The 57671-nt window shown below is 64.7% G+C and carries 46 protein-coding genes; 20 read left to right on the forward strand and 26 right to left on the reverse strand.

The genetic code is table 11. The features are described from left to right. Window positions 1-114: 114 nt before the first annotated feature. The gene (locus DK842_RS14780) at window positions 115-657 is read right to left on the reverse strand and encodes a DUF924 family protein (protein WP_114062125.1); all 543 of its coding nucleotides are present in this window, start codon (window positions 655-657) and stop codon (window positions 115-117) included. A 40-nt stretch (window positions 658-697) separates the two neighbouring features. Next, a complete protein-coding gene (locus DK842_RS14785; RefSeq protein ID WP_114062126.1) occupies window positions 698-1474 on the reverse strand; it encodes an SDR family oxidoreductase in 777 nt (258 codons plus the stop codon). 108 nt (window positions 1475-1582) lie between these two features. Here DK842_RS14785 and DK842_RS14790 point away from each other — a divergent pair, with 108 nt between their 5' ends. From DK842_RS14790 to DK842_RS14800, 3 genes are all read left to right on the forward strand, one after another. Beyond that, a complete protein-coding gene (locus DK842_RS14790) occupies window positions 1583-2482 on the forward strand; it encodes a LysR family transcriptional regulator (RefSeq protein ID WP_114062127.1) in 900 nt (299 codons plus the stop codon). 71 nt (window positions 2483-2553) lie between these two features. Then, the gene (locus DK842_RS14795; protein WP_114062128.1) at window positions 2554-3849 is read left to right on the forward strand and encodes a hypothetical protein; all 1296 of its coding nucleotides are present in this window, start codon (window positions 2554-2556) and stop codon (window positions 3847-3849) included. Between the two features lie 131 nt (window positions 3850-3980). Further along, window positions 3981-4349 carry a DUF1304 domain-containing protein gene (locus tag DK842_RS14800; RefSeq protein WP_114062129.1) on the forward strand — a complete coding sequence of 123 codons (369 nt, stop codon included), beginning with the start codon at window positions 3981-3983 and terminating at the stop codon, window positions 4347-4349. Window positions 4350-4664: 315 nt separating this feature from the next. Here the strand turns inward: DK842_RS14800 and DK842_RS14805 are convergent, their stop codons facing one another. Beyond that, complete coding sequence (locus DK842_RS14805; protein WP_114062130.1) at window positions 4665-5576, reverse strand: LysR family transcriptional regulator; 912 nt, start codon at window positions 5574-5576, stop codon at window positions 4665-4667. A gap of 100 nt (window positions 5577-5676) precedes the next feature. Here DK842_RS14805 and DK842_RS14810 point away from each other — a divergent pair, with 100 nt between their 5' ends. From DK842_RS14810 to DK842_RS14820, 3 genes are all read left to right on the forward strand, one after another. Further along, entirely contained in the window at window positions 5677-7014 is a 1338-nt protein-coding gene (locus DK842_RS14810; RefSeq protein WP_114063749.1) for an aspartate aminotransferase family protein, read from the forward strand. A 32-nt stretch (window positions 7015-7046) separates the two neighbouring features. Next, window positions 7047-8540 (forward strand): CoA-acylating methylmalonate-semialdehyde dehydrogenase, encoded by a 1494-nt coding sequence (locus tag DK842_RS14815; RefSeq protein ID WP_114062131.1) that lies wholly within the window; start codon window positions 7047-7049, stop codon window positions 8538-8540. Window positions 8541-8622: 82 nt separating this feature from the next. After that, window positions 8623-9192, forward strand: coding sequence for a GNAT family N-acetyltransferase (locus DK842_RS14820; RefSeq protein ID WP_114062132.1), 570 nt, complete (start codon window positions 8623-8625; stop codon window positions 9190-9192). Window positions 9193-9322: 130 nt separating this feature from the next. On the opposite strand, the gene DK842_RS14825 is transcribed toward DK842_RS14820, so the two are convergent. Further along, window positions 9323-11080 carry a hypothetical protein gene (locus DK842_RS14825; protein ID WP_114062133.1) on the reverse strand — a complete coding sequence of 586 codons (1758 nt, stop codon included), beginning with the start codon at window positions 11078-11080 and terminating at the stop codon, window positions 9323-9325. 620 nt (window positions 11081-11700) lie between these two features. Continuing rightward, window positions 11701-12822, reverse strand: coding sequence for an MBL fold metallo-hydrolase (locus tag DK842_RS14830; protein WP_114062134.1), 1122 nt, complete (start codon window positions 12820-12822; stop codon window positions 11701-11703). A gap of 184 nt (window positions 12823-13006) precedes the next feature. Here DK842_RS14830 and DK842_RS14835 point away from each other — a divergent pair, with 184 nt between their 5' ends. Then, entirely contained in the window at window positions 13007-13564 is a 558-nt protein-coding gene (locus DK842_RS14835; protein ID WP_168194892.1) for a murein L,D-transpeptidase catalytic domain-containing protein, read from the forward strand. Between the two features lie 54 nt (window positions 13565-13618). On the opposite strand, the gene DK842_RS14840 is transcribed toward DK842_RS14835, so the two are convergent. Both DK842_RS14840 and DK842_RS14850 read right to left on the reverse strand, forming a co-directional pair. Continuing rightward, window positions 13619-14053 (reverse strand): hypothetical protein, encoded by a 435-nt coding sequence (locus DK842_RS14840; protein WP_114062136.1) that lies wholly within the window; start codon window positions 14051-14053, stop codon window positions 13619-13621. A gap of 401 nt (window positions 14054-14454) precedes the next feature. After that, the gene (locus tag DK842_RS14850; RefSeq protein WP_145964046.1) at window positions 14455-15330 is read right to left on the reverse strand and encodes a hypothetical protein; all 876 of its coding nucleotides are present in this window, start codon (window positions 15328-15330) and stop codon (window positions 14455-14457) included. Between the two features lie 275 nt (window positions 15331-15605). Between DK842_RS14850 and DK842_RS14855 the strand changes: the two genes are divergently transcribed. Beyond that, on the forward strand, window positions 15606-16199 hold the full coding sequence (locus tag DK842_RS14855) for a porin family protein (protein ID WP_168191923.1): 594 nt from the start codon (window positions 15606-15608) through the stop codon (window positions 16197-16199). 154 nt (window positions 16200-16353) lie between these two features. Here the strand turns inward: DK842_RS14855 and DK842_RS14860 are convergent, their stop codons facing one another. Both DK842_RS14860 and DK842_RS14865 read right to left on the reverse strand, forming a co-directional pair. Then, on the reverse strand, window positions 16354-19209 hold the full coding sequence (locus tag DK842_RS14860; protein ID WP_114062140.1) for an adenosylcobalamin-dependent ribonucleoside-diphosphate reductase: 2856 nt from the start codon (window positions 19207-19209) through the stop codon (window positions 16354-16356). Between the two features lie 166 nt (window positions 19210-19375). After that, entirely contained in the window at window positions 19376-22669 is a 3294-nt protein-coding gene (locus DK842_RS14865) for a DUF748 domain-containing protein (RefSeq protein ID WP_114062141.1), read from the reverse strand. A 358-nt stretch (window positions 22670-23027) separates the two neighbouring features. On the opposite strand from DK842_RS14865, the gene DK842_RS14870 reads away from it, so the two are divergent. Continuing rightward, the gene (locus DK842_RS14870; RefSeq protein WP_114062142.1) at window positions 23028-24368 is read left to right on the forward strand and encodes a glutamine synthetase family protein; all 1341 of its coding nucleotides are present in this window, start codon (window positions 23028-23030) and stop codon (window positions 24366-24368) included. A 65-nt stretch (window positions 24369-24433) separates the two neighbouring features. On the opposite strand, the gene DK842_RS14875 is transcribed toward DK842_RS14870, so the two are convergent. Continuing rightward, the gene (locus DK842_RS14875) at window positions 24434-25822 is read right to left on the reverse strand and encodes an aminotransferase-like domain-containing protein (protein WP_114062143.1); all 1389 of its coding nucleotides are present in this window, start codon (window positions 25820-25822) and stop codon (window positions 24434-24436) included. A 20-nt stretch (window positions 25823-25842) separates the two neighbouring features. Further along, window positions 25843-27189 carry a cytochrome c oxidase accessory protein CcoG gene (gene ccoG / locus DK842_RS14880; RefSeq protein WP_114062144.1) on the reverse strand — a complete coding sequence of 449 codons (1347 nt, stop codon included), beginning with the start codon at window positions 27187-27189 and terminating at the stop codon, window positions 25843-25845. Between the two features lie 215 nt (window positions 27190-27404). Here ccoG and DK842_RS14885 point away from each other — a divergent pair, with 215 nt between their 5' ends. Both DK842_RS14885 and DK842_RS24110 read left to right on the forward strand, forming a co-directional pair. Beyond that, a complete protein-coding gene (locus tag DK842_RS14885; protein WP_198414549.1) occupies window positions 27405-28022 on the forward strand; it encodes a LysE family translocator in 618 nt (205 codons plus the stop codon). After that, a complete protein-coding gene (locus DK842_RS24110; protein ID WP_114062146.1) occupies window positions 27988-28356 on the forward strand; it encodes a YiaA/YiaB family inner membrane protein in 369 nt (122 codons plus the stop codon). Before DK842_RS14885 ends, DK842_RS24110 begins: the two co-directional genes overlap by 35 nt. Here DK842_RS24110 and DK842_RS14895 read toward each other — a convergent pair. The 5 genes from DK842_RS14895 to DK842_RS14915 all read right to left on the reverse strand — a co-directional run bounded on the left by DK842_RS14895 (window position 28326) and on the right by DK842_RS14915 (window position 33504). Beyond that, a complete protein-coding gene (locus DK842_RS14895) occupies window positions 28326-28955 on the reverse strand; it encodes a MarC family protein (RefSeq protein WP_114062147.1) in 630 nt (209 codons plus the stop codon). The genes DK842_RS24110 and DK842_RS14895 overlap by 31 nt on opposite strands. Before the next feature lie 135 nt (window positions 28956-29090). Beyond that, window positions 29091-30224, reverse strand: a complete 1134-nt coding sequence (gene dapE / locus DK842_RS14900) for a succinyl-diaminopimelate desuccinylase (RefSeq protein WP_114062148.1) — start codon at window positions 30222-30224, stop codon at window positions 29091-29093. Beyond that, the gene (locus tag DK842_RS14905; RefSeq protein ID WP_114062149.1) at window positions 30221-30571 is read right to left on the reverse strand and encodes an arsenate reductase; all 351 of its coding nucleotides are present in this window, start codon (window positions 30569-30571) and stop codon (window positions 30221-30223) included. The genes dapE and DK842_RS14905 overlap by 4 nt, the downstream gene beginning before the upstream one ends. Window positions 30572-30580: 9 nt before the next feature. Then, the gene (locus tag DK842_RS14910; protein WP_114062150.1) at window positions 30581-31711 is read right to left on the reverse strand and encodes a PilT/PilU family type 4a pilus ATPase; all 1131 of its coding nucleotides are present in this window, start codon (window positions 31709-31711) and stop codon (window positions 30581-30583) included. Between the two features lie 113 nt (window positions 31712-31824). Further along, on the reverse strand, window positions 31825-33504 hold the full coding sequence (locus DK842_RS14915) for a long-chain-fatty-acid--CoA ligase (protein WP_114062151.1): 1680 nt from the start codon (window positions 33502-33504) through the stop codon (window positions 31825-31827). Window positions 33505-33806: 302 nt separating this feature from the next. On the opposite strand from DK842_RS14915, the gene rimP reads away from it, so the two are divergent. From rimP to DK842_RS14960, 9 genes are all read left to right on the forward strand, one after another. Next, a complete protein-coding gene (gene rimP, locus DK842_RS14920) occupies window positions 33807-34232 on the forward strand; it encodes a ribosome maturation factor RimP (protein ID WP_114062152.1) in 426 nt (141 codons plus the stop codon). Window positions 34233-34283: 51 nt separating this feature from the next. Next, window positions 34284-35762: a transcription termination factor NusA gene (gene nusA / locus DK842_RS14925; RefSeq protein ID WP_114062153.1), complete on the forward strand. Its 1479-nt coding sequence runs from the start codon at window positions 34284-34286 to the stop codon at window positions 35760-35762. A 39-nt stretch (window positions 35763-35801) separates the two neighbouring features. Next, window positions 35802-38705, forward strand: coding sequence for a translation initiation factor IF-2 (gene infB, locus DK842_RS14930; RefSeq protein ID WP_114062154.1), 2904 nt, complete (start codon window positions 35802-35804; stop codon window positions 38703-38705). Between the two features lie 166 nt (window positions 38706-38871). Next, window positions 38872-39291 (forward strand): 30S ribosome-binding factor RbfA, encoded by a 420-nt coding sequence (rbfA, locus tag DK842_RS14935; RefSeq protein WP_114062155.1) that lies wholly within the window; start codon window positions 38872-38874, stop codon window positions 39289-39291. After that, window positions 39288-40208: a tRNA pseudouridine(55) synthase TruB gene (gene truB / locus DK842_RS14940; RefSeq protein WP_114062156.1), complete on the forward strand. Its 921-nt coding sequence runs from the start codon at window positions 39288-39290 to the stop codon at window positions 40206-40208. Before rbfA ends, truB begins: the two co-directional genes overlap by 4 nt. 93 nt (window positions 40209-40301) lie before the next feature. Next, window positions 40302-40571: a 30S ribosomal protein S15 gene (rpsO, locus tag DK842_RS14945; protein WP_114062157.1), complete on the forward strand. Its 270-nt coding sequence runs from the start codon at window positions 40302-40304 to the stop codon at window positions 40569-40571. Between the two features lie 195 nt (window positions 40572-40766). Continuing rightward, on the forward strand, window positions 40767-42911 hold the full coding sequence (gene pnp / locus DK842_RS14950) for a polyribonucleotide nucleotidyltransferase (protein WP_114062158.1): 2145 nt from the start codon (window positions 40767-40769) through the stop codon (window positions 42909-42911). Window positions 42912-43106: 195 nt separating this feature from the next. Continuing rightward, complete coding sequence (locus DK842_RS14955; RefSeq protein WP_198414551.1) at window positions 43107-43823, forward strand: hypothetical protein; 717 nt, start codon at window positions 43107-43109, stop codon at window positions 43821-43823. Window positions 43824-43996: 173 nt separating this feature from the next. Then, on the forward strand, window positions 43997-44353 hold the full coding sequence (locus DK842_RS14960; protein ID WP_145964047.1) for a hypothetical protein: 357 nt from the start codon (window positions 43997-43999) through the stop codon (window positions 44351-44353). A 96-nt stretch (window positions 44354-44449) separates the two neighbouring features. Here DK842_RS14960 and DK842_RS14965 read toward each other — a convergent pair whose 3' ends face one another. The 10 genes from DK842_RS14965 to DK842_RS15010 form a co-directional block, all read right to left on the reverse strand. Then, window positions 44450-45553 (reverse strand): 3-deoxy-7-phosphoheptulonate synthase, encoded by a 1104-nt coding sequence (locus tag DK842_RS14965; protein ID WP_198414552.1) that lies wholly within the window; start codon window positions 45551-45553, stop codon window positions 44450-44452. Window positions 45554-45699: 146 nt separating this feature from the next. Continuing rightward, window positions 45700-46464, reverse strand: a complete 765-nt coding sequence (gene dhbA, locus DK842_RS14970; RefSeq protein ID WP_114062161.1) for a 2,3-dihydro-2,3-dihydroxybenzoate dehydrogenase — start codon at window positions 46462-46464, stop codon at window positions 45700-45702. 2 nt (window positions 46465-46466) lie between these two features. Continuing rightward, on the reverse strand, window positions 46467-47345 hold the full coding sequence (locus tag DK842_RS14975) for an isochorismatase family protein (protein WP_114062162.1): 879 nt from the start codon (window positions 47343-47345) through the stop codon (window positions 46467-46469). 5 nt (window positions 47346-47350) lie between these two features. Continuing rightward, window positions 47351-48958: a (2,3-dihydroxybenzoyl)adenylate synthase gene (locus tag DK842_RS14980; protein WP_114062163.1), complete on the reverse strand. Its 1608-nt coding sequence runs from the start codon at window positions 48956-48958 to the stop codon at window positions 47351-47353. Continuing rightward, window positions 48955-50130, reverse strand: a complete 1176-nt coding sequence (locus DK842_RS14985) for an isochorismate synthase (protein WP_114062164.1) — start codon at window positions 50128-50130, stop codon at window positions 48955-48957. The genes DK842_RS14980 and DK842_RS14985 overlap by 4 nt, the downstream gene beginning before the upstream one ends. 211 nt (window positions 50131-50341) lie before the next feature. Beyond that, on the reverse strand, window positions 50342-54241 hold the full coding sequence (locus DK842_RS14990; protein WP_114062165.1) for a non-ribosomal peptide synthetase: 3900 nt from the start codon (window positions 54239-54241) through the stop codon (window positions 50342-50344). Window positions 54242-54387: 146 nt separating this feature from the next. Then, window positions 54388-55161, reverse strand: a complete 774-nt coding sequence (locus DK842_RS14995; protein ID WP_114062166.1) for an ABC transporter ATP-binding protein — start codon at window positions 55159-55161, stop codon at window positions 54388-54390. Further along, entirely contained in the window at window positions 55158-56225 is a 1068-nt protein-coding gene (locus DK842_RS15000; protein WP_114062167.1) for a FecCD family ABC transporter permease, read from the reverse strand. The genes DK842_RS14995 and DK842_RS15000 overlap by 4 nt, the downstream gene beginning before the upstream one ends. After that, entirely contained in the window at window positions 56222-57331 is a 1110-nt protein-coding gene (locus DK842_RS15005; protein ID WP_114062168.1) for an ABC transporter substrate-binding protein, read from the reverse strand. The genes DK842_RS15000 and DK842_RS15005 overlap by 4 nt, the downstream gene beginning before the upstream one ends. Before the next feature lie 10 nt (window positions 57332-57341). Continuing rightward, entirely contained in the window at window positions 57342-57623 is a 282-nt protein-coding gene (locus DK842_RS15010) for a DUF2218 domain-containing protein (RefSeq protein ID WP_011135042.1), read from the reverse strand. Between the last annotated feature and the right edge of the window lie 48 nt (window positions 57624-57671).

Genomic DNA, 57671 nt, shown 5'->3' on the forward strand with positions numbered 1-57671 from the left:
ATTCCTTGCAAAGACGAAAACGGGCCGGCAGGAAGGCGCGGCGATGACGCAAACGATATCGTCCGAGGCGGGGGGAGGCTTTCAAGTTTTGTCCATCGCGCCGGCGGCGCTGTCTCAGCCGGAGAAGCCGCCGTTTGCCAGAAAGGCGGTTTCCGCCGGCGTGGACGGCCGGCCGAGGATGGCGTTGCGGTGCGGAAAGCGGCCGAAGCGGCGGATGATGTCGCGGTGGCCTTCGGCATGGCTCAGCCAGGGCTGGCCCAGGCGGGCGTTGAGGGCGACGGACAGTGTTTGGTCGGCCATGTTTTCCGAGTGGGCGAAGGGCAGGCAGAGAAACAGCCGCAGATCGCCTGCCGCATCCCAGTGGCCGGCGGCGAGCGCGGCGCGGACGATGGCCAGCGCCTGGGTGTCGGTGGCGTACATGCGCGGCGCGCCGCGAAACGCGTTGCGCGGGTATTGGTCCAGCAGGATCGCGAGCGCCAGGCTGCCTTGAGGCGCGCTCCGCCAGGCGGATAGCTGGCCGTGGGCCGCAAGCTTGTGGAGCGCGGCAAAGCGTTCGGCAAAGCGGCGGTCGAAAGCCGGGTCTTGGCTGAACCAGTCGGCGCGCGCATCGCGCCAGAAGCGCAGCACGGCGTCGGGCGATTCCATCGGGATGGGCATGGGGGCGAGACGCCGCCCCGGAGGGGGCGGCCATCGGCGCTTACTTGGTGGTGTAGCCGCCGTTGATCAGGATGGTCTGGCCGGTGATCCACCAGCCGTCGCTGGCCAGATGGCGGATCAGCGGCACCACGTCCTCGATATCTGTGAGGCCGGTCTTGCTCTGTGGGGACAACGCGGCGGCGCTCTTGTGGTAGGCCACCGCGTCTTCGCCCTCCTGGCCATAGAAGAAGGGCGTGTCCATCGGGCCGGGGCCGACGGCGGAGACCGAGACGCCGCGCGCGCCGAACTCCTTGGCCGCGGCGCGGGTGAAGTGCTCGACGGCGGCTTTGGTGCCGGCATAGGACGCGTAGAACGGGGTGAAGGCGCCCAGCAGCGAGGTGACCAGGGTGATGATCTTGCCGTTGTCGTTGACGTGCTTGCCGGCTTCTTTCAGGAAGAAGAACGCCGACTTGGTGTTGACCGCGCTCATTTCGTCGAATTCCGCCTCGGTCGTGTCTGCGATGGGCTTCTTCAGCACCTTGCCCACGGTGTTGATCGCGATGTCAGGGCGGCCCGCCGCGGCCACCGCGTCGGCGAACAGTTTCTCCACCGCGCCGGCGCGGGTGAGGTCGGCCTGCAGGGCCACGGCCTGGGCGCCGGCGGCGCGGATTTCGGCCACAGTGGCCTCGGCGGCCGCGCGGGTGGCGGCGCTGTTGTAATGGATGACCACGGCCTTGGCGCCTTGGCGGGCGAAATCCCGGGCGATCAGGCCGCCCAGATTCTTGGCGCCGCCGGCGATCAGGACGACTTTGTCTCGGATGGTGTGCTGGTTCGACATGTGACTGCTCCAGTGCGTTGTGGAGTTGCCAGTCTATCGTGTAGATTTTTCCAATAAATACGCCAAACGCGAGTAGTCTTTTCAATATTTCATAACAATGGAGCGGACATGGACCGCATAGACCTGCTGCGCCTGTTCATGCGCATCGCCGCATGCGGCAGCTTCACCCAGGCGGCGGACCAGATGGGGCTGCCGCGGGCGACGGTTTCGGTGGCGATGCAGCAACTGGAGGCGAGGCTGGGCGCGCGCCTGCTGCACCGGACCACGCGCCGGGTCAGCCTGACTCGGGACGGCGAGGCGCTGCTGGAGCGCGCGGCGGCTCTGGTGGCCGACATGGAGGACATCGAGCAGGGTTTTCTGCCCGATGGCGGCGACATTGTTGGCCGGCTGCGGGTGGACGCGCCCAGCCGCATCGCGCGGCGCTTGATCTCGCCGGCCTTGCCGGGCCTGCTGGCGCAGCACCCCAAGCTGGAGATGGACCTGGGCTCCAGCGACCGCGCCATCGATCTGGTGCAGGAAGGGGTGGATTGCGCGCTGCGGGTGGGCGCGCTGGCCGACAGCAGCCTGGTGGCGCGCTCGCTGGGCGCGTTCGAGATGGTCAATTGCGCCAGCCCCGATTATCTGGGGCGTTATGGCGCGCCGGCCGGGCCGCAGGATCTGGACGGGCATGTGGCGGTGGATTACGTGTCCCCAACCAGCGGCCGGCGGGCGGCCTGGGAGTGGCGCGAGGGCGGGGAGACGCGTAGCCGCAAGCTGCGCAGCCGGGTAGGGGCGGACAACGCGGAAACCTACATCGCCTGCGCGCTGGCGGGGCTGGGGCTGATCCAGGTGCCGCGCTACGATGTGGACGAGCATCTGCGCAGCGGAGCGCTGGTGGCCTTGATGCCGTCGGCCAGGCCGGAGCCGATGCCGGTGCATCTGGTCTACCCCAGCCGGCGGCATCTGTCGCGGCGGGTGCAGGCTTTTCTGGCCTGGCTGGAAGCTTTGTTGGCGTCGCATGCGCGCTAGTTGTTTGTACTAAATGAGATTTTTTCATCAAGGTCTAACCTGAAAGCCGACTCTGCAGCGGAGGGGGGACCATGAAAGACCCGAAATATTACGGCATGTGGCTATGCGTGCTGGCGCTGGACGCCGCCTGTTTGAGCATTGTTTATCCCTTGGCTGCAGGCGAGTTTTCCCAGCTTTACCTCAGCGGCTATGTCGCGCTGGTGCTGTTGGCCAGCTGCCTGGCGGCCGCGCCGCTGATCCGCTTTCTGGTCACCGGCTGGGGCGCGCGCTACGAGGAATTCCGCAACCGTCTGAACGACGGCGGGCTGGCTTTCTATCTGCGCCAGTTCTGGCAGCCGCGCACCGACAGGGAGCCGGCGCTGAAGATCTGGCCGCCGACGGTGAGCCAGGGCGAGGTGGACGCCGCCGCGGAGCGCCTGTTCGGGGTCATCTACCGCGAGCATTACGGCCGTTCGGTGTTCATCACGCCGATGATCCTGTTGCAGGCGGCCATCGCCTTCATGGCCACCCTGTTCACGTTTGCGGAAATGGGCAAGCTGGCGCTGCCGGTGAACAACCTGATCGTCGCGGCCTCCATCGCCGGCGCTTACCTGTTCGTGGTGAGCGACATGGTGACGTCGGTGCGGCGGCGCAGCCTCAATGTGGCGGACGTCTACTGGTACGCGCTGCGCATGACGCTGGCCATTCCGATAGGCGCGGCGGTGAGCGCCGCCTCCAGCGCCGACGCGGGTTCGGTGTCCGCGCTGCAGACGGTGGCAGCCTTCGCCATCGGCGCGTTTCCGATGGATGTGCTGATGAAGCTGCTGCGGCGGCTGGCGTCGCGCAGCTTCGGCAGCGGCGAACAGGATCAGAACAGCGACCAGTTGATCAAGCTGGAAGGCGTGACCGCCGACATCGCCGCCGGGATGGCGGCCGAAGGCGTCAACTCCATCGAGCAATTGATAGGCACCGATCCGGTATTGCTGTCCATCCGCACCGGATTTCCATTCAAATTCATCCTGCGGCTGAGCAGCCAGGCCATTGTCTGGCGGTATTTCAGCGACCATGGCGCCAGTCTGGCACGGCTGGGGCTGGCCGATGTGGCGTCTATCGCCAGCCTGAACGAAAAGCTGGAGTTGCCGGAAGACGACCCGCGCCGGCAGCAGGCCGACAAAGTGGCGGCCAATGCCGCAGGCGCTTTGCAGGCCGGCGGCGGGGCCGCGCCGGACGAGGCGACGCTGCGCTTCCTGTTTGGGGAAATCTGCAACCAGCCGTACACCCGCTTTCTGCTGTCCACGCTGAAGCACAAAAACGGCTATCGCCGGCCGCGGCTGCTGAGCGCCAAGCCGACGGAGAAACCGCCGGAAGAGCCGCCCAAGGCGGCGTGACGCGGATTGGCAGGCTCGCGCCGTTGGCGCAATATCCAGGCTGAGCCGGGCGCGCGCGATGCCCGGCCGTCCACTGGAGGATGCGCCATGTTCGATTTTCCTTTCCCATCCCTGCCCGCGGGAGCGGCGCGATGAGCCTGGCCGCCAATCTCATCGTCGCCCTGACGGCCTTGCTGCACGTCTATTTCCTGATTCTGGAAATGTTCTTGTGGGACAAGCCGCTGGGGATGAAGACCTTCCGGCTGACGCCGGAGCGGGCGCGGGACACCAAGGTTCTGGCCGCCAATCAGGGCCTGTACAATGGCTTCCTCGCCGCCGGCCTGCTGTGGGGGCTGTGGCTGGGCGGGGATGGCTTCGCCATCAAGCTGTTTTTCCTGGGCTGCGTGCTGGCGGCGGGCGTGTTCGGCGCCGCCACCGTCAACCGGCGCATCCTGTTTGTGCAGGGGCTGCCGGCTGCGGCGGGGCTGGCCTTGCTGCTGCTGAGTCGATCAGGCGGATAGATTTAAGCCAACTGGCGGTAGATGGCATCGGTCAATTGGCGCGGATGGTCTTCCAGGCAAGCCTTCCAGCTTGGCATGGCTGAGCATCGCCACGGAGAGCCGGGCGTCGGGATGGAAGGCCCGCGCAGGGCAGGGGCAGCCCTTCGCTGTCGCGCACCGGCCTGGTCGATGGCGGCGGCGAGTGCCGGATGCCGCTTGGTTGAGACAGCCACTGGCAGGGCTGGGGCGTTGAGGCTCATATCGGGTGCGGGAGCGGGATCATGGTGTTGGAATGAAGAGCCCCGGCACGCGGTCAAGGTCAAGCCGCCATACCGTTTATGCCGGATGTCTCTCCAGCTCTTGCAAGAAGCGCTCCAGCACCAGATTGGCGCGCCGGCCCCTGCGCACCGCCAGCGCCAGCGGCGCGTCGTAATGGCAGATGTCCGGCCGCAGCGGCCGCATCATGCCCTGGGCCACCCAGGCGGCGGCGAAGTGGTCCGGCAGATAGCCGATGTAGCGGCCGCTGAGGATCAAAAACGCGATGCCTTCGCGGTCGGACGCGGTGGCGGCGGGCGTGAGCCGCTGTTGCAGCGCCTGGGCCTGCGGCGGCAGCCGGTAGCCGGGGGCGACGGCGTTGGCGGCAGCCAGGTCCGCCTCGCTCATGTCGGCGTCCGGCCGGCTGAACAGCGGATGCTCGCGGCTGCAATACAGCTGCGATCGCTCCTCGTACAGCGGCAGGTAGTCCAGCCCCGACAAAGGCTGGATCAGCGGCACCACGCCGGCGTGCAGCTGGCCGTCCAGCAGGCCGGTTTCGATGTCGCTGGGCGTCATCATGCCGATGGAGATTTTCACTTCCGGGCCTTGCTCGCTCAGCGCTTTGAGCGCGCCGGTGACGCGCATCCGGGGCAGCGTGACCAGATTATTGACGATGCCGATGTTCAGCTCGCCGCGCAACTGGCGGTGCAGCAGGTTCACCTCGCCGCGGAAATCCTCCAGCGCCGCCAGCAGCGTCTGGCTGGCGCGCAGCACCTCGCGTCCCTCGTCCGTCAGCGCGAAGCCGGCGCGGCCGCGTTGACATAGCCGGATGCCGAGGCGTTTTTCCAGATCGCCCATCTGCAGGCTGATGGCGGAACGGCTGATGCCCAACACCCCTTCGGCGGCGGAGAAACCGCCGCATTCGGCCACCGCGCGGAACAGCCGCAGCAGGCGGATATCGAAATCGCTGACTTGTCCCAGCGCGGATTTCATAAGTTGAGTCTTTATTTATCTGAACATAAGAAAGATAGCATTTAACTCACGCAATGTCCGCGGCATGCTGTGTCCATATTTCCGCACACAGGTGCCCGACATGAACCCGCTCACCACCCGTTCCGAATTCGACTCTCTCAATTTGCGCGCGCACTGGATGCCGTTCAGCGCCAATCGCAACTTCCAGCGCGATCCGCGGCTGATCGTGGCCGGCGACGGCAATTATCTGGTCGATGACCAAGGCCGCCGCATCTTCGATAGCCTGTCCGGCCTGTGGTGCTGCGGCGCCGGCCACAGCCGCAAGGAGATCGCCGAGGCGGCCTACCGCCAGCTGTCCACGCTGGACTATTCGCCCGGCTTCCAGTTTGGCCACCCGCTGTCGTTCAAGCTGGCCGAACGGGTGGCGGCGATGGCGCCGGGCGATCTGAACCACGTGTTCTTCACCAACTCCGGCTCCGAATGCGCCGACACCGCGGTGAAGATGGCGCGCGCCTACTGGCGGTTGAAGGGCCAGGCGTCCAAGACCAAGCTGATCGGCCGGGCGCGCAGCTACCACGGCGTCAACATCGCCGGCACCAGCCTGGGCGGCATGAATGGCAACCGCAAGCTGTTCGGCCCGCTGATGGACGCGGACCATCTGCCGCACACCTTGCTGCCGGCCAACGCCTTCAGCCGCGGCCTGCCCGAGCATGGCGCGGAGCTGGCGGACGACCTACTGCGGCTGATCGAGCTGCACGACGCGTCCAATATCGCCGCGGTGATCGTGGAGCCGATGGCTGGCTCGGCCGGGGTCATCGTGCCGCCGCAGGGTTATCTGCAGCGCTTGCGCGAAATCTGCAGCCAGCACGGCATCCTGCTGATCTTCGACGAGGTGATTACCGGTTTCGGCCGCACCGGCTCGCTGTTCGGCGCCGACTATTTCGATGTGACGCCGGACATCATGAACCTGGCCAAGCAGCTGACCAACGGCGCGGTGCCGATGGGGGCTGTGGTGGCGACGTCCGAGATCTACGACGCCTTCATGGCGCAGACGACGCCGGAGTACGCGGTGGAGTTCGCCCACGGCTACACCTATTCCGCCCATCCGGTGGCCTGCGCGGCGGCGCTGGCGGCGCTGGACGTGCTGGAGAACGAAAACCTGGTGGCCAGGGCCGCCGAGCTGGCGCCGCATTTCGAGCGCGGCATTCACGGTCTGAAAGGCTTGCCGCACGTGGTCGACATCCGCAACTGCGGGCTGGCCGGCGCGGTGCAGATCGCGCCGCGCGGCGGCGACGCCATCGTGCGGCCGTACGAGGCGGCGATGGCGCTGTGGCGCAAGGGCTTCTACGTCCGTTACGGCGGCGACGCGCTGCAGTTCGGCCCGCCGTTCACCGCCACGCCGCAGGAGCTGGACAGCCTGTTCGACGCCGTCGGCGAGACGCTGGCCAAGCTGGCCTGAAACGATTGTCACCAATAAAACGAGATCCTGAAATGACGACTGTGCAACACCTGATCCATGGCGAGGCTTGCGACGGCGGCAGCCGCCGCGCGCCGGTATTCAATCCGTCCACCGGCGAAGCCGTCGCCGAAGTGCCATTGGCCGATGCGGCCACCGTGGCGCAGGCGGTGGCGGCCGCGCAGGCGGCGTTCCCGGCCTGGCGCGACACGCCGCCGGCCAAGCGGGCGCAAGTGTTGTTCCGCTTCAAGCAGCTGTTGGAGCGGCATGAGGCCGACATCGTGTCGTTGATCAGCCGCGAGCACGGCAAGACATTGGAGGACGCCGCCGGCGAACTGAAGCGCGGTATTGAGAATGTGGAATACGCCTGCGCCGCGCCGGAGCTGCTGAAGGGAGAGTACAGCCGCAACGCCGGCCCCGGCATCGACGCCTGGAGCGATTTCCAGCCCTTGGGCGTGGTGGCCGGCATCACGCCGTTCAACTTCCCGGCCATGGTGCCCTTGTGGATGTATCCGCTGGCCATCGCCTGCGGCAACGCCTTCATCCTGAAACCGTCGGAACGCGATCCCAGCTCGACGCTGCTGATCGCCCGTCTGCTGCATGAAGCCGGCTTGCCCCGAGGCGTGCTCAACGTGGTGCATGGTGACAAGGAGGCGGTGGACGCGCTGCTGGCGGCGCCGGAGGTCAAGGCCGTCAGCTTTGTCGGCTCCACGCCCATCGCCGAATACATCTACGCTGAGGGCAGCCGCCGCGGCAAGCGGGTGCAGGCCTTGGGCGGCGCCAAGAACCACGCGGTGGTGCTGCCGGACGCCGATCTCGACAACACCGTCAACGCCTTGATGGGCGCGGCCTATGGTTCTTGCGGCGAGCGCTGCATGGCCATCTCGGTCGCCGTCTGCGTCGGCGACCGCGCGGCCGACGCGCTGATCGCCAAACTGACGCCGCAAATCCAGGCCTTGAAAGTGGGGCCGGGCACCTCGCCGGGCCTGGACATGGGCCCGCTGGTGACGCGCGTCCATCTGGACAAGGTCTGCGGCTATATCGCCGACGGCGTGGCGGCCGGAGCGGAGCTGGTGGTCGACGGCCGCGGCATCGCGGTGCCGGGCCACGAGGGCGGCTTCTTCCTCGGCGGCTGCCTGTTCGACCGCGTGACGCCGGACATGCGCATCTACCAGGAAGAAATCTTCGGCCCGGTGTTGTGCGTGGTGCGGGTGGACAGCCTGGAGGAGGCGATCGCGCTGATCAACGCTCACGAATACGGCAACGGCACTTGCATCTTCACCCGCGACGGCGAGGCGGCACGGCTGTTCGCCGACACGGTGGAGGTGGGCATGGTGGGCATCAACGTGCCGCTGCCGGTGCCGGTGGCCTACCACAGCTTCGGCGGCTGGAAGCGGTCGCTGTTCGGCGACCTGCATGCCTACGGCCCGGACGGCGTGCGCTTCTACACCCGGCGCAAGGCGGTGACCCAGCGCTGGCCGCAGCGCGCCAGCCACGAGGCGTCGCAGTTCGCCTTCCCCAGCCTGTGAATCAGCCGCGATAGACGGGCCGCTCGCGAGGGCGGCCCGTTTCGCTGGCATAATGGCAATGTTCTGACCTTATTTACCCGCCATGAAACTGTCTGCTTCCGCAACCATCGTTTCTTCCACTTGGGCCATCCGCCGCCTGAACACGGCCGATATCGGCCCGGATTGGCTGGACGGTTTCCAGCGCCGGCAGGATGTCACGCTGGTGTATCGCGGCGCGCCCGGCGACAGGCGCATCGCGACCGAGCCCTTCATCGACGATTGGTCGGCGGACGAGCGGCGGGCGCTGTGCCGCGAACTGGCGGCGATGGCGGAGGCCGGGCGGGTGTGGGCGGCGATGGAAGGCGAAAACCTGGCCGGTTTCGCCGCCGTTTCGCCGGAGCCGCTGGGGCCGGATGGCGAATATCGGCAATTGAAGGAACTGCAGGTGGATGCCCGCTGGCGCGGCCGTGGTCTGGGGCGCGAGCTGATGGCCGCCTGCGTCGCCGGCGGCAGAGCGATGGGCGCGCGCAAGCTGTACATCTCCTCGCATTCGGCCATCGAGACGGTGTCGTTCTACGAGCGCAGCGGCTGCGTGCCGGCGCGTTGGCTGCATGCTCCGCAAGTGGAGTTGGAGCCGTTCGATTGGCAGATGGAGTACGACTTGGAGCGTTAGAAAGGTCAGTTCGGAGTCAAGGCGGCAGGCTTGATGCCTGCCGCACAGTTCCATGGATCGGCGGCTTGAGCCGGCTAATCTTGCCGCTCTCGCCGCGCCTATCTCGGATTATTACGACAGAAACAAATATTTAATGGCAGGTGCTGGTTGCGGATCCTTGTATGCGCCAAACTCCCCAATTTTCAGAACCCGCGGGAGTGGGTTCCTCCCCTTTATTTGCATGCCATTCATTTTGGTAGGTATAACCCTTATGTTTAACGGTTGTGCATTTTGTAGGGTATTCTTTTGTAGGGCACCATTCTCCATCCTTGCATGTTTCTGCGGGAGGATTTTTAAAGGGCTCTTTTTTGAATGTGCATTTTCCGTTGGCGAAGCCGACTGTGAGTTGCTGGGGGGAGGAAGAGGTGTCGTTTGCTATGTTTTTAAACCAAGCATTGGCGTCGGCCGTGCAGTCTATCGCATTGTATTTCATGGTTGAAATTGTCGTGCCGGTTTTGGGTAAGTAAGCATACTTCCCAATCGTTAACCAGTCATTGAAAGTGACGACCCCGGCTTGATCTTTTGAACTCATGTATAAACCAGAGTCAAGTGTGCTGGTTACCGGGACTTTTTTAGACGGATCTACCGCGGCGGTCTCCCCAAAAGTTTTGATGGGGACTGTCGTGAAAACGGTCTCAATGATTCTGCCAAAATCCTTCTTGAAACTGATGGTATTGCTTGTTCCAAAAACCGTCATGGCTCTGTTGTAAATGTCATTATATTCCTTGCTGGAATAAAATCCGTATTTCAAGGCAAGAAGATATAAATATACCGTTACATCATTCCGGGTTAGTGTCGTGTCGTAAAATTTACCACTATTGAAGAGCTGATTTGAAACATCTGGAATTTGTCGCATATAGCGTGTTCCAAAATCATTCTGCTTGGTAAAGCAGTTCCAGTTGTTTGGCAAATCAACTGTGTTCTGGCATTGCTGGAATGTGGCATCATTTTTTAGAGGTTGATCTTTTGCGGCATAAGGCCCGCGGTTATACATGAAGCTCAGCATGATGGCCAATGCATTGGGGTCTTTTGCGCTCTGAATGAATTCAGGCAATTTTTCAGTGGATTTCGTTGGGTCGGCCCAAGGAAGCGAGCCAGTATTGATAGCAGTTGCAGAACCGTTGTAGTAAGCGCTGGTCGTGGCAGATCCCAGAATATTACGAGCAGGGCCACTATTGGAATCCAGAACATTTTTTGGATCTAGTGACGAAAAAACAGCAGGGAATCCACCTTGGGCTATGCCTTGCAATTCACTCCAGGCGCTGCCAGGATATTCAACTTGAAGCACGCCGTCATTGCCATTTGGATCAAATTGAAGATCATCCCCTAATGAAGATTCTTGAAGACCTTTGGATAGATAATAATTTGGTCCCATGTTTCGCATGAAATAATCACCGAAACTTTCCTTGTTGGGGCCAAATGGCTTTGATAGATTAAATGTGCCATTGGTTTTGTTTAAGCCATATTGCATAATAACCATGCTGTTCATCGCGGCATGGGCAAAGGCCATTGCCCATAGTTTGTGTTCTTCAATGGAGTATTGAGTTTGTCCTATAGGAATGCTAACTAGGTTCGGATAGGATTTTTTGAAATCAATTTCACGACTCTGACACTGCGCTGGGTCGAGTGCGTAGCCACCTTTTCCATCATCTTTTATATTGCAATGATACCGAACGGTCAAGCCACTTCCTGATCCAAGCTTGATTTCGTATTGATTGCTTGTTTTGGGCAGCAAGGCCCTATATTCCGCTGATGTGACGAGCTTGCTTGCATAGGCATGGCTGCCTGCAATCGTGGATAATGCAATGAACGTCAGTAACGTAGTTTTTTTAACGAGGCCTGGATTCATGATAACCTTTCGAAGAAATAAATTTCTGCAGCGTGATATGCTAGGAAGTTTTCAAGTGCGTCAGCATGAGCTGAATATTGACAATAAATAAATCCATACGCCCATGGGGTTGGTATGCGTATGGTATGAGATATTGCGACTTCATTCTCCTGTAAAGTTTTGGGTCAAGGTGTGTGGATGAGTTTTACAAAAGAAAAATTTGCAATTAATTCGCTTGCCTGATCGGCTGGGTGGCATCAAGATGAGTTGCAAAAATGCTTATGGCTAGAATTTGTTGGAGCTTTCAAATAGCTTTGTAAATTATTTCAAAACCGTCTTGTTGCTTAACCAGACCGTTCATTTTGGAATACTGAATCAATGAGTGCCGCAAGATCGTAGAACAGTTCAGGGAAGGGAGGGGCTGAGCAAGCCTCCGGCCTTTCCGTAAACTGATCCCATCTCAGCCAGTCCCAAAATATACCCAGTTGGATAAATTGCTCTATAAAAAATGGTCACATGTTTTGGATTTCGGCATCGGAGATGCGTTTATGCATGCGTGGAGGCGCTCCGCGTTGGAGGCAAGGCGTACAGGAGTGGAGACCGACAAAAATAGAATGGAGGTGTTGCGAGCCGGGGTGCGCTCAGTCTAGTGGCCAGGACATGGACTTGGGCAAGGGGGCTTCGGCTTCCGGCTCAGAAGCGGGAGGCGCGGCAACGGTATCCACCATGCGCCACCAGGGATGGACGCGTTCCGCGTGAGCCGGCTCCATGGGCTGGCCCAGCCGCGGCATCATTAGCTGAGCGCCATGTCTTTCACCACGCGCCAGCAATGCCTCGGCCGGCTCGTCCCAGGCGTGCATGGCCAGGTTGAACGTGCCCCAGTGCACCGGCAGGAAGGCGCCGCCGCCCAACAATTCCAGCGCTTTGAGCGCATTGTCCGGTCCCAGATGGATGTCGCCCCAGGCGGGATGGTGGGCGCCGACTTCCAGCATGACCAGATCGAATTTTCCCATCCGTTCGCGGATGTCCCCGAACTGGCCGGTGAGGCCGGTATCGCCGCTGAAGAACACCGAATGTTTGGACGTGCGGATGGATAGCGACGACCACAGCGTGGCGTTGCGGTCCTTCAGCCCGCGGCCGGAGAAGTGTTGCGACGGTGTGGCGGTGACGACCAGATCGGAACCAGGGTGATGGTAGCTTTCCCACCAGTCCAATTCGATGATGCGCTCAGGCGGCACGCCGAAGGCCTCCAGATGCGCGCCGACGCCCAGCGAGGTGACGAAGGGCGTGCCGGTCTTGACCAGCTCCCTTATCGTCGGGTAGTCGAGATGGTCGTAGTGGTCGTGCGAGACCAGCGCCAGGTCCAGCGGCGGCAGCTGCTTGAGTTTCACAGGCGCCGGCTGGAAACGCTTGGGACCGGCCAGCCGGGTGGGAGACGCGCGGGAGCCCCACACCGGATCGGTCAGCAATCTCAAACCATCGATCTCGATCAGCACCGTGGAGTGGCCCAGCCAGGTGGCGCGCAGGCCGGACTGGGCCGGCTTGCGCCAGTCATCCAGCGGGTTGTCGGCCGGCAGCGGCGCGTTCGGCACGCGGCGTTCGCCGCCGCACAGGAAGTCGCGCAGCGAAGGCATGGCGACGGCGGAATCGCGCAAGCCGGGCGGGATGGGGTACACATTGCGAAAGCCGTTGCCTGCCCACAGCGGCGATGCCCGCATTCTTTCCAGCCGGGCTCCGGCGGCTTTCTTGCCCAGAGACTTCATGCGGTGTTTCCTTGTCGCGGAATCCATCATGTCGAATGGTAGAACGTAAATCGTGTCGGCGATTCCTGTTGCGGAAGATGGGCTCGCTCTCGCCGATTTCAATCCTCGCGGCTTGCCAGCAGACGGCGGAATTTCTAGGATGAACTGTCAGGCACGGGGCGTCGGACGGGGCAAGGAAAGCGATGTGGGAACGCTGGAAGACATTCTATTGGCGTTGAGCCGTAGCGAAGGGTTGCCGGATTCCGCAGTGCTGGACATGGTGGCGGTGCAACGTGCCATGCATCCGCGCGCCAGCCTCTTGTATTGGGCGGTGGTGGACTACGGCCTGCCATCCACCGAGCCCCGATTGTTCGTTTTCGACACGCTGGAGGCGAGCTCGCAGCGCTTCCTGGTGGCGCATGGCCGCGGACGGGACCCGGACGCCAACTTGTTGAGCGCCGGGATGTTTTCCAATGAGCTCGATTCTGGCGTTTCCTGTCTGGGTGTGTGCCGCGCGTCGGAAACCTATTTCGGCAGCCATGGCCTGTCGCTGTGGCTGGATGGGCTGGAACGCGGAAACAGCAATATGCGGCGGCGCAATCTGGTGATGCACGGCTCGGCGCATGTCTCGCCTCGGTATGTGGAAGAGTACGGCATTCTGTGGCGCTCGGATGGGAGCCTGGCCGTGGAGCAGCAATACAGCGTCGGCTTGATCAACATGTTGCAGGGCGGCTCCTACATCAATTGCATCTGCAGCCGTTGACTGGGCCGGACCGCGAGCGCGGTCCGGCCGGCATGGCTTCAGCCGTTCAGCCGCTCAGCACTGGACATGCAGGTGGAAGGCATGGTCGTTGGCCGTGCCGTTGGTGTCGGCGGTGCGCACGAATACGCCGTTGGGATTGCCGCTGCGCAAGGTCACGCTGATGAAGCCCAGCGCGGGGAAGGTCGGCGAGGCGTCGCCCAGCGTCGCGGTGTAGACGCACTTGGAGACGTCGCTGGGGAAGATCACCTCGAAGTAGCCGTAGTTGCCGCCGAAGTTGTTGGAACTGGCACCGGCGGGGCCGACTGCCAGCGTGCCGTCGGCGTTGACGATCACGCTATAGGTCTTGGTGATGACTGTGGCGGCCGCCGCCGAGGCGAGAGACGCCCGGCTTGCGGGTTGGCCGGCTGCCAAGGCGGGCGGAGAGGATAGGCCGATGGCCAGGATGGCCGAAGCGATGAGCGCGTAGCGAGAAACGTGATGGAAGTTCATGATATTGCTCCTAAGCGAACCTGCGAAACATTCTGTTTTTTTATTCAGAACGCGCATTGCCCAGCCATGATCGGGATGAGCGGACGCCGCATGGCGCGGTGCGCGCCGCGGAAGGGAGACGTGGACGGCAGAGCCATCGTGCGGGATGGGCGGCAAGCTGCGGCCCGAAAGCGCGATGAAGCCGAATGGTTGAGTCCGGCCATGCAACATGGGAAAACGTTTCTGGAAGGGTGGTTTGATAAGATACTGTTTTAACAGATATCAAATCAGGCAGCCGTTACTATAGCGGCCAAATCGAAGAGAGAACCTGTACTTAAGGATGGGTTTCCATGCCGCGCCGGCTGGGCGCGGCAAATGGCGGGCGCCGCGAGGGCGGCCCGCCAAACCGGCAATGAGCGGACTCAGTAGTCTCCGTTCAGCGTCTGTTTGCTCTGGCAATGGACATAGGCTTGTCCCGCCGGCTTGCCCGGGAAAGCATAGCCGTCAGCCCCGCCGACCTTGCGCAGCATCGCCACCGTGTAGTCGCCCTTGACGCGGGCTTTTTTGATGGCGGTCTGGATCGCGGAGGCGTCGCCATCGACGAATAGCGCCAGGAAACCGCCGTCGGATTCCGACAGGTTGACGGAGCGGATGGGCAGGCCGCCAAAGGTATAGCCGTCAGGCAGGGGCACCTCCCGGTTCCACACCGTGTTTTCTGGCTGGCGCGTGGCCTTGCCCAGCAAAGACCCTATGCCGTTTTCGCCGAAATTCAGTTTCTGGCAGTTGAGCTGCGCCGCCAGCCGCTTGTCTTTGGCCGCGGCTTGAAGTTTCTTGCCGCCCGCCAGATACAGGCCATCGAAAGGCACGTCGCCGAAGGTGCCGGCGCAGCGCTCGGTTTTGAGCTGCAAGGCGGCGGCTTGCGGGATCACGGTAAGAGAGCAGCGGTCCTCGCGGTATGTCCATTGTTTGCCATCCGCCGATGCCAGCCGGCCGGCGCCGGACCCGGCATGCCGAGGCAGGACCTTTCCTTTTTGCAGCACTTCCAGTTCGAATCGGCCATCGGCCTGAATGGTGATGGCGCGCTCGAACTCGGCGTCGGAGCCGTCGTATTTGCCGGACGCGGGGTAGGCGGCGGCGGTGTTGCCAGCGTCGGCATGCTCGCCCTGCATCGCCTTGTGGATGCCGTCCTTGATGATGGCGCCCAGGTTCAAGGTGAAGGTTTCCGCATGCGCGGACGGGCTGGACAGCGCCAGCGCGGACAGCAACAGGGCTAGTCGGGAGTTTTGCGGTGTGGTCATGAAAAGGTCCAGGAGGGAGGATGCGATATGGATGATATGACAGCTTTGCGGCGTATCAACGCATAAGTCAAGACTTTGGTATTTCCCCTTAGCTTACATTTGGCTTGCACAGCTTGGCTGCCAAGATTTTCAATATCTTGGAATAAAAGCTGAAAGTTCCATGGTTTTACGTAAATTGCACAAATTGCATCAATTTCCATCCAGAAACCGGAACGGAGTGATGTCGATTCGAAAATAGAATGTCTGCTCCAAGCAACTTTTGCCCAAGAGCAGATATGAAAAAGATACTTTGTGCTTCCGTGATGATGCTGTCCCCGTTGATGGCGCACGCCGCCGGCGCGGGGGCCTACGTGTTCGGCAATATCGCCAGCATGGCCAATGTGTGGGATCTGGATGGCAAGAAGGCCCAGCAGTACGGCATCCAGGACCTGACCTCCAACAAGGACGGCAACGCGGCCACCGGCGCCTGGGAAATGGGCGCGGGTTATCGCTTCGGCGACCATCTGGCGGCCGAAGCCAGCTTCATGAAGGGTTTTGGCGAAACCAAGATCGACAAGGCCGGCGCGATGCGCAACCAGGCGCTGCGCTTCGCGGTGCTGGGCCTGCTGCCGCTGAACGATTCGTTCGACCTGTACGGCAAAGTGTCGGCCAACTACATCTACAGCGATTTCCGCAGCGCCAACCCAGGCTACGCCAGCGTCAAGGACAAGGGCTGGGGCGTGGGTTTGGGGCTGGGCGCGGCCTACCATTTGAACAAGTCGCTCAGCTTGCGGGCCGAGCTGGACGGCATCGGCCAGGTCAAGGTGAAAGGCGTGACCGACAAATCAAGGTTGGGCAGTTTCAAGCTGGGCGCGAGCTATCAGTTCTAAAGCCGGATAAAACGCGCAGGCATCTGAGCCATGCGATGAAAAAACGCGGAACGGCGCCTTACCGGCTGCTGAAAAAAGCGATGATCAGGCGATAAATGCAGGGAGCGAAGAGAGCGGCAGGAGCCGCTCTCTTTTTCATGGCCAGGCCGCAGGGTCAGCCGCAGGCTCCCACATGGCCGCAGGCGGTGCAGAATTCGCAGCCGTCCTTCTTGATCAGCGCGTGGTTGCCGCATTCAGGGCAGGCCTTGCCGGCTAGCGGTTTGAGCTGGGCCGGGGCTTCGTGAGCGAACAGATCGCTCTGCTCCGGCGCCATCACGCCCATTTCTTCCACTGGCACGCCTTCTTCGGTCAGCACGCCCAGCATCGCGTAGCGGTGGATGATCAGTCGCGCCAGATAGGCCACGGTGGAAGGCCAGCTTTGCGATTTCTCCATGCCCGGGATGCGGGCGAAGAAGTCGCCCTGCGGCTCGGCATAGTTGAGAAGCTTGCGCAACTTGAGGCCTATCCAGGCCGGGTCGATCACCCGCATGTCGAGCGACAGCATCTTGCACAGGCCGTCCAGCTCGCGGGGGTAGGCGCCGGCCAGCCACACCGAGTAGGGGCGACGCTGGCCGTTGGGCAGCACCAGCTCCTTGACGAACAGCACGAAGTCGTCGCCGGTTTGCGGGTTGACGATGTCCACCGACCAGCTCATGGTGCCGTCGCTGCCGGATTTGGGCTCCTTGCGGGCGAACAGCGCGTCCATCACCGGCGTGGCTTCGCCTTCCTCCAGCCGCAGCGCGCCCAACTGCTCCACGCGGTGGCGCACCACCTGGCCCAGCGCGGCGGCGGCCGAGGTGGCGTGTATGGTCTTGTCGCCCAGCGTGAAGCGGTAGCGCTTGTCGCCGTTGGCGCGCGACAGCGCGTCCAGCTTGGCGGCCAGCCAGGCGCGGTCGCGGCAGCGCATGTCCATCGACAGCGTCTTGGCGATGGCGGACAGGCCGCGTTGCTCGTCGGTGGCGTTGACCCAGCATTCAAACGGCTGGGCGCGGCCGTTTTCCATGTGGCCCACCACTACGGCGAAATCGCCGGCGTCGCCTTCCACCATGAAGGTCCACGACGGGTTGCCTTCCTTCAGCTTGGGGCGGTTCGGCCACTTCAGGCTGGACAAGGCCGGGGTGGGGGCGGTGTTCAGCGTGACGCGGCGGTCCGGGTCGCTGGCGGCGCCGGACAGGTCTTCCGGCGCGGCGGCGGCGCTCTGGGCCGGCTCCACCGACAATACCGAGCCCAGCACATTGTTGGGGCGGTAGGTGGTGATGCCCTTCAGGCCGTTGCGCCAGGCTTCCAGGTACAGACTCTCGAAATCGGCGAACGGGTAGTCGGCCGGCACGTTGACGGTCTTGGAGATGGCGGTGTCGACATAGGGCGCGACGGCGGCCACCATGCGCATGTGGTCCAGCGCGCTCATTTCCAGCGCGGAGACGAAATAATCCGGCAAGCGGGCGGTGTCGCCGCCCTGCATCCGCCACACGCGGTAGGCGTGGTCTTCCACCAGGTATTCCTGCTGAGTGTTGTCCGCCATGCGCTTCTTGCGGGTGTAGAACCACGAGAACGGCGGCTCGATGCCATTGGACGCGTTGTCGGCGAAGGCCAGCGAGATGGTGCCGGTGGGCGCGATGGACAGCAGGTGGGAGTTGCGGATGCCGTGCTTGCGGATGCGCGCCTTGATCTTTTCCGGCAGCCGGCTGGCGCAGTGCGGCGCGGCCAGATATTTCTCGGCGTCGAATAAAGGGAACGCGCCTTTTTCGACGGCCAGGTCCACCGAGGCGTCGTAGGCGGCGTCGCGCATGCTTTCGGCGATGCGGGCGGCGAAGCGACGGCCTTCTTCGCTGTCGTAGCGTATCTTCAGCATGATCAAAGCGTCGCCCAGGCCGGTGAAGCCGAGGCCGACGCGGCGCTTGCTGGCGGCTTCCCGAGCTTGCTCCGGCAGCGGCCACACGGTCAGGTCCAGCACGTTGTCCAGCATCCGGATCGACATGCGCACCACTTTTTCGAAGGACTTGAAGTCGAAGTGGGCCTTGTCGCCAAACGGCGCGCGCACGTGGCGGGTCAGGTTGATCGAACCGAGGTCGCAGCAGCCGTAGTCCGGCAGCGGCTGCTCGCCGCAGGGGTTGGTGGACTCGATGACTTCGCAGTAGGACAGGTTGTTGTCCTGGTTGATGCGGGTCATGAACAGCACGCCGGGCTCGGCATGGTCGTAGGTGGAGGCCATGATCTGCCGCCACAGCTCGCGGGCGCGCACGGCGCGGTACACCCACAGGCCGTCTTCGCGCTGGAAGCTGTCCGGGAACGCGTCCGAGTTGGGCGGCACCGCGTGGGTCAGCTGCCAGTCGCCGTCGGCTTCCACCGCGCGCATGAAGTCGTCGGACACGCCCACGGAGATATTGAAGTTGCGCAGGTCGCCCTGGTCCTTGGCGTGGATGAAGTCCTCCACGTCCGGGTGGCTGATGTCCAGAACGCCCATCTGCGCGCCGCGGCGCGCGCCGGCCGATTCCACGGTTTCGCAGCTGCGGTCGAACACGCGCATGTAGGAGACGGGGCCGGAGGCGCGGCTGTTGGTGCCCTTCACGTGCGCGCCCCTGGGGCGGATGCGCGAGAAGTTGTAGCCCACGCCGCCGCCGCGGCGCATGGTCTCGGCCGCCTGCAGCAGCGCCTGGTAGATGCCCACCTTGCCATGCTCGGTTTCGGATACCGAATCGCCCACCGGCTGGACGAAGCAGTTGATCAGCGTGGCTTGCAGCTCGGTGCCGGCGGCGGAGTTGATGCGGCCGCCGGGAATGAAGCCGTGGTCCAAGGCCTCGAAAAACAGCGGCTCGAAGCGGGCCGGGTCTGTTTCCAGTTCCGCCAGCGCGCGGGCGACGCGGCGGCGCACTTCGCTGACGCTCTGCTCGCCATTCTTGGCGTATTTCTCCAGCAATACTTCGCGGGAGATGTCCTGTTCCGCCATGGCGGCGATGTTTTCCTGCTGCATGGAACGCTCATCCTTCTGAAACGGTGTTCAACGACGATGGCATGGCTGCGTGGGCATGAGAAAACGGCGTAGCACACTATATGTTGTTACGCCGTCCGGTGATGAAACGCAAGCTGTTGTGTCGGGTGCTGTTTTCGATTGTACCGCAGCGGACCGCGCGGGGGGACTACTTGGCGGTGATTTTCACCGCCAGCTCCACCCCGTCGCGGTTGGCCGAGGTCTTTTTCGGCGCGTCCAGCGCGATGCGGTCGGCCAGCTGCGGCTCATGCTTCAGCATGGTCTTGCGGGCGTTGCCGGCGCGCAACTGGGCCAGCTTGACCAGGTCGGCCTGGCTCACTTTCTCCGCCGCCAGCATCTCGTCGCGCAGCAACTTGGCCAGCGCTTCGCCGGAGGGGCCGCCCGGCTTCAGCACGTGGCCCATCAGCTTCAGCCGGCCAATGCGCTGGCCGTAGACCGATTTGATCGCGGACTGGGTTTGGCCGTCCTTCAGGTCCAGCGCCGGCAGCGGCTCGTCGTCTTGCGGCGGATGGCCGGCGGTTGCCAGTACCGCCGCGTCCACGCGCGCTCGCGCCAGTTGCTTGGCGTCGTCGTCGGCGTAGCCGCCGGCGATGGACAGCTGCATCTTGGGCCGCTTGGCCATCAGTCCGGCCACCTTATCCAGCTTCTCGCGCTCAGGCGGGCTGACGTGGGCTTCGCCGGCGACGAAGCGGATGTCGTCGAAGCCGTCGCCGCCCAGCAGCGCGCCCAAGGCGCGGAATGGCGCGGTGACCACCTTGGTGACCACGTTGACGATGGCCTTCCACACGATCTGGCCGTAGCTGAACTGCGGATCGTCCAGGCTGCCCGCCACCGGCAGGTCCAGATCGATGCGGCCGTCGCTGTCCTCCAGCAAGGCTACCGCCAGTTTGAGCGGCAGGTGGGGGGACTTGTCGCCTTTCAGCTCTTCGCCCAGTTGGATGGAGTCGATCACCACGCGGTTTTCGCCCTTCAACTGGCGCTTTTCGAGCAGATAGCGCAGTTCCAGCGACAACCGGCCATCCTTCACCTGCCAGCCGGCGAAGTTCATCGAATACGGGTTGAGGTTGTTCAGCGCCAGGTTGTGGAAGTTGAGCGAGAGGTCGGTGCTGTCGGTGGGCGACAGCGGCGATAGCGCGCCGCGCACCTTGACCTCGCCGTACTGGTCCACCGCGCCGTCCAGCGTGACGCGGCCGCGGCCGCCGGTCCGGGTGGACAGGTTTTGTATGCTGCCGTTCAGATGGTGCATGCGGGTGGCGAAATCCGGCGCCATGCCGTGATCGGCGAACTCCACCGCGCCATTGCGCAGGTGGATGCTGTGCACGTCCACCTGGGGCAGCGGGGGGGGCTTGCCGTTGGACGGCTTGGCCGGCCGCTTGGCGAAGATCTGCTGCCAGTTCAGATTGCGCTGCGCGTCCAAGATCAGGCGCGCGCGCGGCTGGTCCAGGCGGATGTCGTTGATGTTCACCTTGAGCGGCATGCCCTGGGCCTGCAGCTGACTGAGCGCCAAGCCGTTCCAGCCCAGCAGCGGCAGCGGTTCGCCAGGCTCTTGCAGCGCCATCTTGCCCACTTTCAATTGGCCGCCCAGAGTCCAGCGGCTGGCGGAGGCGAGGTCCAGTTTGAGGTCGGCGCTGAGCGCGCCTCCGCTCAGCTTCAGCGGGGTGCCGGCCAGCGCGTACGGCGCCAGCGGCGCCACCGGCAGGGTGTCCAGCTTGATCGCGCCGCGCGCGGCGGGCCCCGAGGCGTCGATGTCCAGCTTGGCGGCGATCTTGCCGCTGCCGGCCTGGCCGGCCAAATCCAGCGCCAGTTGGTCGCCGTCTTTCAGCTTCAGTTGGCCGGCCAGCGCTTTCAGTCCGTATTCCAGCGGCTTGCCCAGGCTGAGGTCGCGCCAGCTCACCGAGCCGTTCGACAGCGTCACGGTCGGGTAGGCCAGCTTCCAGCCGGGGCCATCGTCGCGGGGCGCGCTCGCGGCGGGCGGGCGAGGCCGCTGAGCCAGCAGCAGCTGCAGCTGCAATTGGCCGTTGCGCTCGCGTTGCAGGGCGACTCGCAAGCCGTCCAGCGCGATGCCGCCGGGCTGGATGCCGCGATGCTTGAGGTCGATCAGCGTCGGCGCCAGCTCGGCTTGGTCCAGGCTGAGCCAGGGCATGCCGCCGGCGGCGGCGAGCTTGAGATCGGCCAGCTTGAGCGAGGCGTCGTCCAGCTTCAGGCCGCGTTCGGGGTCCAGCGACAGCTTGCCTTGCAATAGCGGCACCGCCGCTTCCAGCTGCATCGGGCGCATAAAGGTTTGGTCGCGCCAGGCGGCATGCCAGTCGTTGAAGCGCAGATTGTCTATCTTGACGATCCATGGCGAAGGCTTGGCGGGCTTGGCCGTGTTGTCTTCCGGTTTGGCCGGCGGCAGCGCGCGCAGCCAGTCCAGTTGGCCGGCGTCGTCGCGGCTGGCAGATAGCTTGCCGTGGCTCAGCTCCACTTTGGCCACGGTCAGCAACGAGCGCGACAGGTCCAGCGCGCCGCCGTCCACGCGCAGCTCGGGCAGCTCCAGCGCGCCATCCCCAGCCGGCGCGCGCAGCTTCAAGTCCTTGAGGCTGGCGTTCAGGGAGGACACCGTCAGGTCCGGCGTCGCGCCGCTCATGTCGAACTGGTAGCGGGCGGTGACCGACAGCGCGCCTTCGGGTTTGGCGACGGCGAAGTAGGGATGGACATAGTCCCAGACGGAGGCGAGCGGCAGCCCTTGCATGCTGGCCTCGCCGCTGGATTGCAGCGGCTGCAGGCGCATGCTGCCTTGCCAGTCGAAGCGGCCGCCGCCTTCCAGCTCGGCGTGCAGCGTGTAGCGGCCGTTTTCCTCCAGCGTGCTCAGGTTGTTCAGGCTGAGGTTGATCGGGGCCAGGCGGAAAACGCCGTGTTGCCCGGCCAGATCATCGTTGACCCGGATCTGGCCATTGCGCAGGTTGATTTCATCCAGCTTCAGGCGAGGCAGCTTTTCCGGGGAGGTGCCGTCTTCCAGTTTCGGCGGGCCGGAAACGTCTGCGACGAATCGGGCCCAGTTCCACTGGCCGTTTTTGTTCCGCTCCAGCCACAGTTGAGGACTGTCCAGCAGGAACTCGCTAGCCTGCCAGCGGCCCAGCAGCGTTGCGTACAGCGCGGCGTTCAGGTAGACGCGCTTGGCCTGGAACAAGGGCGAGCCATCGCCTTCCCGCAGCGAAACGCCGTCCAGCGTCAATTCCATGCTCCAGGGCACGATGCTGACTTCTGCGACGCTCAATTGGCGGCCGTGCTTGCGTGCCCAGTCGGCGGCGGCTTTTTGCAGCAGGTGGGGCGCGATCAGGCCGAGAAAGGCCCAGAACGCCAGCAGCAGCGCGCAGGCGATCAGCAGCCATCGCAGCCAGCGGCGGGGTTTGCGGGAGGAGGGGGCGGGAGAGGCGGCGTCAGCCTGAGCGTGGGGATTCATATCGCTTAATTCTAATGCACTTTGGCGTTGCCGTCCTGTTGCGTTGTTTGTCCTATTGTTGACTGAAAATGACGGCGGCGGGCCGCGCTTCGTTGCGGTCGTCGGCCAACGCTGACTAGGATGGACGAAGCGTTGAAAATATTGAACGCAATTTTGCCAAATCTTTATCACGAAAGGGAGAGGATCTTGCATCGCGCATGCCGGCCAAGCCGGCCGATACCCGCTATTCCCATCGCGGCCGCAAGGCCGTTGCTGGCCGACCGCTGCCTGTTCCTGCTGCAGGCGGCGCGACGCCATACCCTGACTCATCACGCCCGGCGGCTGGGAAGCTCGGGCAAACACAGCTGACAGAGGATTTATGGACAGCGCCCATACTATCAATCAATGGCTAGACCAGCATCACATCACCGAGGTGGAGTGTCTGATCCCGGACATGACCGGCCTCGCCCGCGGCAAGATCGTGCCGCGCCACAAATACGACCCCGCCGTAGGACTGCGGCTACCGGAGGCGGTGCTGTCGATGACCGTGACCGGTGATTATCCCGACCGCGACTTCACCTCGGTCGCCGACCCCGACATGAAGCTGCTGCCCGACCTCAGCACGCTGCGTCCGGTGCCCTGGAACAAGGAGCCCACCGCGCAGATCATCCATGATTGCTACAGTTTCGGCGGCGAGGCGGTGGACCTGGCGCCGCGCAATGTGCTCAAGCGAATTCTGAAGCTGTACGAGGATCAGGGCTGGAAGCCTGTGATCGCTCCAGAGATGGAGTTCTATCTGGTGGAAATCCAGCCGGACGAAGACCTGCCGCTGCGCCCGCCGGTGGGCCGCACCCGCCGCACCGAGGCCGGCATGCAGAGCTTTTCCATCGACGCGGTCAACGAATACGACGACATCTTCGACGTGATGTACGACTGGTGCGAGGCGCAGGGGCTGGCGCTGGACACGCTGATCCATGAAATGGGCACGGCCCAGATGGAGATCAACCTGGATCACGGCGATCCGCTGCAACTGGCCGATCAGGTGTTCCTGTTCAAGCGCACGGTGCGCGAGGTGGCCATCCGCAACAATATGTACGCCACCTTCATGGCCAAGCCGATGCAGGGCCAGCCCGGCAGCGCCATGCACATGCACCAGAGCGTGGTGGACATCGCCAGCGGGCGCAATATCTTCAGCCTGGACGACGGCCAGCCGTCGCCAGCCTTCCTGCATTTCATCGGCGGCCTGCAGCGCTATCTGCCCGCGGCGATGCCGTTCTTCGCGCCCTACGTCAACTCCTACCGCCGGCTCAGCCGCTACACCTCGGCGCCGATCAACCTCAGTTGGGGCTACGACAATCGCACCTGCGGTTTGAGGGTGCCCCATTCCGGGCCGGAGGCGAGGCGGGTGGAGAACCGGCTGGCCGGGGTGGACGTCAATCCCTATCTTGCGATGGCGGCCAGCCTGGCCTGCGGCTACCTGGGCATGCGAGACCGGATCGACCCGTCCGAGCCGCTGACTGGCAGCGCCTACGAGCAGCCTCACCAGCTGCCGAGGCATCTGGACGACGCCATCGACATGCTGTTGCGCTGCCAGCCGCTGGCCGAGCTGTTCGGCGGACACTTTGTGGAAACCTATGCGGCGATCAAGGAGGCGGAGTATCGCGAGTACTTCGACGTGATCAGCCCATGGGAGCGCCGCTTCCTGCTGCTGCACGTGTGAGTCCTGGGATTCCCGCAAGCGAAAAGGCCCGGAAAACCGGGCCTTTCGTCTGGCGCGGGCCTGGCTCAGGCTTCTTCTCCGGCCAGCACCCTGGCCAGCATCGCCACGCCGTTGTGCTGCTGCAGCGGGTCGTAAAAGCTGAAGTTGAGCCGCATCGCGTTCAGGCGCGGCTGGCCGTCGCGGAAGAACAGCGGCGCGGGGGCGAAGTGGATGCCCTGTTGCATCGCGGCGGGCAGCCGGGCGCGGCAGTCGCTGCCCTCTGGCAACTCCAGCCACAGGAAATAGCCGCCTTGCGGCGTGACCTGGCGGGCGCCTGCCGGCATCTGGATCGACAACTGTTGGCTGAGCGCCAGCCAGTTGGCTTGCAGCCGGCTGCGCAGCAGGCTGAGCATGTCCTCGTGCTGGCCGCCGGACAGCAGCCGGGCCAGCGCCATCTGGCTGGGCAGCGGGGTGGACAGCGAACTGCACAGCTTCAGGCCCAGAATGCTGTCGCGGAAGCGGCCGGCGGCGATCCAGCCGACGCGGTAGCCCGGCGCCAGCGACTTGCTGAATGATGAACAGTACAGCACGCTGCCCTTCTGGTCGTACGCCTTCAGCGGCAGCGGCGCGCTTTCGCCGAAGTACAGCTCGCGATAGGTGTCGTCTTCGATGATGGGCAGGCGGTGGCGGTCGGCCAGCGCCAGCAGCGCCGCCTTGTCGGTGTCGCTCATCGTCAGGCCGGTGGGATGCTGGAAGTTTGCCATCGCCAGGATGCCGGCCGGCTGGTGCTGGAGAATCAGTTGCTCCAGCCGGTCAAGGTCCAGCGGCTGGCCGGGCGGGGTGGCCAGCGTGTGTGCGGCGACGCCCAGTTGATCCAACTGGTCGAACAGCGCCGGAAAGGCCGGCGTCAGCACGATCATGGCCTGGCTGCCTGACAGCTTGGTCACCGCGCGTATCGCCAGGTTCAGCGCCTCCATGCCGCCGCAGGTGACCAGCAATTCGTCGCCGTCCAGCTCCACGCCCTGGGCCAGGTAGCGCAGCGTCAGCTCGCGGCGCAGTCCTTCGTAGCCGGTGCTGGCGTTGCCGGACAGCGCGTAGCGGTAGTCGCGCAGCGCGCGGGTGAGGGCGCGGTTGAGCGGCGTGGTGTTGATCAGCGCCGGGTTCATGTAGGGGCAGCCCCAGGGCATGGGCAGCGCGGCGGTCAGGTGCTCGATGCGGATGCCGCTGCCGTCGCTGTTCAGCGGCAGATTGCTGGGCAGCGCGTTGCTGCGAGCCAGCACGCGGAAGCCGGAGCGGGGCAGCGATTCGATCAGGCCCAGTTTTTCCAGCTCTGCGTAGGCGCGCTGCGCGGTGGTGATGCTGATCTTGTGGTCCTGGCACACTTTGCGCAGCGAAGGCATGCGGTCGCCGGCGCGCAGGTGTCCCTGTTCTATCGCGTGGCGGAAGCGTTGGCTTAATTGGCCGGTTTTGTTCATATGCGGTTTCCTGGTCCGGCTTACTCGCCGATGAAGCTGGATTTTTCCCTTATGGTGACGTCATCGTTCAGCGAGCGTATCACGAAGTGGATGCGGTGCGAGCCGCGCGGCGCGTTTTCCGGCGCCGCCTGCACGCGCACCGGCACGGTTTCGGTCTGGGCGGGTTTGACTTCGATCACTTCGCCGGGTTTTTCCATCCGGATGCCGGGCAGTCCTTCCACCGTCACCACGTAGCGTTGCGCCTGTTCGGTGGTGTTGATCACGCGCAGGCTGTAACGGTTCTGCAGCAGGCCGTCGTCGCTTTGTTCCACCAGGCTGGCGCGGTCGCGCAGCACGTCCACCTTGAACGGCTTCTTCAGCACCAGCGCGGTGGTGGACAGGGTGATGATGCCGGCCAAGAGGCTGGAGTAGATGACGATGCGGGGGCGGTGGAAAGACGGGCTTTGCGCCGGCTTGCCCTGCAGCGCGTTGGCGCTGGTGTAGCGGATCAGCCCGCGCGGCGACTTCAGCTTGTCCATCACCTGGTCGCAGGCGTCGATACAGGCGGCGCAGCCTATGCACTCGTATTGCAGGCCGTTGCGGATGTCGATGCCGGTGGGGCAGACCTGCACGCAGATGCCGCAGTCTATGCAGCCCTTGGTCTGGGCCTCGCTCTTGGCCTGGGTCTTGCCGCGCGGCTCGCCGCGCTTGGCGTCGTAGGAGATGATCAGGGTGTTGTCGTCGAACATCGAGCCCTGGAAGCGGGCGTACGGACACATATGCAGGCAAACCTTTTCGCGCAGCACGCCGGCCATCAGCCAGGTGAAGCCGCCGTAGAACAGCGTCCAGAACAAGTCCCATGGTCCCATCTGCAGCGTGGCCAGCTCGCGCATCGGCGTGAAGTAGCCGACAAAGGTGAGCCCGGTCCATAGCGAGAACGCGGCCATGATCATCTGGGTGGCGCTCTTCTTGGCGAGCTTGCCCGCGCTCATCGGCGCCGCGTCCAGCTTGCGGCGGGCGTTGTGGTCGCCCTGTATCGCTCGCTCTATCCAGATCATGATCTGGGTGTATACCGTTTGCGGGCAGCTGTAGCCGCACCACAGCCGGCCGGCCAGCGTGGTCCACAGGAACAGTCCCAGCGCCGACACCACCAACAAGGCGGCCAGATAGATGAAGTCCTGCGGCCACAGGCTGATGCCGAAGATCAGGAAGTGATGCTCCGCCAGGTTGAAGTGCACCGCCTGGCGGCCGTTCCACTGCAGCCAAGGCATGCCGAAGAACGCCAGCTGCGTCAGCGCCACCATGCCGACGCGCATGTTGTTGAAGCGGCCGCTGGTGAGCCGGGGATGAATCTTGATGGGAACGGGTTTGATATCAGGCTTGGACATGGCTGCCACCACGCTATGAAGATGGCTATTTTTACTGCTGGGGATCAGTACAAACAATGAACAGACAGTTGTGAAATTATCGGTACAGATGCTGCTGTATGCTTACAGGCATGGCCAACTGGTTGGCATAATTCGTTGTCGCCGGGCGATAATGGCGGCAATGCGCCATTGAGCGCGCGGGGAGAATCGGGAGGCTGGGCATGGATGTCGGCGGAATGGACGCCAATACGGCGGCCGCGTTTGCGGTTTACCTGGTGGGAGCGGCGAGCCCGGGGCCGAGCAATCTGGCCATCATGGGCGTGGCGATGGAGCAGGGGCGCGGCAAGGGCCTGGCGCTGGCGGCCGGCGTGGTGCTGGGTTCGGTTTGCTGGGGCGTGCTGGCGGCGCTGGGCGCGGCGGAACTGATGCGTGGCAGCTTGGCGCTGGCATGGGCGATGAAGTTGTTTGGCGGCGCTTATCTGTTGCTGCTGGCCTGGCGTGCGCTTGGCCAAGTCCGCGCCCGGGAGGCGGTTGCCGCGGACGGTCTGCTGCCCATGACGCATGGCCAGGCGTTCCGCCGCGGCATATTGATGCATCTGGGCAATCCCAAGGCGATCCTGGTCTGGCTGTCGCTGGTGTCTCTGGCCTCTCCCGCTGCGGGAGGCACCGTGCATGGCGCATGGGTGGTGGCTGGCTGCGCGGGCATCGCGGTGTGCGTGTTTTCCGCCTACGCGCTGCTGTTTTCCACAGTGGCGGCGCGGCGAGCGTATCTGCGGCTGCGGCGCTGGCTGCATGGCGCGCTGGCGCTGGCCTTCGGCTATGCCGGACTTCGCATGTTGCTGGGCAAGGCTTGAGTCTGAGCGCTGGAAAAGTTGGGGCGCTGCGAAATTCGGCGGATGGCGGCCAGGCGGGTTATATTCCTTCGCTTTCGTCGCCGCCTCCTGGGGCGCGCAGTTGGCCGGCGCCGTGGTCTACATGGCCGGGCTGTGGAATTCGGCGATGCAACTGAACGAGAAGGACTGTTGCTTCACCATTCTGATGTATGGCTCGCTCGCCGCGGTGTCGCTGCAGAAGAATGCCCGGGATCTGGGCGCGCTGCGCGAGGAGGGCGCGCCGATGGTCGACGCCGGCTGGCGCCGCCCGCCGGCGCATTGGTGTCAGCGGGTCAGTTGCGGGAACAGGCGATAGACGCCGTCGACGATGATCTCCACCGAGACCGCCGCCAATAGCATGCCCATCACCCGGTTGACGATATTGATGCCGGTCTGGCCCAGCAGGCGGGACAGCGGCGAGGCCAGCACCAGCGCGCCGTAGCAGGTGATGGCCACCAGGAGGCCGCTGATCAGCAGATAGACCACCTGCAGCCAGGAGTGGGACGTGCTGGCATAGATGATCACCGTGGAGATGGTGCCGGGGCCGGTCATCAGCGGGATGGCCATCGGCACTACCGCGATATTGGTTTTGTGGCCGGCCTCCTCGCGCTCCTGCTTGGTGGTTTTGGTGGGGCCGGGCTTGGCGTTCATCAGCGCGATGGCGATCAGCATCACCAGGATGCCGCCGCCTACCTGGAACGAGCCTATGCTGATGCCCAGGAAGCGCAGCAGCGTCTCGCCCACCACCGCGAACAAGCTGAGCACGATGGCGACGGCGATGGCCGTGGTTTTGGCGATTTTCTGCCTTTCTTCCTGGCTGGCGCTGGGCGTCAGGCTGATGAAGATGGGGATGGCGCCCAGCGGATTGACCAGAACCAGCAGTGCGACGAAGATTTTTGCGATTTCGATTTCCATGATGCGGAAGCTTACCTGTTAGTGCGATCCGAGACATTCGGACTTAAGACGCGAACAACCATGGTTGCGTCAGGGCCATGAGGCCGTGAAAAAACCGGCTATGACGCCGGTTTCAGCATAGCGAAGCGGCGAGGCTCACGCCTTGGCCAAAAGCAACTCCAGCGTGCGGCGGTAGATGTCGGCCAGCGGCTCCACATCGGCCACTTCCACGCACTCGTTCAGTTTGTGGATGGTGGCGTTGACCGGGCCGAACTCCACCAGCTCCCGCGCGATGCGCTTGATGAAGCGGCCATCCGAGGTGCCGCCGGTGGTGGACAGCTCGGCCTTGGCGTCGGCCACCTCGGCGATGGCCTGGCTCAGCGCCTCGGTCAGCGCGCCCGGCGGCGTGATGAAGGGCTGGCCGGACAGCTGCCAGTGCAGCTCGTAGGACAGGCCGTGCTTGTCCAGCGTCTGGCAAACGCGTTCCTTCAGGCTGTCGGCGCTGCTTTCCGGCGAGAAGCGGAAGTTGAACAACAGCTCGCAGTGGCCGGGAATGATGTTGGTGGCGCCGGTGCCGGCCTGGATGTTGGACACCTGCCAGCTGGTGGGCGGGAAGAAGGCGTTGCCCTCGTCCCAGCGCGTGGCGGCCAGTTCCGCCAAGGCGGGCGCCAGCAGGTGGATGGGGTTTTTCGCCAGTTGCGGGTAAGCGATGTGGCCCTGGATGCCATGCACGATCAGACGGCCGGACAGCGAGCCGCGGCGGCCGTTCTTGACGGTGTCGCCCAGGCGCTGGTCCGACGTCGGTTCGCCGACGACGCAGTAGTCTATCGTTTCGCCGCGCGCTTCCAGCGCGTCCACCACTCTCACCGTGCCGTCCACCGCCACGCCTTCCTCGTCCGAGGTGATCAACAGCGCCAGCGAGCCCTGGTGATCCGGATGCTCGGCGACGAAGCGCTCGCAGGCGGTGACGAAGGCGGCCAGCGACGCCTTCATGTCCGCCGCGCCGCGGCCGTAGAGCAGGCCGTTGCGCACGGTGGGCTCGAACGGCGGGCTGTCCCATTTGTCCAGCGGGCCGGTGGGCACCACGTCGGTGTGGCCGGCGAAGCAGAACACCGGGCCGGCGCCGCCGCGGCGCGCCCAGAAGTTGTCCACGTCGCCGTGGCGCATCTTTTCCACGGTGAAGCCCATGGCCTCCAGCCTGGAGATCATCAGCGCCTGGCAGCCCTCGTCGCGCGGGGTGACGGAATCGCGGCGGATCAGTTCGCGGGCGAGATCCAGCGTCGCGCTCATTTGCCGAACCGCTCCGCCCAGTCGGCTTCGGCGAAGCCTACGCCGACCTTGCCGTCCCACTCCAGCACCGGGCGCTTGATCACGGATGGCTTGTCCTGCATCAGCGAAACGGCGCCGTCCAGCGAGTCCGCCGCGGCCTTGGTCTCGTCAGGCAGCGCGCGCCAGGTGGTGCCCTGGCGGTTGACCAGCTTGGCCAGCGGCACCTGGGCGGCCCAGGCCTGCAGGCGCTCGGCGTCTATGCCCTGTTTCTTGAAGTCGTGGAAGATGTAATCGATGCCGTTGTCGGCCAGCCATTGGCGAGCCTTCTTCACGGTGTTGCAGTTGGGAATGCCGTACAGGGTAATCATCGGGTGGGTTTACAAGTCCAGTTTGATGCTGTCGAAGCTGGCCGCGCTGGCGGGGCCAGGTTTGTCGTCGCCTTTGCCGCCCTCCTTGGTCTGGTTGATCAGCCAGTACAGATTGGTGGGCGAGTCGGCGTTCTTGAGCGCCTCGTCCAGGCTGATCCGCCCGGCCTGGTAGAGCTGGAACAGCGCCTGTTCGAAGGTCTGCGCGCCATCGCTCATGCTGCCGTCGATGGCCTCCTTGATTTTGTCTATCTCTCCGGTTCGAATCAACTCCGAAATGTGCGGCGTGTTGATCAAGAGCTCCAGCGCCGGCGTGCGGCCGCCGTCCAGCGTGGCCACCAGCCGCTGTGAAATCACCGCCCGCAGCGAGGCGGACAGGTCCATCAGCAGCGCGCCGCGTGCTTCGGCCGGAAAGAAATTGATCACGCGGTTCAGCATGTGGTAACTGTTGTTGCCGTGCAGCGTGGAAATGCACAAGTGGCCGGACTGGGCGTAGCCGATGGCCTGGCTCAGCGTTTCCGGATCGCGGATTTCGCCTATCATCAGCACGTCAGGCGCTTCGCGCATCGCGTTTTTCAGCGCGCGGGCGTAGGACAGCGTGTCGAAGCCGATCTCGCGCTGGTTAACGATGGACTTGTCGTGGCGGAACAAAAACTCGATCGGGTCTTCGATGGTGAGAATGTGGCCCTTCATGCTGCGATTGCGCGCTTGCAGCATGGCCGCCACCGTCGAGCTCTTGCCGGAGCCGGTGGATCCCACTACCAGGATCAGTCCGCGCTTTTGCTTGATCAGCTCCTCCAGCTTGGGCGGCAACTGCAGTTCTTCCATGCTGGGGATGCTGGGCAGGATGTAGCGCACCACCATGCCCACCGAGCCGCGCTGCCAGAACACGTTGACGCGGAAGCTGCCGAGTCCGGGCACTGGGTGGCCCAGGTTCATTTCCCGCTCGCGCTCGAAGACGGCGATCTCCTCCTCGTCCATCAGGCTGTAGGCCAGTTGCTTGACCATGTCGGCGGTCAGCGGCTTCTCGTTGACCGGAGTCAGCTCGCCGCCCAGCTTCAGCATCGGCGGCGAAAAACTGGTCAGAAACAGGTCGCTGGCCTTTTTTTCGGCCATCAGCTTGAAAAACGGCAACATCAGCATGGGGCGCTCCGGGATTGGGCATCGCTTTAGTGTAGCCGGGCAGAGCCATCTTGCGTTTGTTCCGGGTAAAACAAAACGCCGCCCGGAAGGGCGGCGTTGCGGGGCGGGTGGGATCAGGCCTGCTTGGCGGTTTCCTGGTCGCGCAGCGCGCGGCGCAGGATCTTGCCGACATTGGTCTTGGGCAGCTCGCTGCGGAATTCCACCAGCTTGGGCACCTTGTAGCCGGTGAGGTTTTCGCGGCAGTAGCGGATGATGTCCTTGTCGGTGAGCGCCGGGTTTTTCTTCACCACGAACACCTTGACCACCTCGCCGGACTTGTCGTCAGGCACGCCGATGCAAGCCACTTCCAGCACGTCGGGGTGGCCGGCCACCACGTCTTCGATCTCGTTGGGATAGACGTTGAAGCCGGAGACCAGGATCATGTCCTTCTTGCGGTCCACCAGCTTGACGAAGCCTTCCGGAGTCAACATGGCCATGTCGCCGGTGGCGAGGAAGCCGTCGGCGCCCAGCACCTTGTCGGTTTCGTCCGGACGGTTCCAGTAGCCGCGCATCACTTGCGGGCCGCGGATGCACAGCTCGCCCTGTTCGCCCTGGGCGACCGGCTTGCCTTCGGCGTCGCGGATTTCGATCTCGGTGGAGGGGACCGGCAGGCCGATGGTGCCGTTGTATTCCTTCAGATCCATAGGGTTGATGCAGGCGGCCGGGCTGGTTTCGGTCAGGCCGTAGGCTTCGGCCAGCGTCACGCCGGTGACGGACTTCCATTTGTCGGCCACCGCCTTTTGCACCGCCATGCCGCCGCCCAGCGTCAGGCGCCAGGTGGAGAAGTTCAGCTTGGCGAACTCCGGGTGGTTCAGCAGCGCGTTGAACAGGGTGTTGACGCCGGTGATGCAGGTGATGGGATACTTGCGCAGCTCCTTGACGAAGCCGGAGATGTCGCGCGGGTTGGTGATCAGCACGTTCAGCGCGCCCAGCTCGGTGAACACCATCAGGTTCGCGGTCAGCGAGAAGATATGGTACAGCGGCAGGGCGGTGACGATCACCTCCTGGCCCTCGCGCACCAAGGTGTTCACCCAGGCGCTAGCCTGCAGCATGTTGGCGACGATGTTCTTGTGCAGCAGCACAGCGCCCTTGGCCACGCCGGTGGTGCCGCCGGTGTATTGCAGGAAAGCGATGTCTTCATGGCCCAGCGCCACCTTGTCGTAGGGCTTGGCCGCGCCGATGGACAGCGCGTCGCCGAAGCGGACATGGCCGGGGATGTGCCATGGCGGCACCATTTTCTTGACCTTGCGCACCACGAAGTTCACCAGCGCGCCCTTGAGGAAACCAAGCAGCTCGCCGATGGAGGCGACCACCACGTTCTTCACCTGGGTGCGCGGCAGCACTTGTTCCAGCACGCCGGCGAAGTTCTCCAGGATGACGATGGTTTCGGCGCCGGAGTCCTTCAACTGATGCTCCAGTTCGCGCGGGGTGTACAGCGGGTTGACGTTGACCACCACGCCGCCGGCGCGCAGCGTGCCGAACACGGCGATCGGGTATTGCAGCAGATTGGGCATCATGATGGCGACGCGGTCGCCTTTCTTCACGCCCAGCCTATGCTGCAGGAAGGAGGCGAAGCGGCCGCTGAGCGCGTCCAGCTCGGCATAGCTGAGCACCTTGTCCATGCAGGCCATCGCTGGCCGGGAGCTGAATTTCTTGACGCTGCGGTCGAACACCTCGGTTACCGACTGGAACTGGTTGATGTCGATCTCGTGGGCGACGCCGGGCTGGTAGTTTTTGAGCCACACCTTATCCATAAATCCGGGTTTCTCCGTCGTGCGGGTTTTAGCGAGCTTCGTCGCGGGATGTCGCGGCGACTGGTCTTGCGAGCCGCTATTTAATAGTTGTTGTTGATGGCCGTGCGGCCATTGCGATCAAACCGGGGTTTGATCCGCGGTAATGTACCGTAACTGAAATCGTCTCGCAAAAGTTGTCTGGCATAGCGCGCCAAGGCGTGCGGAGGATCCGGCCGAACCGGTTTTCTTTTTTGCGGAAATAGGTTACAATCGCAGCGGTTAGGGATGGGCGTTTCGCCCATTTTTTATTTGTGGAAAAAGCAATGGATGTTCGTTTGCTGCTGGAAAACACCCTGCCGGGTCTGGGCTATGAGCTGGTCGATTTCGAAATGACCCCTGGTGGCGGTTTCCGCGTGTTTATCGACAAGCCCGGTGGCATCACCGTGGAAGACTGCGTGCTGGTGAGCAATCACTTCACGCGGCTGTTCATGGTCGAAAACGTGGATTACGAGCGTTTGGAAGTGTCTTCGCCGGGCTTGGACCGCCCGCTGAAGAAAGAGGCCGATTTTGTCCGCTTCTCCGGTCAGCTCGCCAAGATCAAGACGCGGATGCCGATCGAGCAGCAGAAGAAATTTACCGGTCGTCTTGCCGGGGTCGAGAACGACTCCGTGAAGCTGGATGTGGATGGCCGCATCGTGGAGATTCCGTTCGCCAACATCGACAAGGCTCGTCTCGAGCCTGAGTTTTGATGTCTGGACGGCTTTAGCCCACGCTAAAGGACAAAATTCGGAGAGGAATGCATGAGTCGCGAGATTTTGTTGCTGGTGGATGCCCTGGCGAGCGAGAAGAATGTCAGCAAGGACGTGGTTTTCTCCGCCCTTGAGATGGCGCTTGCCTCGGCGACCAAAAAGAAGTTTACCGATGATGAGATGGATGTGCGCGTCGAAATCGATCGCCACACCGGCCAGTACCAGACCTTTCGCCGCTGGACGGTGGTGGAAGACGCGCTTGTCGAGAGCGATAGCAAGGAGCTCGGCCTGATCGACGCGCGCGACCGCGATCCGCGCATCGAACTGGGCGCGGTCATCGAGGAGCCGATGGAGGCTGTCGAGTTCGGCCGCATCGGCGCGCAGACCGCCAAGCAGGTGATTCTGCAGCGCATCCGCGACGCGGAGCGCGAGCAGTTGCTGAATGAATTCCTGCAGCGCCGCGAGCATCTGGTGATCGGCACCATCAAGCGCATCGAACGCGGCAACGCGATCGTGGAGTGCGGCAAGCTGGAAGCCGTGCTGCCGCGCGATCAGATGATTCCTAAGGAAAACCTGCGCGTGGGCGACCGCGTGAAGGCGTATTTGCTGCGCATCGATCGCCAGGGCCGCGGCCCGCAGCTGATCCTGTCTCGCACGGCGCCGGAATTCCTGGTCAAGCTGTTCGAGCTGGAAGTGCCCGAGATCGAGGAAGGCATGCTGGAGATTCGCGCCGCCGTGCGCGACGCCGGCATGCGGGCCAAGATCGCGGTCAAGGCCAACGATGCCCGCATCGACCCGCAAGGCACCTGCATCGGCATGCGCGGCTCCCGCGTCCAGGCCGTGACCCAGGAACTGGCGGGCGAGCGCGTCGACATCGTGCTGTGGGCGCCGGAACCGGCTCAGTTCGTGATCAACGCGCTGTCGCCGGCCGAGGTGAGTCGCATCATGGTGGACGAAGACAATCACAGCATGGACGTGATCGTCGAGGAAGAGCAGTTGGCGCTGGCCATCGGTCGCAGCGGGCAGAACGTCAAGCTCGCCGCCGAGCTGACCGGTTGGTACTTGAACATCATGACTGTGACCGAGGCCGAGGAGAAGCACCAGGCCGAGGACGCGGCGCTGCGCCAGTTGTTCGTCACCGCGCTGAGCGTGGATGAAGAGACCGCCGCCAAGCTGGTGAACGAAGGCTTCGCCGCGCTGGAAGAAGTGGCCTACGTGCCGCTGGAAGAAATGCTGGAAATCGAAGGCTTCAACGAGGAGCTGGTGGGCGAGCTGCGCAGCCGCGCCCGTGATGCGCTCCTGACGCAGGCCATCGCGTCCGAAGAGCAGGTCGAGAACGTATCCGACGACTTGAAGGACATGGAAGGCCTGGATGCCGAGCTGGTTCGCAAGCTGGCCGCCGGCGGCGTGAACACCCGCGACGATCTGGCCGACCTGGCCGTTGACGATCTGGTGGACATGACCGGCATGGAAGCGGAAGCTGCACGCGCCATCATCATGAAGGCGCGCGAACACTGGTTCAACCAGTAAGGCTTTCTCGGGAAGTATTTACGGAATTTGGGAAGACGCATGGTTTTGACGAATGTAAAACAATTTGCCAGCGAGATGAATCTCACGCCGGAACGCCTGCTGGAGCAGCTGAGCGCCGCGGGTGTGAGCAAGCGCTCGCCGGATGACACCCTGTCGGCACAAGACAAGTCCCAGCTCCTGGACTACCTGAAACGCTCGCATGGCGCGCGCGAGGACAGCGGCATCACGCTGACCCGCAAGTCCACCTCCGAGGTGAAGAAGGCCGATGGCAGCACCGTGACCGTGGAAACCCGCAAGAAGCGCGTGGTGGCGCGTCCGGACGACGCGCCGCGCGCTGAGGCGGCCAAGCCGGCCGAGGCGGCCCCTGTCGCCGCGCCGGTGGAGGCTAAGCCGGAACCGAAGCCGGAGCCCAAGGTAGAAGCCAAGCCGGAACCGAAAGTGGAGGCCAAGCCTGAGCCGAAACCGGAGCCGAAGGTGGAAGCCAAGCCGGAACCGAAGCTCGAGCCGAAGCCGGCCGCCGCCCCGGCGCCGCGCACGGTCGCCTCCATCCTGTCGCCGGAAGAAATCGCCGCGCGCGAGGCTGAGGAAAAGCGCCAGGCCGCGTTCCGCGCCCGTCAGGAAGCGCTGATGCGCGAAAAGATCGAGCGCGAAGAGCGTCGCCAGGCCGCCAAGCTGGCGGCCTCGCAACCGGCTCCCGCGCCGGCGCCGGCTCCCGCGGCCGAACCCAAGCGCGACGAGCGTCGCAGCGACGACCGCCGCGGCGCGCCGAACGGCGATCGCGGTCCGCGCCCGGCTGGCGCCGGCGATCGCGGCCCGCGTCCGGCTGGCGCCGGCGACCGTGGTCCGCGTCCGGCTGGCGATCGTGGCCCGCGTCCGGCTGGCGCCGGCGACCGCGGTCCGCGTCCGGCAGGCGACCGTGGCCCGCGTCCCGCAGGCGACAATCGCGGTCCGCGTCCGGCTCCGGCCGCGGCGGCTCCGTCGCAACCGTCGTCTCCGGCTCCGGGCGGCAGCCGTCCGGGCAAGGGCAAGAAGGGCGGCGAGCGCAGCTGGGACGACAACAAGAAGGGCGGCCGCGGTCTGAAGACCAAGGGCGGCGACGCCGGCAGCGACTGGAAGTCGCGCGGCGGCAAGGGCCGCAATAAGCAGAACAACCAACACGCTTTCCAGGCGCCGACCGAGCCCATCGTGCATGAGGTTCTGGTGCCGGAAACCATCACCGTGGCCGAACTGGCCCACAAGATGGCGGTGAAGGCGGTTGAAGTGATCAAGACCCTGATGAAGATGGGCATGATGGTCACCATCAACCAGGTGCTGGATCAGGAAACCGCGTTGATCGTGGTCGAAGAAATGGGCCACATCGGCAAGGCCGCGCAGGCGGACGATCCGGAAGCCTATCTGGACGTGACCGGCGGCGAGACCGTGGAAGTGGTCGAGCAGTCGCGTTCCCCGGTGGTGACCGTGATGGGCCACGTCGACCACGGCAAGACCTCGCTGCTGGACTACATCCGCCGCGCCAAGGTCGCCGCGGGCGAAGCCGGCGGCATTACCCAGCACATCGGCGCCTACCACGTGGAAACCCCGCGCGGCATGATCACCTTCCTGGATACCCCGGGTCACGAAGCGTTTACCGCGATGCGTGCCCGCGGCGCCAAGGCCACCGACATCGTGGTGCTGGTGGTGGCGGCCGATGACGGCGTGATGCCGCAGACGATCGAAGCGATCCACCACGCCAAGGCCGCCAAGGTGCCGATGGTGGTGGCGGTGAACAAGATCGACAAGCAGGGCGCTAACGTCGAGCGCATCCGCCAGGAGCTGGTGGCGCATGAAGTGGTGCCGGAAGATTGGGGCGGCGACACCCAGTTCGTCGAAGTGTCGGCCAAGATGGGCCTGAACATCGACGCGCTGCTGGAAGCCATCCTGCTGCAAGCCGAAGTGCTGGAGCTGAAGGCTCCGGTCGACAGCCTGGCCAAGGGCATCATCGTCGAGGCCCGCCTCGACAAGGGCCGCGGTCCGGTCGCCACGCTGCTGGTTCAGTCCGGCACCCTGAAGAAGGGCGACGTGGTGCTGGCAGGCACCGCCTTCGGCCGCGTCCGCGCCATGATGGACGAAAACGGCAAGGCCATCGATTCGGCCGGTCCGGCCATTCCGGTGGAGATCCTGGGTCTGTCCGACGTGCCGCAAGCCGGTGAAGACGCGATGGCTCTGGCCGACGAGAAGAAGGCGCGCGAAATCGCCTTGTTCCGCGCCGGCAAGTTCCGCGACGTGCGTCTGGCCAAGCAGCAGGCAGCCAAGCTGGAGAACATGTTCGCCCAGATGTCGGAAGGCGAGGTGCAAACCCTGTCCATCATCATCAAGGCCGACGTGCAAGGTTCGTACGAAGCGCTGGCCGGCAGCCTGCAGAAGCTGTCCACCGAAGAAGTTCGCGTGGCCATCCTGCACTCTGGCGTGGGCGGCATCAGCGAATCCGACGTCAACCTGGCGATCGCCTCCAAGGCCATCGTGATCGGCTTCAACACCCGAGCCGACGCGGCGGCGCGCAAGCTGGCGGAAAACGAAGGTGTCGACATCCGTTACTACAACATCATTTACGATGCGGTGGACGAGGTGAAGGCCGCGCTGTCCGGCATGCTGGCGCCGGAGAAGAAGGAACAGGTGCTGGGCACCGTCGAGATCCGTCAGGTGATCACGGTTTCCAAGGTGGGCAACATCGCGGGTTGCATGGTGACCGACGGCATGATCAAGCGCTCCGCTTCGATCCGTCTGATCCGCAACCACGTGGTGATCCACACCGGCGAACTGGAATCGCTGAAGCGCTTCAAGGACGACGTGAAGGAAGTGAAGCAAGGCTACGAGTGCGGCCTGATGCTGAAGAACTTCAACGACATCCAGGAAGGCGACCAGCTGGAAGCGTTCGAGATCGTGGAAGTCGCGCGTTCCCTGTAATCGGGACGCCAGGGGCGGGTGTCGCGTCGGCCGAAAGGCCGGCGGGCGCTCGCCCTTTTTCATATTCGCCGCGACGCCCGTCCAAGCGCATGCTCCAGCGTGCGTTTGGACGGGTCCCGCGGCTTTGCGGCCGGAAGGGCCGCGTTAGAACAGAACTGGAAGTGAAATGGCCAAAGCCAAAAAAGGTTTTTCCCGCTCGGACCGCGTGTCTGAGCAGATCCAGCGCGAGCTGGCCGAGCTGACCCGCAAGGGCCTGAAAGACCCGCGCGCGGGCTGGATCACCATCACCTCGGTGGAAGTGACGCGCGATTACTCGCACGCCAAGGTGTACTACACGGTGATGGTGGACTCCACCCGCGAAGCCACCCAGGAGGCGCTGGACAGCTCCGCCGGCTATCTGCGCAACGAGTTGGGCCGCGCGATCAAGATGTTCAGCATGCCGCAGCTGCATTTCGTCTATGACGATTCGGTCGAGCGCGGCATGCACCTCACCAGCTTGATCAACCAGGTAGCGCGCGAGGACGCCGAGAAGTTCGGCGACCTGGCAGAGGGCGATGCCGGCCAGGAAGAGGGCAAGGCCGAATGAGCAAGCCGCGCAGCAACCGCCGCCCCATCGATGGCGTGCTGCTGATCGACAAGCCTTACGACATTTCCAGCAACAACGCGCTGCAAAAGGCGCGCTGGTTGCTGAACGCCGCCAAGGCCGGCCACACCGGCGTGCTGGACCCGTTGGCCACCGGCCTGTTGCCGGTGTGTCTGGGCGAAGCCACCAAGTTTTCGTCCTATCTCTTGGACGCGGACAAGGGCTACCGCGCCACGGTGAAGTTCGGCGTGGTGACGACGACGGGCGATGTGGAGGGCGAGGTGGTATCCGAGCGGCCCGTCAGCTTCAGCCGCGAAGAGCTGGAAGCCGCGCTGGAGCGCTTCCGCGGCGAAATCCGCCAGGTGCCGCCGATGTATTCGGCGCTGAAGCATCAGGGCAAGCCGCTGTACGAATATGCGCGGGCCGGCATCGAGGTGCCGCGCGAGGCGCGCCAGGTCACCATTCGCCAGCTGGAATTGCTGTCGTTCGACGGCGTATCGGCCGAGATCGACGTGCTATGCACCAAGGGCACCTATATCAGAACCTTGGCCTCCGATGTGGGCGAGGCGCTGGGCTGCGGCGCGCATCTGACCGCGCTGCGCCGCACCGCCACCGGCGGTTTCAGCCTGCAGCAATCGCATGGCTTGGCCGATCTGGAGCAGTTGGAGATGCCGGCGCGAGAGGCCTTGCTGATGCCGGCCGACGTGTTGGTGATGCATTTCCCGCAACTGGAGCTGCCGGAAGGCGAGATCGGCAAGTTTCTGCACGGACAGCCCGTGCGTTTTGAGCAAAAGTGTGAGAAAATGCAGCGCTTCCGGGTTTACGAGCAATCGTCCCGGAAATTCGTGGGGCTGGGCGAGGCGCGCGGCGATGGCCGCCTGCATCCGATCCGGCTCCTGGCGAACCAGGCCTCGGCCTGATTCGCGAACTACCGGAGTGTGGAATGGGTTGGGCTTTCCGGCTCGCCGCACTTGTCGGGTTTTCAAACCCCCTACTGAAATGGAGTAATCCAAATGGCAATGACCGCCGCTCAAAAAGCAGAAATCGTTAAAGGCTTCCAACGCGCTGAAGGCGACACTGGTTCGTCCGAAGTTCAAGTGGCCCTGCTGACCGCACGCATCAACGACCTGACCCCCCACTTCAAGGCCAACACCAAGGACCACCACAGCCGTCGTGGCCTGCTGAAGCTGGTTAGCCGTCGTCGCCGTCTGCTGGACTACCTGAAGCGCACCGACGCTGATAGCTACCGCGCGCTGATCACCCGTCTGGGCCTGCGCAAGTAATCGGTATCCGGTTTTGAAAAAGTCGCAGCTCGCTGCGACTTTTTCACACCGACAGCTGTGCGAGTAAAATTGTCGTAACAACGGGGGGAGCCTCTACAAATTCCGATCTTTCATCCGGTCAGAATTTTTAGGGGTTCCCGTTGTTTTATCCGGCTCGCGCATTTCCAACATTGAACCAAAGATAGGGAAACCCTCGTGTTCAACAAGATCACTAAAACCTTCCAGTTCGGCCGTCAGACCGTCACCCTGGAAACCGGCGAAATCGCCCGCCAGGCATCCGGCTCCGTAGTCGTATCCGTGGACGACACCGTCGTCATGGTCAGCGTGGTTGGCGGCAAGAACGTCAAGCCGGGCCAGGACTTCTTCCCGCTGACCGTGGACTACCTGGAGCGCACCTACGCCGCCGGCAAGATCCCGGGCGGCTTCTTCAAGCGCGAAGGCAAGCAGTCCGAGAAGGAAGTGCTGACCAGCCGCCTGATCGACCGTCCGATCCGTCCGCTGTTCCCGGAAGGCTTCTATCATGACGTGCAAATCGTCGCCACCGTGCTGTCGCTGAATCCGGAAGTGGATTCGGACATCCCGGCGATGATCGGCGCCTCCGCCGCCCTGGCCATCTCCGGCCTGCCGTTCGCCGGCCCGATCGGCGCCGCCCGCGTCGGCTACGCCAACGGCGAATACATCCTGAACCCGACCAAGACCGAACTGCAAACCTCGCAGATGGACCTGGTCGTCGCCGGCACCCAGCGCGCCGTGCTGATGGTGGAATCGGAAGCCAAGGAACTGCCGGAAGCCGTGATGCTGGGCGCCGTGGTGTTCGGCCACGAGCAAATGCAAGCCGCCATCCAGGCCATCAACGAACTGGCCGACGAAGTGAACCCGGTGATGTTCGACTGGGCCGCTCCGGTCGCCAACGAAGAGCTGATCGCGCAGATCCGCGGCATCGCCGGCGAGAAGCTGGCCGAAGCCTTCCGCCTGCGCCAGAAGCAAGCCCGCACCGTCGCCATCAACGAAGCTTGGGACGCTGTCAAGACCGGCCTGATCAACGAAGACACCGACACCCTGAAGGCCAACGAGATCAAGGGCATCTTCAAGGGCCTGGAAGCTGAAATCGTCCGCGGCCAGATCCTGGCCGGCGAAGCGCGCATCGACGGCCGCGACACCCGCACCGTGCGCCCGATCAGCATCCGCAACAACGTGCTGCCGCGCACCCACGGCTCCGCCCTGTTCACCCGCGGCGAAACCCAGGCCATGGTGGTGACCACGCTGGGCACCAAGCAAGACGAGCAGATCATCGACGCGCTGGCCGGCGAGTACACCGAACGCTTCATGCTGCACTACAACTTCCCGCCGTACTCCACCGGCGAAGCCGGCCGCATGGGCCCGCCGAAGCGCCGCGAAATCGGCCACGGCCGCCTGGCCAAGCGCGCCCTGGTGGCGGTGCTGCCGCCGGAAGACGAATTCGGCTACTCCATGCGCGTGGTGTCCGAGATCACTGAATCCAACGGCTCCTCGTCGATGGCTTCCGTATGCGGCGGCTGCTTGTCGCTGCTGTCCGCCGGCGTGCCGCTGAAGGCCCACGTGGCCGGCATCGCCATGGGTCTGATCCTGGAAGGCAACCGCTTCGCCGTGCTGACCGACATCCTGGGCGATGAAGATCACCTGGGCGACATGGACTTCAAGGTGGCCGGCACCGCAGGCGGCATCACCGCGCTGCAGATGGACATCAAGATCCAGGGCATCACCAAGGAAATCATGCAGGTTGCGCTGGAGCAGGCCAAGGAAGGCCGTCTGCACATCCTGGGCCTGATGAAGGAAGCCGTGGACGGCCCGCAAGAGCTGTCCGCCCACGCTCCGCGCCTGTACGTGATGAAGATCAATCCGGAGAAGATCCGCGAAGTGATCGGCAAGGGCGGCGAAACCATCCGCTCCATCACCAAGGACACCGGCTGCGAGATCAACATCGAGGAAGACGGCACCATCACCATCGCTTCGGTGAGCAACGAGGGCGCGGAAGCGGCCAAGAAGCGTATCGAAGAGATCACCGTTGAAGTGGAAGTGGGCAAGGTGTACGAAGGCACCGTGGTCAAGATCCTCGACAACAACGTCGGCGCCATCGTCTCCATCCTGCCGGGCAAGGACGGTCTGGTTCACATCTCGCAGATCGCCAATGAGCGCATCAAGAATGTGTCCGACCACCTGAAGGAAGGCCAAGTGGTGAAGGTCAAGGCCATCGAAATGGACGACCGCGGCCGCATCCGCCTGTCCATCAAGGCCCTGCTGGAAGAAGAAGCGAAAACCGCCCAGGCGACCGCTGAATCCTTCGGCCTGAAGGCGCAGTAATCCGCTTGCCGTCATCTCGTTCGCGGGGTGGCATGCAAGAAAACAACCCCGCTTCGGCGGGGTTTTTTTGCGCCATTAGCTTGGCTATATGGCCAAGTATGATTTTCTTGGTCAACTCACGTGCGAAGCTTGCTTATGCTGATTGAGACAGACTACGCTATGGACGGGTGAAAGTTTTCCAAAGGAGGCATTCTGGTGAACGATGCGCATATTGCAGCCCTTATTGGCGGAGGGACGGGTATTTTAGGCGTGTTGCTTAGACCCGCTAACAAAACCTATATTTTGCGCAGTGGCGCACATGGAAGATCAGCAACTTACAAGCGACCGCCTGAGGTTTTGTTAGCCACTCTTAATAATATCTGTATCGCAGTTAAGGAGGGGTGGAGCAATCGCAGGAAGGAAAAACGAGAGAGATCATATTTGTCGATATTGGTGGTTTCACATTTGGATCGTTTTGCGAATGGATGTTTGAGCGTGGCCTTCGATGATGGCACTGCATATGGTCGACCTGCAGGTGCTGATGGCTGCCATGAAGTCACTGTGAGGGCGCCAAATTTTCTTCCTCTCGAAATAGAGGTTGAATGGAAAGTTCTGCCGGAAAGTTTGATGTTCGATATCCTTCAAATTCCAGATAAACATGCAAGTATCGAAAATAGGCTTGACGGAATATTGGAGTTCGATGGTCCACCGGACTATGGTGAGTTTTTTTGGGCGAGACAGCGTGATTATGCGGAATTAGGACTTCATGTTTCAGCAGTTGCCAAGAGGTTGAGAAAGCATGCAGGAATGCCCCTTCGAGATGATTTGAGTGGAGAGCTTAGCCGAGATAGTCTCATGCAGCAGGTTATCAATAAGATTGATGAGGAGAGAGCAGCTTATGAAAAACGTATGGCAACTTCAAGTTTGAACTGACTACCTGTTTGGTGATGATTTGTGAGTTGTGGCAGATTTGTTTTTTGCTGTGTCAGAGATTTTTTCGGGTTGTTTTGACTAGCTGTCACTATGAATTTTAATGGCATTTTCGCGGGGGCGTGGAAATGTTAATGATGTGGCGATCCGCGCGTCATGGATGTTATGGAGGATGTGTGTCAGCAGAGGATCTGGAAAGGGCCTGCGTCGAAGGGCGATCCTTGGCTTTTCGCATCATCATTTTCTTGCCGGGCCTGGCTCTTGCTTGCTGTTTTTACGGTTTTGTTTTTTTCGTGATCGGCATTGGATTCATGAACCCGAAATTGCCGCAATACTATGCGGTGGTTTCATTATTCGCGCAGTTTCTGCCGCTTTTGATCAGCGCGGGCAGTTTCGTGGCTTGGTTGGTCACCTTGCGTGCAAGGTGGCTGAAATGGTGTCTGCTTTGGCTGATGTTGTTGGGGGCGGGGACTTACGGTTTGCAGAGCATTCAGTCCCATCTGCCTGCTGGCCCGGACAGGGAAAAAGCGTAGCTCCAGGAGGGGGAGCGCCAGTTTAGACAGGATGGTGGTTCTGATGGTGATGGCGGGGCAGACCATGCCGAGGGGCATGATCTGCCATGAGATATTTCAAATATCCAACAGCGGCCGCAACTTGGCGCGGGCGTCGCGCAGGATGTCGGCGGTGGTGCGCCAGTCCACGCAGGGGTCGGTCACCGAGCAGCCATAGCGCAACTGGGCAAGATCGGCCGGTATCGGCTGGTTGCCGGCTTCGAGGAAACTTTCCAGCATGAAGGCGCGGATGCTGCGGTTGCCGTGGCGTATCTGGGACACCGTATCGGCCAGCACGCGCGGCTGCAGCGTGTGCTGCTTCCACGAGTTGGCATGCGCGCAGTCCACCATGATGGCCGGCGGGATGTCGTGCTTCTTCATGGCCTGTTCCGCTAGCGCGACGCTGACCGAGTCGTAGTTGGGCCGGCCGCCGCCGCCGCGCAGCACCAGGTGGCAGTGCGGGTTGCCGCGGCTGTTCACCACCGCCACCCGGCCATCCTTGCCCATGCCCAGGTAGGCGTGCGGCGCGCTGGCGGAGACGATGGCGTTGAGCGCCGCGTCCAGGGTGCCATCGGTGCTGTTTTTGAAGCCCACTGCGCTGTCCAGCGCTGATGCCAGCTCGCGGTGGATTTGCGATTCGGTGGTGCGTGCGCCTATCGCCATCCAGCTGTACAGATCGGCCAGGTATAGCGGCGACATCGGGTCCAGCGCCTCTCCGGCCAGCGGCAGGCCCAGCTCGGCGGCGGCCAAGAGGAAGCGGCGGGCGATGTGCATGCCCTCGTCCACGCAGTAGCTGTCGTCCATGTAGGGGTCATTGATCAGGCCCTTCCAGCCCACGCTGGTGCGCGGCTTTTCGAAGTAGGCGCGCATCACGATCAGCAGCGTGTCGTCCAGTTCGGCGGCCAGATCAGCCAGCCGGGCGGCGTAATCGAGTCCGGCGCGCGGGTCGTGGATGGAGCAGGGGCCTACCACCACCAGCCAGCGCGGATCGTTCCCGCTCAGCACTTTTTTCACCGCGTCGCGGCCGGCGTGGACCGAGGCGCTGGCGCGCGCGCTGGCCGGCAGGCTGCGCAATAGTTCGGCGGGGCTGGCCATTGCGCGGTAGTCTGCCTGGCTGGACGGCGGCGCGTGGCTGTGTTCGGGCGCGAGTAGGCCGTTGTGAGGCCTGGCAAGCGTTGTCATGATGTTCTCCACAGGATGATCCGCGAACGAGCCGCGGATTCAGCCCGTCGTTTGCGGCAGGGCCGGCGCGCGGCCCCGGTGTCGGCGACAGGGCGGCCGCGCGCCGACGGCGCGTCCAGCCTCTCCCTGCCGCACGCTCCGCATGTTCAGGCGGCCAGGGTGGCGCCGCCGTCCACCACGATGTCCTGCATCGTGACGTGGCCGGCCAGGTCGGAAGCCAGGTACAGCACCGCGCCGGCGACGTCGGCCGGGGTGGCCAGCTTGCCCAGCGGGATGCCCAGGCGGAACGCTTCCGGCTTGCCGGCGATGGTGCGGGCGGCGCCGCGCTCGTCCTGCCACATGCCGCGCAGCATCGGCGTGTCGGTGGAGCCGGGCGACACCACGTTGCAGCGCACGCCGTACGGCGCCAGCTCAAGCGCGGCGTTGTGGCTGAGGCTGGCCATCGCCGCCTTGGACGCGCCGTAGGCGGCCATATCGATGCGCGGCACGTGGGCGGCGTTGGAGGCGACGTTGACGATGGCCCCGGCGCGGCGCGCCTTGAAGTGCGGCATCAGCGCGCGCAGCAGGTAGAATGGTCCGCTGACGTTGACGGCCAGGCATTGCTGCCAGTCGTCGATCGACAGCGCGTCGAACGCGCCCAGGCGCAGCACGCCGGCGGCGTTGACCAGCACGTCGGGTAGCGCGTCCTCTTCGGCCAGGCGGCGGCACAACGCGGCCACGGCGTCGGCGTCGCGGATGTCCAGCGGCAGCTCGCGCAGCACGCCGCAATGGGCGGCGGGCTGTTCGAACTGCAGGTCCAGCGCCACGACGCGCGCGCCGGCCTCGACAAAACGCTTAGCCACTTCCTGGCCTATGCCCTGAGCCGCGCCGGTCACCCACACGCATTGGCCGGTGAAATCCAGTCCGACCATGATCAAGCCTCCTGCGGCAGCTTGGCCTGAATGGCGGCCCACCAGCCGTCCAGCGTCAGGTCCTGGGCCAGATCTTCAAAGCCGATTTCCAGGCCCAGCTTCTGCCATTGCGCCACCAGCTCCATCACGCGGATGGAGTCCAGGCCGTAATCCAGCAGGTTGTCGCCGCCGGCCAGGCTGTCGTCGCCGTCTTCCAGCACGGTCAGCACCTGGGCCTTCAGCCATTCGCGGGTCAGCGCGGCGTCGCCGCCGGAAACCGCCAGGTCGGACTGCGCGATCACCGCGCCGCAGCGGGTGGCCACGTAGCGCAGCGCCATCTTGTGCTCTTCCTCGCTGAAGTCCGCCACCGCGTCGCCGACCATGAAGGCCTGGATGTCGCGCATGAAGGCGTCGCAGGCGGTCATCAGGCAGCCGATATGGGCGTAGACGCCGCAGATCACCAGCTGGTCGCGGCGCCAGGCCTTCATCTTTTCCTGCAGGTCGCTGCGCTGGAAGGCGCTGTAGCGCCATTTGACCAGCACGGCGTCCTGCTCGCGCGGAGCCAACCGCGGCGTCACCGCCTGCACCGCCGGATCGGCGGTGGTGAGGCCCGGCCCCCACATGTCGTTCAGCAGCGCGCGGTCTTCCGGCTTCTGCTCGGTCGGCTGCGCGGTGTAGATCACCGGCACGCCGTGGCTGTCGGCCCAGCGGCGCAGCGCGTCCACTTTGGATACCAGTTCATTGACCAGCGCGCTGTCCTCGCCGTAGAAGGCGAGGAAGTAGCGCTGCATGTCGTGGATCAGCAGCGCGGCGCGCTGCGGCTCCACGCGCCAGGCGGTCTTGTTGGCGGGGAAGTCGGCCGCCTGCGGCAGCGGGTAGGCGTTCAGCTTGGGAATGCTCATGGTGTTCAGGCTCCAGCCGCGGCGGCCAGCATGCCGCGCAGCGCTTGTTTGTCTATTTTGCCGACGTGGGTCAGCGGCAGGGCGCTTGCCAGTTCGAAACGGTCGGGCAGCTTGTAGTCGGCCACGCCTTGCTCGCGCAGGAAGCGTCGCAGCGCCACCGACTTCAGGCCATCGCCACGCGGCACGATGAAGGCGCAGCTCTTCTCACCCAGCATCGCGTCAGGCATCGCCACCAGGGCGACCTGGGCCACGTGCGGGTGTTGCAGCAGCAGGTGTTCGATTTCCTCGGCAGCGATCTTCTCGCCGCCGCGGTTGATCTGGTCTTTCACCCGGCCGACCACGCGCAGATAGCCGCGCTCGTCGGCCACCACCACGTCGCCCGAGTAATAGAAGCCTTCGTTGTCGAATACGCGGGCGTTGTGCTCCGGCGCCAGGTAGTAGCCGCGGAAGGTGTAGGGGCCGCGGGTGGCCAGCATGCCCGGCGCGCCCGTCGGCACTGGGTGGCCGGCTTCGTCCACCACCTTCACCTCGTCGCCGTCGCTCATCGGCCGGCCCTGGCAGCCGTAGACGATGTCGTCGCCGTCGTCCAGGCGGGTGTAGTTGACCAGGCCCTCGGCCATGCCGAACACCTGTTGCAGCTTGCAGCCCAGCACTTCCGGCACCTGGCGGGCGGTGGCTTCGGCGAAGCTGGCGCCGCCGACTTGCAGCAGTTTCAGGCTCTTCAGCTGGGTCTCGCGACCGGGGGCGGCTTGCAGCCACAGCGCGACGGCCGGCGGCACCAGCGCGGCGATGTCCACCTGGTGGCGCTCCACCAGCGCGAAGCAGGCCAGCGCTTCCGGATTGGGCGCCAGCACTACCGCGCCGCCGGCGTGGAACACGCCCAGCGCGCCCGGCGAACTGAGCGGGAAGTTGTGCGGCGCCGGCAGCGCGCACAAGAAGCGGGTATGCGGGCCGAGCGCGCAGATCTCGGCGCTGCGGCGCACGCTATAGAAGTAATCGTTGTGGGTGCGCGGAATCAGTTTGGGCGTGCCGGTGCTGCCGCCGGACAGCTGGAAGAACGCCACTTCGTCGGCGGCGCTGGGGCCGGCTTGCTCCAGCAGGCCGCCGCAGTCCCGCTCCAGCACCGCTTCCAGTTCGTCGTTGGCGAACAGGCGCACGCTCAACGCAGGCGAGATGGCAGCCAGCTCGTCCGCCATCGCGTCGTCGCCGAACAGCGGGTGGCGACGGTCGGCGATCAGCAGCCTGGGCTGGATCTGGCGGGCGTAGGCCGACAGTTCCAGCTTCTGGTGGCTGAACAGCGCATTGACCGGCGCGGCGCCGATCTTGAACAGCGCGAACAGTACGATGTAGAACTCGGCGACATTGGGCAGCTGCACCAGCGCGGTGTCGTGGCGGGCCACGCCGCGCGCCAGCAGCCAGGCGGCCAGATTGCTTGAGCGGCGGTCCAGCTCGGCGTAGCTGATCTCGCGCTCGCCGCACAGCACGGCCGGCGCGTCGGGACGCTCGCGGCATTGCCGGGCCAGCATTTCGGTCATCGGCTGGTCGTTCCAGTAGCCGGCGGCGCGATAGCGCGCCGCCAGGTCGTCGGGCCAGCGGGTGAAGGCTACGCTCATGCCGCCGCCTCCTGGCCGGACAGACCGAAGGCGCCCAGCATGGTGCCCAGCTTGGCCTGGGTTTCCGCCCATTCCGATTCCGGGGTGGAGGCGGCGACGATGCCGGCGCCTGCGAACAGCCGCACGCGGGTATCGGCCACGGTGGCGCAGCGTATGGTCACCGCCCACTCGCCGTTGCCCTGCTCATCGCACCAGCCGACGATGCCGCTGAACACGCCGCGCTCGAAAGGCTCGATCTCGCGGATCAGTTGGCGGGAAGCCTGGGTGGGGAAGCCGCAGATCGCCGGCGTCGGGTGCAGGCGGCAGGCCAACTGCAGAATCGGCAGCGCCGGGTCGGCCAACACGCCGTCTATCGGCGAGCCCAGGTGCCACATGGCGCGGGTGGCCAGCAGCGTCGGCGCGGCGGGGATGTCCAGCTGGACGCAGTAAGGAGCCAGCACGGCGCGGATGTCGTCTATCACCAGGCTATGCTCGTAATGATCCTTGGCCGAGTCCAACAGGCGGGCGCTGGATTCCGCGTCGGCGGCCGGGTCGCTCTGGCGCTTGGCGGAGCCGGCCAGCGGGAAGGTGCGCACGCGCGCGCCGTCTTTTTGCAGCAGCAGCTCCGGGCTGACGCCGACCAGGTGGCCGCCGGCCGACAGCGGCAGCTGGAACTGGTAGCCGTTGGGGTTTTGCGCGCAAACCGCGTCGAACACGCCTGTCGCCGACACCGGGCGGTCGAAGTCTACCTCCAGCACGCGGGACAACACGGCCTTGCGGATCTCCCCGCCGCCGAATTGCTGGATGGCGCGGCTGACGGCGGCTTTGAATCCCTGTTCATCCGGGATGCTGCGCGCGCTGACCACTTGGCCGCAGCCATCGCCGCGGCGGGCGGCGTGCAGGCGCTCGTTGCGGTCGAAGAAGGCGTGGCGGCGGGGGATGAACAGCTCGGAGGGCTGGTCGATGTCGAAGGGGATGGCGCCCATCAGCACTGGGGCGTCGATGCCGTCGGCGCGTGCCTGGGCGAAGGCTTGCGCCACTTCGCGGCAAAAGGCGCTGTCGGGATCGAGCGCGCCGCGGGCGGGCGTCTGGATTCGGGAGTGCATGCCGCCGGCCTTGAGGCTGCGGTGGGACGACATGAAATAAAACTCGCCGTCTTCGGCGTTGCCGGACAAGGCCGACTGGGTATGCATGGCGAAGCTCCGATGATAATGATAATAATTATCGTTCAAGTTATAGTCAAAACACGCGTTTGTCAATCACGAGATGACCCTGCTCATGCGTTAGGAATAGATGAAATTCGATAAATAGCCGCAATCCGGCAGCGAAGATCGGCGATTGAATCGATTTTCAAGAGATGCGCGCCGGCGGCGGAATGGCATTGTCGCCGCCGGTCGGATGTTTTCAGTCCCGCAAGCGTTTCGCCAATTCTTCGCCGATGCGCCGCATCGGTTCCGGATCGCTCATGCCGAAGTGGTCGCAATCCAGTTCCACGCAGTCCAGCCGGCCTTGCAGATAGGGCTGCCAGTCGGCGACCTTGGGCGCGCTGTCCTGGTGCCGGCCGGCGCGGAACAGCAGCATGTCGCCCGCGTAGGCCGGCGTGCGGCTGTCGCGGAACAGCCGCATGCCGTGCAGCGAGGCTTGGCCCAGCTTTTTCAGCGCGGCGCGCCCCAGCGGGGCCAAGGGGCTGCCGGCGCGCAGCAGGCGCTGGTAGATGGCCTCGTTGTCCAGCGGCAGGCCGTCGGCGTCCGCGTCCACTTCGCCGTTGACGCTGAGCACCGTCACCAGCGCGTCATGCAGCGTCGGCTCCGGCCGGCCGTGCCAGCTGCTGGCCGGATAGCTGTCCATCAGCGCCAGCAGTTCCACTTCCTCGCCGGCCTCGGCGAGCGCGACGGCCATCGCCTGCGCCAAAGCGCCGCCCAGCGACCAGCCCAGCAGCCGGTACGGGCCATGGGGCTGGATGGCGCGCGCCCTGGCGACATAGCCGGCCACCATCGCCTCGAAGGTTGCCGGGCTGTCGCCCAGAATGCCGTCGGCCTGCAGGCCGTAGATGGCGATGTCCGGCAGATGGCGGGCCAGGCCCAGGTAGCACCAGGACAGCCCTTCGGCCGGGTGCAGGCAGAACAGCGCAGGCAGGCTGCCCGGCTGGATGGGAAGCAGCGGCGCGAACTCGCCGCCCTCGCTGGCGACCGGCGGCCGGTGGGCGGCGGGCGCGTTCAGAGCCTGTGCCAGCGCGGCGACGGTGTTGTAGCTGAACAGCGCGGAGACGGCGACCTCTCGCTTCAGCAGCCTGGCCAAGCGGTTGGCGGCCTGGATCGCTTGCAGAGATTTGCCGCCCAGCGCGAAGAAATTGTCCTGCGCGTTCTCCGGCATGCGGCCCAGCACCTGGCTCCACACTTCCATGATCTGCCGCTCCAGCGGCGTGGCCTCGGCAGCCGGGGACGCGTTGGGGGCCGGCGCGTTGTCCAGCGCGGCCAGCAGTTTGCGGTCTATCTTGCCGTTGACGTTGCGCGGAAGCTGATCCAGCCATTGCCAGCGGTCGGGAATGGCGGCGGCGGGCAGCCGTTCGGCCAGCTGGCGCCGCAGAGCGCCGGCGTCATGTTCCGCGTCTGAGGCGAGGTAGGCGGCCAGGGTGTAGCCGCCGTCGGCCAGCGGCAGGCCGATCACCGCGGCTTCGCGCACGCCGGGGCAGGCCAGCAGCGCGTTTTCCACTTCGGCGGGGTCGATGCGCAGGCCGCTGATCTTCAGCTCGTGGTCCAGCCGGCCGAGGAAGCGCAGCTGGCCGCCCTGCCAGACGGCGCGGTCGCCGGTGCGGTAGGCGCGCGGCGCGCCTGGCAGCGCGTCCAGCGCCACGAAGCGGAGGGCGGTCAGCTCGTCGCGACCCAGATAGCCGATGGCCAGCGCGTCGCCCAGCAGGCACAGCTCGCCTTCCTCGCCCTGCGCCACCGGCTGCAGGGCGGCATCGACGATGGCGGCGGCCACGCCGGGGCGCGGCAGGCCGATGGGGATGTCGTCGCCGCCGTCCCACGCCGCGTCCGGGCCGGCCAGCGCCGCGCCAGTGGCGATGATGGAGGCCTCGGTGGGGCCGTAGCTGTTGAGCAGCGTGGCATCCGGCAGCAGCTCGCGCCAGCGGCGCGCGCGTTCTGGCAGCGCGGCTTCGCCGCCGATGATGGCGAGGCGGACGCGGGACAGCCGGCCGGCCAATTCCGGCGTCAGCGCGTAAGCCAGTTCGTGCCAGAAGGCGGTGGGCAGGTCCAGCACATCAATTTTCAGCCGCGCGACGGCGTCGGCGAAGGCGGGCATCGATTCCAGCATCGCGTCGTCGCGCAGCGCCAGCGTGCCGCCATGGCATAGCGCCAGGAAGATTTCCTCGATGCTGGCGTCGAAGTGCAGCGGCGCGAACTGCAGGATGCGCTCGCCGGCCTGGATGCGGTAGAACTGGCCGGCGCTGGCGATGAAGTGCGCGAGGGCGCGGTGGCCGACCAGCACGCCGTTGGGCTTGCCGGTGGAGCCGGAGGTGTAGAGCAGGTAAGCCGGCCGTTCTGGCTCGGCGGGCCGGGGCGGCGGGCGGGGCGCGTCTTCGCTCGGCGCTTCGTCCAGGCACAGCGCCGGCGCGTCGCCGCACAGTTCGGCCCAGCGGCGGCGAGTCAGCGCCAGCCTGGGGCGGGCGTCTTCCAGCGCCATGGCCAGGCGGGCCGGCGGGCCGAGCGGATCGAGCGGGACGTAGCAGCCGCCGGCCCACAGCGTGCCGAGGATGGCGACGATGGCGTCCACAGAGCGCGGCAGCAGGATGGCGACACGGTCGCCGTCCTCCACGCCGCGGGCGCGCAGCCGGCCGGCGAGCGCGGCCGCCCTCGCGGTCAGTTCGCGATAGCTGAGCGTCTGGCCCTCGCCCTCCAGCGCGATGGCGTCGGGCTGGGCGGCCGCCTGCGCCGCCAACCGTTCCAGCGCCGGCAGCGGCGGCTGCTCAAGCGCCGGGCCGCGCAGAAGGGATAGCGGCGGCAGCTCCGGCAGCAAGGAGGCCAATGTCGTTTCCGGCGCGGCGTTGGCCAGACGGTCCAGCCAGGCGGGCAGGTCGCGCCACAGCGCGTCCAGCGCGTCTTCCGGGTAAGCGTCGGGATTGGCCTCCAGGCTGAGCCGCCACTCGGTGTTGAGCAGGCTGATGTTGATCGACAGGTCTTCCACCGGGCCGGAGCTGATCGGCCGGATGCGGCTCTCCAGCCCGTCGAAGGGCGCGCGGCGGTCGAAAGGCATCAGGTTGAGCACCGGGCCGAACAAGCGCCGGCGGCCGTCCAGCCGGCCCAGATCGCCGCGCAGCCACTCGTAGCGGTAGCGCTGATGGGGACGGATGTCGCGCAGGCCGTCTGCCGCCAGGCGGACCAGCTCGCCAAAGCCCATGCCCGTGTCCAGCCGCAGGCTGAACGGCGCGATGTTCATCGCCATGCAGGGCACGTTCAGCGCGGCGGAACCCATGCGGTTCATCACCGGCAGGCCCAGGGTGACCGCGCGCTGCCCGCCGCGCCGCGCCAGCCAGGCCGCGGCCGCGGCCGTCATCCAGGCGGCCCAGTTGACGCCGCAGGCCTTGGCCGCGCTTTGCCAGGCGTCCACTTGCTCCGGCGACAGCAGGCAGCCGGACTTGCGCGCGCCGTCGGCCAGCGCGCGCGCGGGCGCCAGCGTGGCGGCGGGGGGGAAGGCTTGCTGGCGGGCGATCCAGAACGCGCGGTCGCGTTCGCGCTGTTCGGACGCCTGATAGGCCAGGTCCTCGTCCAGCACCGGCGCCAGGTCCCAGTCCGGCGGCGCCGGCGCAGGCTGGCCGCGCAGCGCGGCGTTGTAGCGGGCGGCCACCGCCTTGGCCAGCAGGCCGTAGGCGAAGCCGTCCAGCGCGATGTGATGGGTTTGCACATACCACAGGAAATGGCGCGGCCCCAGTTGCAGCAGCGCGCTGCGGTACAGCGGATCGGCGGCCGGATTGCATGGCTGGGACAACGCGCGGCGCATCCAGGCCATGGCGGCGGCTTCGGGATCGGCCTCGCCGCTCAGATCGTGCCAGGGCAGCGGTTGCGGCGAGGCGGGCTGGGGGCGCTGCCACAGCGTTTCGCCGTCGAATTCGAAGCGCATGTTCAGCGCCGGGCAGCAGGCCAGCGTGTCGGCGGCGCAGCGGCGCAGGATGTCGGCATCCAGCGCGCCCTTGAGTTCCGTGGCTTCGGCGGTCCAGTAGCCGGGGTTGTCGGGCGCGAGTTGCTGGCCCATCCAGATGCCGTGCTGGGCATAGCTGACGGGGAGGCGCGATGGGGTGTGCTTCATGGACGATGTCTGCCTGTTTTAGGTTCTGGCCGCGCGCGGCGCTGAGCGAGGCAGACATCATAAATGCGATTGAATATCAATTTCAATCGTATTTATGTGGGAAGGGCAAGATTTACAAAGACGGGGCGGGCGCCCCGTCCTTCCTGTCAGCCGGCGGCGGCCGCCAGGCCATCCACCAGCACGTGCGGCACGCCGCGGGAACAGCGCTCCACCCGGCCGTCCACGCCGTAGACCGCGCGCAGGGTGGCGGCGTCTATCACTTGGTCCGGCGCGCCGTTGGCCAGCAGCTGCCCGGCTTTCAGCATCAGCACGCGGTCGGTGTGGCGCAGCGCCACGTTCAGATCGTGCAGCACGATCACCGTCGCCATGCCGCGGCGGCGGGTTTCCTGGCGCAGCAGGTCCATCACGTGAAACTGGTAATTCAGGTCCAGCGCCGACAGCGGCTCGTCCAGCAGCAGCACTGCCGGCTCCCGTATCAGCGCCTGGGCGACGCCCACCAGCTGGCGCTGGCCGCCGGAGAGCTGGTCCAGGAAATGCAGCGCCAGATGGTCGATGCCCAGCGACTGCAGCAGCGCGAACACCTGCTGGTCGTCGTGGCGGCGAAACAGGCCGGCGGCGGTGGCCTGGCCCGCCACCATCAACGATTCGAACACCGACAGGTGCACGCTGGGCGGCAGCGTTTGCGGCAAGTAGGCCACCTCGCCGCGCTGGCGGCTGAGCGGGCGCTCGCCCAGGCGGACGACGCCGTCCGCCCGCTGCAGGCCGGCCAGCGCGCGCAGCAAGGTGGACTTGCCGCTGCCGTTGGGGCCCAGCAGGGCGGTGACCTCGCCCGCCCGCATACAGGGGACGGACAGCTTGTCGATGACGCGGCGCTGGCCGTAGCTGACTGACAGGCTTTCGATGGACAACTGCTCGCTCATGTCCGTCCTCCGTTGCGCAGCACGATGGCGATGAAGAAGGGAATGCCCACCAGCGAGGTGACGATGCCCACCGGCACGATGACGCCGGGCACCAGGCTCTTGGTCACTACCGAGGCCATGGACAGGATGGCGGCGCCGGTCAGCGCGCTCACCGGCAGGTAGAAGCGATGGTCTTCGCCCACCAGCTTGCGGGCGATGTGCGGCGCGATCAGGCCGATGAAGCCTATGGTGCCGACGAAGGCCACCGCCAGCGAGGTGAGCAGGCTGGCGCGCAGCAGGGATGCCAGGCGCAGCCGGCGCACGTCGATGCCGAAGCTGGCTGCGCGGTCCTCGCCCAGGCGCAGCGCGGTCAGCCGCCAGGCGTTGGCCAGCGACCAGGGCAGGATCAGCGCGAAGGCGGCGAACAAGAGGCCTATCTTGGGCCAGTCGGCGCGGGACAGGCTGCCCATCAGCCAGAACACCAGGTCTTGCAGCGCGTCGGCGGTGGAAACGAACTGCAGCAAGGCGACCAGCGCGTTGAAGCTGAAGAACAGCGCGATGCCGAACAGCACCACGCCGCTGGCGGCCATATTGCTCCAGCGCGCCACCAGGTCCAGCAATAGCGCGGAGCCCAGCGCGAACACGAAGGCGTTGACCGGCAGCATCCACGGTCCGGGAATGCCCGGCAGGCTGAAATTCAGCAGGATGGCCAGCGCCGCGCCGAAGGCGGCGGCTGGCTGCAGGCCCAGCGTGAACGGATCGGCCAGCGGATTGTGCAGCACGGTCTGCATCTCGGCGCCGGCCAGTCCCAGCGCCAGGCCGGCGGCGATGGCGATCAGCGCGTAGGGCAGGCGGATGTCCCAAACGATGACGGCGGTGGCGGGATCGGCGGCGGAGGGCTCCAGCAGCGTGCGCCAGAACTCGGCCAGCGGCATGCCGCTGGCGCCGGTGGCGACGTCCAGCGACAGCGACAGCGCCAGCAGCGCCAGCAGGCCGGCCACCAGCAGCAGCCGGCGCAGCAGCGTGCGGCGGTAGTCGCCGCTCACCGCGGCGGCGGTGAGCGGGGGCAGGGCGGATGCGCTCATTTGCCTCCCTTGACCCAGTAGGTGCCCTGCGGCGGGATCGCCAGGAAGTCGCGGTGCAGCTGCTGCCAGCTGGCGTCCGGGTCCAGCTTGGCGAAGCGCGTCGGTTGCAGCGACTTGGCGAAGGCTTCCAACAGCACGATGTGGTAGGGCGTGTTGTAGAAATGGTGCCAGGCGCCGAAGGTGCGGCCGTCGCGCACGGCGGCGAGCGCGCCCACCGGCTTGCGCGCGGCGGCGCGGGCCAGCGACTCGCGCGCCTGCGCCGGCGAAATGTCGGCGCCGAACTGGATGCCGGTCTTGTCGGCCGCCGCCGCGGTGCCGGTGCCGATGTACCAGTCGGGCTTGGATGCCAGCACATGCTCCATGTTCACCTCGCCCACCGCGCCGGGGATCAGCTTGTCGGCGATGTTGACGCCGCCTGCGGCGTCCACCAGCTCGCCCAGGCTGCCCTTGCCGGCGCTGGTCACGTTGGGGAAGGCGGCGGCGCGCAAGTCGAGGAAGACCTTGGGCTTCTGCTGCGCCGGGATGGCGGCCACCGTCTTGCGGATGGCGTCCATCTTGCCTTGGTAGAAGCGGATGAAGCGCTCGGCCTCGGCCTCGCGCTGCAGCGCCTGGCCCATGATGCGCAGGCTGGGCACGGTGTGCTCCAGCGGCGCGTTGCGGAAGTCGACGAACACCACCGGCACCTTGGCCGCCTGCAGTTGCTTGACGATGGGGTTGTTCAGGCCGGGGCCGTGGCCGGAGACGCTGAAAATGGCGATGTCCGGTTTCAGCGTCAGCACTTTTTCGGCGCTGATCGAGTTCTCGCTGGTCTTGCCGATCAGCGGGATGCGGTCGATCTCGGAGAAGCGTTTCTTGTACTGGGCGTAGGTTTGCGGGTCCAGCTGGCGGAAATCGCCCTGCCAGCCGGCGATGCGGGCCAGCGGCTGCTTGCCTTCCAGCAATGCCAACGCGTAGAACAGCCGGCCTTCGCCCAGCAGGATGCGGTTCGCCTTGGCCGGCACGTCCACTTTGCGGCCGGCGATGTCGGTGACGACGGCGGCCTGGGCCGACAGCGCGGCGGCGGCGATCAGCGCGGCCGCCAGCAGGCGAGAGAATAGAGTAGTCATCGGGCGTCCTTTACTTTTGCCAGTCGAGCTTGAGTTCCGGTTGCTTGGCCATCAGGCCCAGGTGCTCGTCCATGATGAATTCGATCTTGGCCAGCTTGTCGGCCGCATCCGCCGCGCACACCATGTCCAGCGTGTCGCCCGAGCGTTGGATGTCGCAAGTGCCGATGGGGAATTGCACGTGGGCGCGCTCGGTGTCGAAATCCACCGGCACCTTCAGCGCGTAGTGCTTGCACAGCTTGTACAGCACCTTGTCGGCGTGGGCGGTGGTGAGGGAAGCGCGGCTGCTCAGCATGAAGATTTCTCCATTCTTTCAAAACGGGAACAGGCAGTTGGCGGACCG

This window comes from Chromobacterium phragmitis (assembly GCF_003325475.1).
GTDB lineage: Bacteria > Pseudomonadota > Gammaproteobacteria > Burkholderiales > Chromobacteriaceae > Chromobacterium > Chromobacterium phragmitis.

Excerpts from the sequence above, each read along its gene's own strand:
- DK842_RS14780 (WP_114062125.1), bottom strand. The coding sequence starts at position 657 with ATGCCCATCCCGATGGAATCGCCCGACGCCGTGCTGCGCTTCTGGCGC.
- DK842_RS14785 (WP_114062126.1), bottom strand. The coding sequence starts at position 1,474 with ATGTCGAACCAGCACACCATCCGAGACAAAGTCGTCCTGATCGCCGGC.
- DK842_RS14790 (WP_114062127.1), top strand. The coding sequence starts at position 1,583 with ATGGACCGCATAGACCTGCTGCGCCTGTTCATGCGCATCGCCGCATGC.
- DK842_RS14795 (WP_114062128.1), top strand. The coding sequence starts at position 2,554 with ATGAAAGACCCGAAATATTACGGCATGTGGCTATGCGTGCTGGCGCTG.
- DK842_RS14800 (WP_114062129.1), top strand. The coding sequence starts at position 3,981 with ATGAGCCTGGCCGCCAATCTCATCGTCGCCCTGACGGCCTTGCTGCAC.
- DK842_RS14805 (WP_114062130.1), bottom strand. The coding sequence starts at position 5,576 with ATGAAATCCGCGCTGGGACAAGTCAGCGATTTCGATATCCGCCTGCTG.
- DK842_RS14810 (WP_114063749.1), top strand. The coding sequence starts at position 5,677 with ATGAACCCGCTCACCACCCGTTCCGAATTCGACTCTCTCAATTTGCGC.
- DK842_RS14815 (WP_114062131.1), top strand. The coding sequence starts at position 7,047 with ATGACGACTGTGCAACACCTGATCCATGGCGAGGCTTGCGACGGCGGC.
- DK842_RS14820 (WP_114062132.1), top strand. The coding sequence starts at position 8,623 with ATGAAACTGTCTGCTTCCGCAACCATCGTTTCTTCCACTTGGGCCATC.
- DK842_RS14825 (WP_114062133.1), bottom strand. The coding sequence starts at position 11,080 with ATGAATCCAGGCCTCGTTAAAAAAACTACGTTACTGACGTTCATTGCA.
- DK842_RS14830 (WP_114062134.1), bottom strand. The coding sequence starts at position 12,822 with ATGAAGTCTCTGGGCAAGAAAGCCGCCGGAGCCCGGCTGGAAAGAATG.
- DK842_RS14840 (WP_114062136.1), bottom strand. The coding sequence starts at position 14,053 with ATGAACTTCCATCACGTTTCTCGCTACGCGCTCATCGCTTCGGCCATC.
- DK842_RS14850 (WP_145964046.1), bottom strand. The coding sequence starts at position 15,330 with ATGACCACACCGCAAAACTCCCGACTAGCCCTGTTGCTGTCCGCGCTG.
- DK842_RS14855 (WP_168191923.1), top strand. The coding sequence starts at position 15,606 with ATGAAAAAGATACTTTGTGCTTCCGTGATGATGCTGTCCCCGTTGATG.
- DK842_RS14860 (WP_114062140.1), bottom strand. The coding sequence starts at position 19,209 with ATGCAGCAGGAAAACATCGCCGCCATGGCGGAACAGGACATCTCCCGC.
- DK842_RS14865 (WP_114062141.1), bottom strand. The coding sequence starts at position 22,669 with ATGAATCCCCACGCTCAGGCTGACGCCGCCTCTCCCGCCCCCTCCTCC.
- DK842_RS14870 (WP_114062142.1), top strand. The coding sequence starts at position 23,028 with ATGGACAGCGCCCATACTATCAATCAATGGCTAGACCAGCATCACATC.
- DK842_RS14875 (WP_114062143.1), bottom strand. The coding sequence starts at position 25,822 with ATGAACAAAACCGGCCAATTAAGCCAACGCTTCCGCCACGCGATAGAA.
- ccoG (WP_114062144.1), bottom strand. The coding sequence starts at position 27,189 with ATGTCCAAGCCTGATATCAAACCCGTTCCCATCAAGATTCATCCCCGG.
- DK842_RS14885 (WP_198414549.1), top strand. The coding sequence starts at position 27,405 with ATGGACGCCAATACGGCGGCCGCGTTTGCGGTTTACCTGGTGGGAGCG.
- DK842_RS24110 (WP_114062146.1), top strand. The coding sequence starts at position 27,988 with ATGCCGGACTTCGCATGTTGCTGGGCAAGGCTTGAGTCTGAGCGCTGG.
- DK842_RS14895 (WP_114062147.1), bottom strand. The coding sequence starts at position 28,955 with ATGGAAATCGAAATCGCAAAAATCTTCGTCGCACTGCTGGTTCTGGTC.
- dapE (WP_114062148.1), bottom strand. The coding sequence starts at position 30,224 with ATGAGCGCGACGCTGGATCTCGCCCGCGAACTGATCCGCCGCGATTCC.
- DK842_RS14905 (WP_114062149.1), bottom strand. The coding sequence starts at position 30,571 with ATGATTACCCTGTACGGCATTCCCAACTGCAACACCGTGAAGAAGGCT.
- DK842_RS14910 (WP_114062150.1), bottom strand. The coding sequence starts at position 31,711 with ATGCTGATGTTGCCGTTTTTCAAGCTGATGGCCGAAAAAAAGGCCAGC.
- DK842_RS14915 (WP_114062151.1), bottom strand. The coding sequence starts at position 33,504 with ATGGATAAGGTGTGGCTCAAAAACTACCAGCCCGGCGTCGCCCACGAG.
- rimP (WP_114062152.1), top strand. The coding sequence starts at position 33,807 with ATGGATGTTCGTTTGCTGCTGGAAAACACCCTGCCGGGTCTGGGCTAT.
- nusA (WP_114062153.1), top strand. The coding sequence starts at position 34,284 with ATGAGTCGCGAGATTTTGTTGCTGGTGGATGCCCTGGCGAGCGAGAAG.
- infB (WP_114062154.1), top strand. The coding sequence starts at position 35,802 with ATGGTTTTGACGAATGTAAAACAATTTGCCAGCGAGATGAATCTCACG.
- rbfA (WP_114062155.1), top strand. The coding sequence starts at position 38,872 with ATGGCCAAAGCCAAAAAAGGTTTTTCCCGCTCGGACCGCGTGTCTGAG.
- truB (WP_114062156.1), top strand. The coding sequence starts at position 39,288 with ATGAGCAAGCCGCGCAGCAACCGCCGCCCCATCGATGGCGTGCTGCTG.
- rpsO (WP_114062157.1), top strand. The coding sequence starts at position 40,302 with ATGGCAATGACCGCCGCTCAAAAAGCAGAAATCGTTAAAGGCTTCCAA.
- DK842_RS14965 (WP_198414552.1), bottom strand. The coding sequence starts at position 45,553 with ATGACAACGCTTGCCAGGCCTCACAACGGCCTACTCGCGCCCGAACAC.
- dhbA (WP_114062161.1), bottom strand. The coding sequence starts at position 46,464 with ATGGTCGGACTGGATTTCACCGGCCAATGCGTGTGGGTGACCGGCGCG.
- DK842_RS14975 (WP_114062162.1), bottom strand. The coding sequence starts at position 47,345 with ATGAGCATTCCCAAGCTGAACGCCTACCCGCTGCCGCAGGCGGCCGAC.
- DK842_RS14980 (WP_114062163.1), bottom strand. The coding sequence starts at position 48,958 with ATGAGCGTAGCCTTCACCCGCTGGCCCGACGACCTGGCGGCGCGCTAT.
- DK842_RS14985 (WP_114062164.1), bottom strand. The coding sequence starts at position 50,130 with ATGCATACCCAGTCGGCCTTGTCCGGCAACGCCGAAGACGGCGAGTTT.
- DK842_RS14990 (WP_114062165.1), bottom strand. The coding sequence starts at position 54,241 with ATGAAGCACACCCCATCGCGCCTCCCCGTCAGCTATGCCCAGCACGGC.
- DK842_RS14995 (WP_114062166.1), bottom strand. The coding sequence starts at position 55,161 with ATGAGCGAGCAGTTGTCCATCGAAAGCCTGTCAGTCAGCTACGGCCAG.
- DK842_RS15000 (WP_114062167.1), bottom strand. The coding sequence starts at position 56,225 with ATGAGCGCATCCGCCCTGCCCCCGCTCACCGCCGCCGCGGTGAGCGGC.
- DK842_RS15005 (WP_114062168.1), bottom strand. The coding sequence starts at position 57,331 with ATGACTACTCTATTCTCTCGCCTGCTGGCGGCCGCGCTGATCGCCGCC.
- DK842_RS15010 (WP_011135042.1), bottom strand. The coding sequence starts at position 57,623 with ATGCTGAGCAGCCGCGCTTCCCTCACCACCGCCCACGCCGACAAGGTG.